At 53.5% G+C, this 55,849-nt stretch carries 62 protein-coding genes (2 of these 62 cut by a window edge); 18 read left to right on the top strand and 44 right to left on the bottom strand.

Features of this window, described 5'->3' with window-relative positions:
• The 13 genes in view from AC6EMZ_RS06415 to AC6EMZ_RS06355 are tightly spaced (at most 52 nt apart) and all read right to left on the bottom strand, a layout consistent with a single transcriptional unit that may run on beyond the window.
• Positions 1-379 carry the 5' portion of a virion core protein, T7 gp14 family gene (locus AC6EMZ_RS06415; protein WP_498401604.1) on the bottom strand. 161 nt of this gene lie to the left of the window's left edge, so the window shows 379 of its 540 coding nt (coding positions 1-379); the start codon lies at positions 377-379; its stop codon lies beyond the left edge, outside the window.
• The gene (locus tag AC6EMZ_RS06410) at positions 379-843 is read right to left on the bottom strand and encodes a hypothetical protein (RefSeq protein WP_498401603.1); all 465 of its coding nucleotides are present in this window, start codon (positions 841-843) and stop codon (positions 379-381) included. Before AC6EMZ_RS06410 ends, AC6EMZ_RS06415 begins: the two co-directional genes overlap by 1 nt.
• Complete coding sequence (locus tag AC6EMZ_RS06405) at positions 843-3,320, bottom strand: phage tail protein (protein WP_498401602.1); 2,478 nt, start codon at positions 3,318-3,320, stop codon at positions 843-845. The genes AC6EMZ_RS06410 and AC6EMZ_RS06405 overlap by 1 nt, the downstream gene beginning before the upstream one ends.
• Positions 3,320-3,925: a phage connector family protein gene (locus AC6EMZ_RS06400; protein ID WP_498401601.1), complete on the bottom strand. Its 606-nt coding sequence runs from the start codon at positions 3,923-3,925 to the stop codon at positions 3,320-3,322. Before AC6EMZ_RS06400 ends, AC6EMZ_RS06405 begins: the two co-directional genes overlap by 1 nt.
• The gene (gene gp10 / locus AC6EMZ_RS06395; protein WP_498401600.1) at positions 3,925-4,248 is read right to left on the bottom strand and encodes a capsid staple protein; all 324 of its coding nucleotides are present in this window, start codon (positions 4,246-4,248) and stop codon (positions 3,925-3,927) included. The genes AC6EMZ_RS06400 and gp10 overlap by 1 nt, the downstream gene beginning before the upstream one ends.
• A 50-nt stretch (positions 4,249-4,298) precedes the next feature.
• Positions 4,299-4,640, bottom strand: a complete 342-nt coding sequence (locus AC6EMZ_RS06390; RefSeq protein ID WP_498401599.1) for a hypothetical protein — start codon at positions 4,638-4,640, stop codon at positions 4,299-4,301.
• Positions 4,641-4,650: 10 nt separating this feature from the next.
• Positions 4,651-5,091, bottom strand: a complete 441-nt coding sequence (locus AC6EMZ_RS06385; RefSeq protein WP_498401598.1) for a Bbp16 family capsid cement protein — start codon at positions 5,089-5,091, stop codon at positions 4,651-4,653.
• Between the two features lie 52 nt (positions 5,092-5,143).
• Positions 5,144-6,130, bottom strand: coding sequence for a major capsid protein (locus AC6EMZ_RS06380; protein WP_498401597.1), 987 nt, complete (start codon positions 6,128-6,130; stop codon positions 5,144-5,146).
• A 17-nt stretch (positions 6,131-6,147) separates the two neighbouring features.
• The gene (locus AC6EMZ_RS06375; protein WP_498401596.1) at positions 6,148-6,852 is read right to left on the bottom strand and encodes a peptidase; all 705 of its coding nucleotides are present in this window, start codon (positions 6,850-6,852) and stop codon (positions 6,148-6,150) included.
• Positions 6,853-6,863: 11 nt separating this feature from the next.
• Positions 6,864-7,187, bottom strand: a complete 324-nt coding sequence (locus AC6EMZ_RS06370) for a phenylalanyl-tRNA synthetase subunit beta (protein ID WP_498401595.1) — start codon at positions 7,185-7,187, stop codon at positions 6,864-6,866.
• Entirely contained in the window at positions 7,184-7,483 is a 300-nt protein-coding gene (locus AC6EMZ_RS06365; RefSeq protein WP_498401594.1) for a Bbp19 family protein, read from the bottom strand. Before AC6EMZ_RS06365 ends, AC6EMZ_RS06370 begins: the two co-directional genes overlap by 4 nt.
• Positions 7,480-9,150, bottom strand: a complete 1,671-nt coding sequence (locus tag AC6EMZ_RS06360; protein WP_498401593.1) for a portal protein — start codon at positions 9,148-9,150, stop codon at positions 7,480-7,482. Before AC6EMZ_RS06360 ends, AC6EMZ_RS06365 begins: the two co-directional genes overlap by 4 nt.
• Positions 9,151-9,164: 14 nt before the next feature.
• Positions 9,165-9,371, bottom strand: a complete 207-nt coding sequence (locus tag AC6EMZ_RS06355; protein WP_498401592.1) for a hypothetical protein — start codon at positions 9,369-9,371, stop codon at positions 9,165-9,167.
• 875 nt (positions 9,372-10,246) lie between these two features.
• On the opposite strand from AC6EMZ_RS06355, the gene AC6EMZ_RS06350 reads away from it, so the two are divergent.
• Both AC6EMZ_RS06350 and AC6EMZ_RS06345 read left to right on the top strand, forming a co-directional pair.
• Positions 10,247-10,522: a hypothetical protein gene (locus tag AC6EMZ_RS06350; protein ID WP_498401591.1), complete on the top strand. Its 276-nt coding sequence runs from the start codon at positions 10,247-10,249 to the stop codon at positions 10,520-10,522.
• A gap of 69 nt (positions 10,523-10,591) precedes the next feature.
• The gene (locus AC6EMZ_RS06345) at positions 10,592-10,924 is read left to right on the top strand and encodes a hypothetical protein (RefSeq protein ID WP_498401589.1); all 333 of its coding nucleotides are present in this window, start codon (positions 10,592-10,594) and stop codon (positions 10,922-10,924) included.
• A 62-nt stretch (positions 10,925-10,986) separates the two neighbouring features.
• Here AC6EMZ_RS06345 and AC6EMZ_RS06340 read toward each other — a convergent pair whose 3' ends face one another.
• From AC6EMZ_RS06340 to AC6EMZ_RS06280, 13 genes are all read right to left on the bottom strand, one after another.
• Positions 10,987-12,462 (bottom strand): terminase, encoded by a 1,476-nt coding sequence (locus AC6EMZ_RS06340; RefSeq protein ID WP_498401588.1) that lies wholly within the window; start codon positions 12,460-12,462, stop codon positions 10,987-10,989.
• Positions 12,459-13,091, bottom strand: coding sequence for a terminase small subunit (locus AC6EMZ_RS06335; protein WP_498401587.1), 633 nt, complete (start codon positions 13,089-13,091; stop codon positions 12,459-12,461). Before AC6EMZ_RS06335 ends, AC6EMZ_RS06340 begins: the two co-directional genes overlap by 4 nt.
• 102 nt (positions 13,092-13,193) lie before the next feature.
• Entirely contained in the window at positions 13,194-13,532 is a 339-nt protein-coding gene (locus tag AC6EMZ_RS06330; protein WP_498401586.1) for a hypothetical protein, read from the bottom strand.
• Positions 13,525-13,857, bottom strand: coding sequence for a hypothetical protein (locus AC6EMZ_RS06325; RefSeq protein WP_498401585.1), 333 nt, complete (start codon positions 13,855-13,857; stop codon positions 13,525-13,527). Before AC6EMZ_RS06325 ends, AC6EMZ_RS06330 begins: the two co-directional genes overlap by 8 nt.
• Before the next feature lie 192 nt (positions 13,858-14,049).
• Complete coding sequence (locus AC6EMZ_RS06320; protein WP_498401584.1) at positions 14,050-14,256, bottom strand: hypothetical protein; 207 nt, start codon at positions 14,254-14,256, stop codon at positions 14,050-14,052.
• Positions 14,257-14,326: 70 nt separating this feature from the next.
• Entirely contained in the window at positions 14,327-14,725 is a 399-nt protein-coding gene (locus tag AC6EMZ_RS06315; protein ID WP_498401583.1) for a hypothetical protein, read from the bottom strand.
• Complete coding sequence (locus AC6EMZ_RS06310) at positions 14,722-15,060, bottom strand: hypothetical protein (RefSeq protein WP_498401582.1); 339 nt, start codon at positions 15,058-15,060, stop codon at positions 14,722-14,724. Before AC6EMZ_RS06310 ends, AC6EMZ_RS06315 begins: the two co-directional genes overlap by 4 nt.
• A gap of 205 nt (positions 15,061-15,265) precedes the next feature.
• Positions 15,266-15,820 (bottom strand): hypothetical protein, encoded by a 555-nt coding sequence (locus AC6EMZ_RS06305; protein WP_498401581.1) that lies wholly within the window; start codon positions 15,818-15,820, stop codon positions 15,266-15,268.
• A 61-nt stretch (positions 15,821-15,881) separates the two neighbouring features.
• Complete coding sequence (locus AC6EMZ_RS06300; protein ID WP_498401580.1) at positions 15,882-16,226, bottom strand: DUF1064 domain-containing protein; 345 nt, start codon at positions 16,224-16,226, stop codon at positions 15,882-15,884.
• A 360-nt stretch (positions 16,227-16,586) separates the two neighbouring features.
• Complete coding sequence (locus tag AC6EMZ_RS06295; protein ID WP_498401579.1) at positions 16,587-17,420, bottom strand: DnaT-like ssDNA-binding domain-containing protein; 834 nt, start codon at positions 17,418-17,420, stop codon at positions 16,587-16,589.
• Positions 17,420-18,160 (bottom strand): hypothetical protein, encoded by a 741-nt coding sequence (locus tag AC6EMZ_RS06290; RefSeq protein WP_498401578.1) that lies wholly within the window; start codon positions 18,158-18,160, stop codon positions 17,420-17,422. Before AC6EMZ_RS06290 ends, AC6EMZ_RS06295 begins: the two co-directional genes overlap by 1 nt.
• On the bottom strand, positions 18,157-18,360 hold the full coding sequence (locus AC6EMZ_RS06285; RefSeq protein ID WP_498401577.1) for a hypothetical protein: 204 nt from the start codon (positions 18,358-18,360) through the stop codon (positions 18,157-18,159). Before AC6EMZ_RS06285 ends, AC6EMZ_RS06290 begins: the two co-directional genes overlap by 4 nt.
• 147 nt (positions 18,361-18,507) lie before the next feature.
• Positions 18,508-18,738, bottom strand: a complete 231-nt coding sequence (locus AC6EMZ_RS06280; protein ID WP_498401576.1) for a hypothetical protein — start codon at positions 18,736-18,738, stop codon at positions 18,508-18,510.
• A 154-nt stretch (positions 18,739-18,892) separates the two neighbouring features.
• On the opposite strand from AC6EMZ_RS06280, the gene AC6EMZ_RS06275 reads away from it, so the two are divergent.
• From AC6EMZ_RS06275 to AC6EMZ_RS06220, 12 genes are all read left to right on the top strand, one after another.
• Positions 18,893-19,477 (top strand): helix-turn-helix domain-containing protein, encoded by a 585-nt coding sequence (locus tag AC6EMZ_RS06275; protein ID WP_498401575.1) that lies wholly within the window; start codon positions 18,893-18,895, stop codon positions 19,475-19,477.
• A 151-nt stretch (positions 19,478-19,628) separates the two neighbouring features.
• Positions 19,629-19,778 (top strand): hypothetical protein, encoded by a 150-nt coding sequence (locus AC6EMZ_RS06270; protein WP_498401573.1) that lies wholly within the window; start codon positions 19,629-19,631, stop codon positions 19,776-19,778.
• Positions 19,775-20,077 (top strand): hypothetical protein, encoded by a 303-nt coding sequence (locus AC6EMZ_RS06265; RefSeq protein ID WP_498401572.1) that lies wholly within the window; start codon positions 19,775-19,777, stop codon positions 20,075-20,077. Before AC6EMZ_RS06270 ends, AC6EMZ_RS06265 begins: the two co-directional genes overlap by 4 nt.
• Entirely contained in the window at positions 20,074-20,304 is a 231-nt protein-coding gene (locus tag AC6EMZ_RS06260) for a hypothetical protein (protein ID WP_498401571.1), read from the top strand. The genes AC6EMZ_RS06265 and AC6EMZ_RS06260 overlap by 4 nt, the downstream gene beginning before the upstream one ends.
• Entirely contained in the window at positions 20,304-21,125 is an 822-nt protein-coding gene (locus AC6EMZ_RS06255; protein ID WP_498402290.1) for a PD-(D/E)XK nuclease-like domain-containing protein, read from the top strand. The genes AC6EMZ_RS06260 and AC6EMZ_RS06255 overlap by 1 nt, the downstream gene beginning before the upstream one ends.
• On the top strand, positions 21,122-21,988 hold the full coding sequence (locus tag AC6EMZ_RS06250; RefSeq protein WP_498401570.1) for a RecT family recombinase: 867 nt from the start codon (positions 21,122-21,124) through the stop codon (positions 21,986-21,988). Before AC6EMZ_RS06255 ends, AC6EMZ_RS06250 begins: the two co-directional genes overlap by 4 nt.
• Before the next feature lie 48 nt (positions 21,989-22,036).
• Positions 22,037-22,285 (top strand): helix-turn-helix transcriptional regulator, encoded by a 249-nt coding sequence (locus tag AC6EMZ_RS06245; protein ID WP_498401569.1) that lies wholly within the window; start codon positions 22,037-22,039, stop codon positions 22,283-22,285.
• Between the two features lie 107 nt (positions 22,286-22,392).
• Positions 22,393-22,692 (top strand): PerC family transcriptional regulator, encoded by a 300-nt coding sequence (locus tag AC6EMZ_RS06240; protein WP_498401568.1) that lies wholly within the window; start codon positions 22,393-22,395, stop codon positions 22,690-22,692.
• Complete coding sequence (locus AC6EMZ_RS06235; RefSeq protein WP_498401567.1) at positions 22,685-22,843, top strand: DUF1317 family protein; 159 nt, start codon at positions 22,685-22,687, stop codon at positions 22,841-22,843. Before AC6EMZ_RS06240 ends, AC6EMZ_RS06235 begins: the two co-directional genes overlap by 8 nt.
• Complete coding sequence (locus AC6EMZ_RS06230) at positions 22,840-23,382, top strand: hypothetical protein (RefSeq protein ID WP_498401566.1); 543 nt, start codon at positions 22,840-22,842, stop codon at positions 23,380-23,382. The genes AC6EMZ_RS06235 and AC6EMZ_RS06230 overlap by 4 nt, the downstream gene beginning before the upstream one ends.
• Entirely contained in the window at positions 23,379-24,026 is a 648-nt protein-coding gene (locus AC6EMZ_RS06225; RefSeq protein WP_498401565.1) for an MT-A70 family methyltransferase, read from the top strand. Before AC6EMZ_RS06230 ends, AC6EMZ_RS06225 begins: the two co-directional genes overlap by 4 nt.
• Positions 24,023-24,565 carry a hypothetical protein gene (locus AC6EMZ_RS06220; RefSeq protein ID WP_498401564.1) on the top strand — a complete coding sequence of 181 codons (543 nt, stop codon included), beginning with the start codon at positions 24,023-24,025 and terminating at the stop codon, positions 24,563-24,565. Before AC6EMZ_RS06225 ends, AC6EMZ_RS06220 begins: the two co-directional genes overlap by 4 nt.
• A gap of 4 nt (positions 24,566-24,569) precedes the next feature.
• Here the strand turns inward: AC6EMZ_RS06220 and AC6EMZ_RS06215 are convergent, their stop codons facing one another.
• From AC6EMZ_RS06215 to guaB, 3 genes are all read right to left on the bottom strand, one after another.
• Positions 24,570-25,823 (bottom strand): tyrosine-type recombinase/integrase, encoded by a 1,254-nt coding sequence (locus tag AC6EMZ_RS06215; protein ID WP_498401563.1) that lies wholly within the window; start codon positions 25,821-25,823, stop codon positions 24,570-24,572.
• A gap of 192 nt (positions 25,824-26,015) precedes the next feature.
• Positions 26,016-27,593, bottom strand: a complete 1,578-nt coding sequence (guaA, locus tag AC6EMZ_RS06210; protein WP_498401562.1) for a glutamine-hydrolyzing GMP synthase — start codon at positions 27,591-27,593, stop codon at positions 26,016-26,018.
• A gap of 62 nt (positions 27,594-27,655) precedes the next feature.
• Positions 27,656-29,122: an IMP dehydrogenase gene (guaB, locus tag AC6EMZ_RS06205; RefSeq protein ID WP_498401561.1), complete on the bottom strand. Its 1,467-nt coding sequence runs from the start codon at positions 29,120-29,122 to the stop codon at positions 27,656-27,658.
• 159 nt (positions 29,123-29,281) lie between these two features.
• On the opposite strand from guaB, the gene xseA reads away from it, so the two are divergent.
• Entirely contained in the window at positions 29,282-30,655 is a 1,374-nt protein-coding gene (gene xseA / locus AC6EMZ_RS06200; RefSeq protein ID WP_498401560.1) for an exodeoxyribonuclease VII large subunit, read from the top strand.
• Here xseA and AC6EMZ_RS06195 read toward each other — a convergent pair.
• From AC6EMZ_RS06195 to AC6EMZ_RS06125, 15 genes are all read right to left on the bottom strand, one after another.
• Positions 30,652-30,867 (bottom strand): zinc ribbon domain-containing protein, encoded by a 216-nt coding sequence (locus tag AC6EMZ_RS06195; RefSeq protein WP_498401559.1) that lies wholly within the window; start codon positions 30,865-30,867, stop codon positions 30,652-30,654. The two genes, xseA and AC6EMZ_RS06195, sit on opposite strands and share 4 nt — an antisense overlap.
• A 61-nt stretch (positions 30,868-30,928) precedes the next feature.
• On the bottom strand, positions 30,929-32,401 hold the full coding sequence (der, locus tag AC6EMZ_RS06190; protein WP_498401558.1) for a ribosome biogenesis GTPase Der: 1,473 nt from the start codon (positions 32,399-32,401) through the stop codon (positions 30,929-30,931).
• Positions 32,402-32,511: 110 nt separating this feature from the next.
• Positions 32,512-33,690 carry an outer membrane protein assembly factor BamB gene (bamB, locus tag AC6EMZ_RS06185; protein ID WP_498401557.1) on the bottom strand — a complete coding sequence of 393 codons (1,179 nt, stop codon included), beginning with the start codon at positions 33,688-33,690 and terminating at the stop codon, positions 32,512-32,514.
• A 10-nt stretch (positions 33,691-33,700) separates the two neighbouring features.
• Complete coding sequence (locus AC6EMZ_RS06180; RefSeq protein WP_498401556.1) at positions 33,701-34,321, bottom strand: YfgM family protein; 621 nt, start codon at positions 34,319-34,321, stop codon at positions 33,701-33,703.
• Positions 34,322-34,334: 13 nt separating this feature from the next.
• The gene (gene hisS, locus AC6EMZ_RS06175; protein ID WP_498401555.1) at positions 34,335-35,609 is read right to left on the bottom strand and encodes a histidine--tRNA ligase; all 1,275 of its coding nucleotides are present in this window, start codon (positions 35,607-35,609) and stop codon (positions 34,335-34,337) included.
• Positions 35,610-35,688: 79 nt separating this feature from the next.
• The gene (ispG, locus tag AC6EMZ_RS06170) at positions 35,689-36,807 is read right to left on the bottom strand and encodes a flavodoxin-dependent (E)-4-hydroxy-3-methylbut-2-enyl-diphosphate synthase (protein WP_498401554.1); all 1,119 of its coding nucleotides are present in this window, start codon (positions 36,805-36,807) and stop codon (positions 35,689-35,691) included.
• A gap of 26 nt (positions 36,808-36,833) precedes the next feature.
• Positions 36,834-37,838: a cytoskeleton protein RodZ gene (gene rodZ, locus AC6EMZ_RS06165; protein WP_498401553.1), complete on the bottom strand. Its 1,005-nt coding sequence runs from the start codon at positions 37,836-37,838 to the stop codon at positions 36,834-36,836.
• A gap of 292 nt (positions 37,839-38,130) precedes the next feature.
• The gene (gene rlmN / locus AC6EMZ_RS06160; protein ID WP_498401551.1) at positions 38,131-39,297 is read right to left on the bottom strand and encodes a dual-specificity RNA methyltransferase RlmN; all 1,167 of its coding nucleotides are present in this window, start codon (positions 39,295-39,297) and stop codon (positions 38,131-38,133) included.
• 147 nt (positions 39,298-39,444) lie between these two features.
• Positions 39,445-39,876, bottom strand: a complete 432-nt coding sequence (ndk, locus tag AC6EMZ_RS06155) for a nucleoside-diphosphate kinase (protein ID WP_498401550.1) — start codon at positions 39,874-39,876, stop codon at positions 39,445-39,447.
• 138 nt (positions 39,877-40,014) lie between these two features.
• Complete coding sequence (locus tag AC6EMZ_RS06150) at positions 40,015-40,875, bottom strand: 4Fe-4S binding protein (protein ID WP_498401549.1); 861 nt, start codon at positions 40,873-40,875, stop codon at positions 40,015-40,017.
• Positions 40,875-41,696 carry a dimethyl sulfoxide reductase anchor subunit family protein gene (locus AC6EMZ_RS06145; protein ID WP_498401548.1) on the bottom strand — a complete coding sequence of 274 codons (822 nt, stop codon included), beginning with the start codon at positions 41,694-41,696 and terminating at the stop codon, positions 40,875-40,877. The genes AC6EMZ_RS06150 and AC6EMZ_RS06145 overlap by 1 nt, the downstream gene beginning before the upstream one ends.
• On the bottom strand, positions 41,689-42,318 hold the full coding sequence (locus tag AC6EMZ_RS06140) for a DMSO/selenate family reductase complex B subunit (protein WP_498401547.1): 630 nt from the start codon (positions 42,316-42,318) through the stop codon (positions 41,689-41,691). Before AC6EMZ_RS06140 ends, AC6EMZ_RS06145 begins: the two co-directional genes overlap by 8 nt.
• Positions 42,315-44,693: a DMSO/selenate family reductase complex A subunit gene (locus tag AC6EMZ_RS06135; RefSeq protein WP_498401546.1), complete on the bottom strand. Its 2,379-nt coding sequence runs from the start codon at positions 44,691-44,693 to the stop codon at positions 42,315-42,317. Before AC6EMZ_RS06135 ends, AC6EMZ_RS06140 begins: the two co-directional genes overlap by 4 nt.
• Positions 44,694-44,878: 185 nt before the next feature.
• Positions 44,879-47,203 carry a peptidoglycan glycosyltransferase PbpC gene (pbpC, locus tag AC6EMZ_RS06130; protein WP_498401545.1) on the bottom strand — a complete coding sequence of 775 codons (2,325 nt, stop codon included), beginning with the start codon at positions 47,201-47,203 and terminating at the stop codon, positions 44,879-44,881.
• 1 nt (position 47,204) lies between these two features.
• A complete protein-coding gene (locus AC6EMZ_RS06125) occupies positions 47,205-52,160 on the bottom strand; it encodes an alpha-2-macroglobulin family protein (RefSeq protein WP_498401543.1) in 4,956 nt (1,651 codons plus the stop codon).
• Between the two features lie 305 nt (positions 52,161-52,465).
• Here AC6EMZ_RS06125 and AC6EMZ_RS06120 point away from each other — a divergent pair, with 305 nt between their 5' ends.
• The 3 genes from AC6EMZ_RS06120 to sseA all read left to right on the top strand — a co-directional run.
• Positions 52,466-54,010 (top strand): PTS transporter subunit EIIC, encoded by a 1,545-nt coding sequence (locus tag AC6EMZ_RS06120; protein ID WP_498401541.1) that lies wholly within the window; start codon positions 52,466-52,468, stop codon positions 54,008-54,010.
• An 11-nt stretch (positions 54,011-54,021) separates the two neighbouring features.
• Positions 54,022-55,389 (top strand): 6-phospho-alpha-glucosidase, encoded by a 1,368-nt coding sequence (locus AC6EMZ_RS06115; RefSeq protein ID WP_498401540.1) that lies wholly within the window; start codon positions 54,022-54,024, stop codon positions 55,387-55,389.
• A gap of 91 nt (positions 55,390-55,480) precedes the next feature.
• Positions 55,481-55,849 carry the beginning of a 3-mercaptopyruvate sulfurtransferase gene (gene sseA / locus AC6EMZ_RS06110; RefSeq protein ID WP_498401539.1) on the top strand. Its footprint extends 477 nt past the window's final position, so the window shows 369 of its 846 coding nt (coding positions 1-369); its start codon is at positions 55,481-55,483; its stop codon lies off the right edge, out of view.

Below are 55,849 nucleotides of genomic sequence, written 5' to 3'. Positions count from 1 at the left end.
TAGCCTGCGCCTCATAGTTTGCAGCCTGAACCTCGAAGCCATATGCCTCTCTCTGCGCATTGTTGACCGTCGTTAGAGCATCCAGTGCGCCAAATTGAGCGGTATCACCAAAGATATCCAGCGCCCCGCCCGTCGATAGATCTGAACCCGTCGCGCCCATTGTCGCAGCTTGCGTTCCTGCTGCCTGGCGATTACGACGACGCACCTCATCAGCCTGGGCGTTACCTCGGTTAATTGAGTCCTGCGCTTGTGCCGTGGCAGTGTCAGCGTTCTGCTCAGCAACCGCTGCGGTGTATTTTCCTGACTGATACTGGTTGTACGCTGAGACGCCACTCAGGGCGACGCTGGCTCCAGCGAGAGCAATGGCCGGGCTACACATTATTTTCTCTCCATATGGAATCGGTGAAACGGAAGATCATGAATGCCATACGGCTTCGGATCCTCAATGATGAACCCAAGCCAGTGCAGCCATATGCGGGCGGTATGGTTTCGGGCATCAACATAATTCTCAAGATACGGGTAAGCAGACTGCATTGCATTGACCACTTTTCCGCAGCGGCGCAGGAAGGTACGCTGATATTTCTCCAGCGCATCGGTGCCAACAAGCCATGGGATGCCGATGCCACCGATCATCGATGCCGGGGCCACGCCGAAGATAGTCACCACCTCACCGTTGATTAGCCCGGCACAGGCGAATGTTGACGTTCTCACGCCAGTTTCCAGCACGCGGCGCGGGCTCCATCCGTTTGTTGCAATGAATTCGTCAATGTCAGCCTGGCGAACATTTGGCAGCATGGCTTCGATATGCTCTGAGGAGGCTGGAACTATCTGAGCGTTAACCATCAGTTCCCTCCCACGGTCAGGCGAGGAATGACGGCGAGAACAGATAGCGGCAAAGGGTCGAACTGGCGAACCTTCACGCGACCGTTATTATCCCAGATACTGTCGAGCTTCACCTCGACCTTGCCGGTTGCGTCATCAACGGGATCGTCGTAGAACTCAAATTCACGCTGCGGGTATTCGTACCACTCACCACCAGGAGTTGACGCTTCAATACCGCGACTGGCATTCACGATGAGCGTGACCTTTGGAATGATCTGCTTCTTATCCAGCAGCGTTTCCTGTCCACTGATATTGATGTCCAGGGTTTCGAATTCTGCGGTAATTGGCAGCCCGATATGCACAACTGCGCCAGGTGATTCCAGCGTGACAGATCCGCCAGATACGGTTTTCTGCGGCTCAACACTGGCGTCGGACAGAATGTTAACCGTCTGACCTTCGAGGTGCGACAGGCCGCTGAATGTCTGCCGCGCCATTTGCCAGTTAGTGGTGGCGGTGTCGCGCAGAACAGCAGGCACGTCGCGGTTAAATCTCACAACAACCGCAGTGGTACTGGTGACTGAAATGATGTCTCCGCGTAATTCTTTGTTGACCACTTCGTCACTATCGGGGTCTGTGCCGGTATATGGAAACTGGATTTGCGCGCCAACGTCACTACTGACGAAATACGAACCGCCGGTAATGGTCACCGGATAGTCGACCTGATAAACCCAGTCACCGCTTCCGCCGCTGATGGTCATGGTTCGTGATGAGGTATTGCGCCCGTCATAGCTCAGTCCGCAGTCGACAAAGAATGCGTCCTCGTCGTTTGTGAATAGTCGGCTGGAAAGGCGCTCGATGTAGCGCTTAACCTGCCCATTGATTGTGCGGTTAACCACGAAGTACACGGCATCTTCGCTGCCTTCGCTGATTGAACAGGTGCTTTCATACTTACCGGCGCTAGATTGTGGAGCCCATGCGAATACCTGCTGATCGCGCAGGTAGGTCATTACCAGTAATTTCCCGTCATCACGGATACAGAATGCGCTGCTGTACGGAACGATGCAGAATGTCCAGTCAACGATGCTTCGCTTCTGGAACAGATGATTCGCCAGAATAGTGAGATCTGTACCCTGGTAGCCATCAACGTCGAACGAATAGGCCAGGTCACGAACAACACTCCCCTTTTCCTGGATGAACAACGCGATGTTTGCCACGGCAATTGGAGGCACGTTGCTGGAGCCGTTATTCCCCTGAGAGCTAAAAGAGAATGCTGCTGGCGTCAGTACCTTATTCTGGTCCCCGGATATCGTATATTCCCCTCCAGACGTCAGTGCTACCAGATTTCCGACGTCGATAAGATGGCGTATCTCATTCACCTGACGCCCGGCGTAGGTGTAGATGATGCGATCGTCATCCTGAATAGGGTTGCTCTTGCCAAAGTCTTTATAGTCTCCGGTACGGCTCGCCCATATGGTTTGCGGGTATGACGTGGAGGCTGCAAAGTACAAGCGCTGCTGGTAATAAACTACCGTGCTCGGGTATCCGCTGACGCTGTTCCAGGCGTATCGCGCCCATTTGTAACTGGCGTTGGTTGTTCCAACTACCTGTGACGGGATATAGCTCACCACTGTAGCAGTGGCCGTCAGGCCGCCGCCGGATACCGCTGTGATTCGCGCAATGCCGAAACCGCTGTGCAGGTACTCCCATTGAATGCCGGTATCATCTGAACCAGTTCCGCCCCATCCATCCCAGGACATGCCCTCAGTGTGAGACGGGCGCAGGGTTCCGGTCTTGCCAGCAGTATTCGCCCGGTAGTAGTTGCTGTCGGCGCGGCGCACATCGTTGATAGCGGTGGTCTTGCTGGTCTCCCATACTGGCACGGAGTCGACCGCAGGCTGTTCCAGATAGAATAATTTACCAACCTGCTCGGCACCGAATATGGCAGAGCTGGCAGTTAACGTGATTGTGCCGGTGCTTGCACTGGCATATACAGTGATCGTCTCGTCAACGTTGATATCTTCGAAGGGGCCGTTTTTAGTTGTGACGTCGACGATCTGCCAGTTATCGTGCGCGTAGCGGCGCAGCTCTTTCGGCGGATATGAAGGATGCACCAGGGTAAGCACGTCAGCACTTTGCGTGAATTTTATGCGGAATAAATCCGCTTCGGCGTAAGGCATCGCCAGTTCGAAAATGACATTGCTGCCGTTGAGCACATAAGCGCCGTCTTTGATGACGCGCATGTAGTTGTGACCGAACTCCAGCGCATATGTCTGGACGGTCGAGAACTGGAACGGGATCAGGCGGCATTTGCGGTCTGCATATTTTGCCTCGCCGACGAACCGCGTACCCGGGCGATTCTCCACCCCGCCATACTGGCGGACAATGAAGTTATCGCACTTGCGCAGCGCCACCTGGTATTTTGACATGTCGATTCGCCCGTACAGCGACGGGCCAATCTCACCACCGGCAAAGCTCGGTTGAATCCAACTGAAAGCCATTATGACAACCTCGCTGCGGTGAATTCATCCACTGGCGGCTGCGGTTCCTGCGATTCGTTCTGGCTGTGTGAACCAGCGCTCAGGATGACGCGGTTATACATATTCAAAGCGTTATTGCCGAGATCTGCGCTACCGGTAAGCGGCATGTTTATTGCGGCTGCCAGACGCCACGACAGTGCTTCCATGAAAATGGCGTCAAACATGTTCACATCGGTGACGCGCGCAATATATTTCAGCCATGCAGCAGACTGGTCGGTATAAATCAACTTACCGGTGCCGTCAGTATCTGACCCCACCTCATAATTAATGCGCATGGCAGCGGTAGGATTGCGAACGCCGGGCACCATAATTTCAGTAATGCGCACACAGTCCGTAGGGTACTGATATGCAAACTGCCAGTCAGGAGGTGGACTGTTAGTGTCAGCCAGCGAAAGGCGCTTGGTGGCAAAGTTCCAGTCGAAGTCTGCCAGCGCCGCGTCGCGACAGGCATCGAAATGCAGAGAACACTGCCCGGCCTCTTTGCTGGCTTCAGTCAGGCTGTTGATATTGCGGTTATTGCCGATGTTGCTCAGCGCGCGGTTGCAGATCTCGATTACGGAAGCCATTAATCATCCTCCCCACCGTAGAGAGTTTGTGCCGCTGTTTTGGTCTTCTCACCTGATGCGGGAGCGATCGCCATATCGGTTATTTGCAGACTGGCATCATGCCGTACACCTTCGCCATCTTCGCGCGTCGACATGCTTTTAATGATTGCTTTGGCGGTGATCATCACTTCAGTACCGACTGGCTGAGGTGCAGCGCCGAGCTTCTTCAGCGTTTCATTGTCAAGGTTGATACAAAGTCCCCATGGATAATCGTCACGGGTTTTAGTGTCCCCTGATTCATCCTGGTAGCTGTCGGTGCCGGTTTTGAGGTTTACCAATTCCATGATGCGCTCCTACAAGAAAGGGGCCGAAGCCCCTGTTTTATTAGCGAGGCTTAGACGCCCAGTTCGGCACGCTTCTCTGCGATCTTCTCGCGGAGTGTTTTGACGCCGGTGTTTGGGTGAGGCTTTTCGTTGAATAGTAATTCATACTCTTCGCGGAGCTTGTCCAGAACGTCATCACCGCCGCCATCGTTCAGCGGCTCCCTGGCTGGCACATCAACAACGACATCGCCTTTATGCTTAGCCTTTTCTTTCGCCGCCTTTGCCGCATCGTTCAGCGGCTCCAGCGCGGTGCCTGGCTCACCCTCATACTCAACCTCGGAGCCTTCAGGCCAGAGGTTGTTATGAATATGGGATAAGCGCAGGACGCGGTATCTTGCAATTTCACCTGACATCGCTATCCCCTTAGCCAGTCACTTTGGAACGGATTGGGTAGTATGGAGTGTTGTTGTCAACATCCAGGTTAATACCCGAAGTGAACGCGCCAGCAGTCAGCGGGCCGGTCGCAACCACATAGTTCACGCGCAGGTAGCGCTGAACGCCAGCAGGAACCTTCGTAGAGAACAGGCGTTTGCCAGCAGCCAAAGCAGCCAGTGCCAGCGTGCCGCTGTCATAGATGGTGGTCCAGGTCGAGTTATCCGGGCTAGTTTGCAACTGCACGTTCAAAGTTGCTGCACCTGCCGCCGTTGCGGTGGTGTTCACGGTTGCCCAGAATTCCAGTGGATAACCAACGCCGATATCGCGGCGTGTGCCGTCAATCGGGCCGAGGTCAATCACGTCAGTTGAAGCAGCGGAAGCCGTAACCGCCTGCGCTTCGGAGAACATCAACAGTTTGTCGAGGATCATCTTTGCATCTCCAGTTAGCAGCCCGTTGCCGGGCTGCTGGTTTAGTCAGGCGTTAAACAACACGCGCTTCGGTTTCGAGAATCGCGTCGGTTTCGCGGATCGGAATACCACGGAATGTGGTCCACCAGTCGCCTTCGGTCTCTTTGACGCTCAGCGCCAGAGAGGCTTTGTCCAGCGATTGCAGGTCGAGCGCCTGCCCAACTGTGCGGTTCAAATAGAACGCAGCGCGGCCCATCTTCAGGTTAGGGACGCGGTGAAGCGCCTTAACCATCTGGGTGACGATGTTTGCCGCAGAAGCCGGAACAGACAGATCGCTCACGTCGATGTTTGCGATTCGCACGACGTAACGCCAGTCACGTAGTGCCAGGCCGTTATCCCATTTATAGTGAGTGCGATACCCCTGGTATTTGCCGCCAGCAGCATCGATGAGCGTCTGCTCGCCAAGATTCTGAGTCTGCAACCCGGCCTTCTGACCTTTAGGGAAGATGCCGTGTACGGTGTTTTCACCCCAAACCACCAGCCAGATCGAGGTGTTATCAGTGCCGGTACCGCCAGCATCGATAATGTTCTGCCCGTTACCAGCAGACTTGCTTGAGTAGCGAGATGACAGACCCATAAACTGCTGAGGGTTGACGCTGGTATCACCGTAGAACAGGGTTTGCGCCATCTGTTGATTCATACCTTCTATGAATGCACGATCTTCAGAAAGGCGGAATTCAGCAGTATTATCGTTCAGGTCTGCAAGGGACTTATCAACTTCAGCGTAAGTCTCCAGCATGCCTACAGAATCAGTAACCTGTACGGTCGTTGATTTGCTCGGTTGCACACCGTAGTTCAGCAGACGCCATGTAGCTGAAGGCAGTCCAGAACGGATGGTTGTACGATGCCCTGTAGGGAGATTGCCTTCTACGAACATCATATCCGTCAGGATTTCGTTGGTTTGGGAAAGAAGCTCGACAATCTTATCGACCTTCCCATTTGGATCGGTACGCTTAGCCCAGTCAGCCAGCGTCAGCGCATTTACGCCTTTAACAGCCATGGTTATATCCTCTCTTATTAGCCATAAAGCACTTCGGCAGCACTACGCTGACCGTTTTCTTTTCCGGTGATCATGCCGTCTTCCGACATGGACCGACCGACTTTGATAAACACCTTGACCAGATCCGGGTGATTACCCAGGCCTGTAGTGTTCAGGTATTCTTTCAGCTCAGGAGTGCCGAACTGGTCCAGTGCGCGCTGTGCAGCGCTCAGGTTTCCAGTCAGTTTGTCGCCGCCGTATTCTTTATCCGCTTTGACGTCAGCGGCCCATTGCTCAGTCTGTGCCTGCCATGCTTCGGTCTGGCGCTGCTGCACACCGGCGAGGATTTTCGGATATGCGTCGACCAGTTTCTGAGCCTGTTCGTTCGTCAGATTCAGGTCGCGCGCAACCGGCTCGAAGTCCTTCATCGCTTCGGCGTCAAGTTCTACGCCTTCGGTGGTGCTGAACTCGTATTTCTCAGGAGCACCTTCTTGCTTCTTGTCCTTTTCTGCCTCTTCGGTTTTGGCTTTTTCAGCAGCAATTTCTTCCTCAGTTTTCTGGGATTCAGAACCCTTATCAGAATCAGTACCCTGCGCGTTATCATGCGCCTGGGTTTGCTCCTGCGTTTCACTGGCCACCTGAGTGGTTTCAGTAGCGTCAGTTGAGGCTGCATCTGCCTGGCCACCTTCGGTGGATTGCTCATTGCAAAGACGGCGATGCAGCAGACGATCAAATAAGCTCATTAGTTATCTCCTTAAACCGGGATCGTTTTGGCTTTGAGTTGCGCCAGAACTGCGGCAAGAGTGGTGCGCAGTGCCGTGGCATCGGTAAGCAGCGCGTTGTATTTGGCTACCAGGTCGTTGTGGTCTACGAGCAGACCAGCAACGTCAGTTGCAGCTGAGTTCGTATCTGCGGTCGCCGTCATTGCAGCCGGTGCCGAAATAGCCGCTCCCAGCTTTACGCCGCCGTAATCAGTTGTGGTCGGAGCGCCAACTACTGCCGGGGCTGGATCTGGAACCTCAACAACCTGATTTGAACCATCGAGGCGCACAACGCGCTGGGTTTGTACCTGTGTCATAAATTTTCCTCACCGGCCTCTTCGGCCATTTTCAGATACTGATCGGGGCAACTGGTCATAACGCGCTGGAACAAAGCCAGAGCCAGATTTCGCTGCCCTTCATTGAATGCTGTGATGTGCGGGTCTACGTTGAAGCAAGGCGCAAATACCTTTCCCTGCTCCAGCAGTGACCAGACGACGCGGCGGCCCTGCTCGCTATCCATGACAAACTTAATGTCGTCAATTTCACGATTAGCCAGATCACGCTGCTTGCGCGCGCTTTCCTGAATGAGTTTCTCGTCGTCGATATCGGTCATTGCTGCGGCGCTCCTGCTGCGTTGGTGATAGCCGTCAGGGCGCTAGGGTCTGTGGTCTGCGTCTCGCTGAGCGTCTTAGCCCCCTGCGCTGCAACCTGTCCCATCTGCATAGCCATTGCTGCCTGCTGCTGTTTGGCGCGATCTTCGCGAATGCCCTGCACCTGCTCCTGCGGAACGATGACTGTTGGCGATACTCCAGACATTTCGGAGAACGCGTCGATAGCCTGATCCACATCGAGCTTGTCGAGGGCTTCGGGCTTGAACTGTGCGAGTTGTCCGATGAATCCAACGGTCTGCGACAGGCTGGTGAGGCCGATAGATTTCTGCGCCTGCGCCATCACGGAGATGTATTCAATGCGCAGCGGCGTACCCTGCAATACGTCTGGCGGTGGCGGCAGCATGTTCTTGCGGACCATGATGGAGAATGTGCGGTCGATGAGCGGGTTAAGGCATTCATCGTTCAGGCGCTCAAGCACCGGGCCGAGCATCAGGAGCTTCTCTTCTTTCATCTCGATCACCGCTTCAACAGGCATTGAGCGGGTATTGATGTTCTGCAACATCATGAAGAGGTCAACGAAGTAGGAGCTATTGATGATCGAACGAGTGTCCTGAATATCTGCCAGAAGGTCTGCGGTATTCGGGTTGACCAGGTATGCAGGCTTGAAACCGTCCTGACCGCTCAGCACGTCCAGATAGGTGACATCACCAGGCAGCAGGGAAACGCGCTGATTCTTCAGTGCAGACGGCGCAACCATCGGTGGGTTTGTGGCTTTGTCTATCAACTGAGCTTTGCGGATCTGCTCTTTCTGAAGTGCTTTGACCTGACCAAGAGCAAGCATGCCAGGACAAGAAGATGCATAGACGTCTTCGCCGTTAACTTCCCAGCGCGGAGCCATGACGGGGAATTCGTCGTAACCGGATTCACGCAGCAGTTTGTCGCTGTCGCCACCAGTCTCGAAGTAGGCAGATTTGAATGGCTTGTTCTTGTTGTCGAGCTTACCGGTATCACGGTTAATGTTCGGCGTAATGCAGTGGTTAACTTCGATCCACGCTTCATATGTGCCGTTTGACCACATCCCCTGTACGGAGGTGCTGACATTGCTCAGACCAAATTCCTGCACCAGCTGGCGCACGGTCATGGAGAACTGACGGAAAGATGTATCGACACTGCCGCGAGGGCTGTTAGCCAGGTAGTAGCTGCCGATCGGGAATGGCATCGTGCGGATAACATCCTGGTCATCTTCGAGCACAGCCATTGCTGCGGTGCCGTATGTGCCAATGCTGCTGTACATGATTGGCAGTGACTGGTACAGGTTCGACTTGTTGAACACTTCGTTCATGCGGCGCTGCACGACTTCCAGCCAGATCTTCACCGGGCCGTAATCCATCATGTCAGGGTCAGGCGTTGCCAGTTTGAACCACGGACGAGCAGGGCTGGTGATGCCAGACATCATGCCGCTGGACAGAATGCGTTGAGCCAGTGAGCCAGTAGGATCAACGATTTTGGTGTTGCGACGGTCGCCGCGGTTAACGTCAGAAGTCAGGAAGCGTGAACCGCGCGGATTGATAAAGTCGCTCAGATCGCGCCAGTGTGGCTCGAAAGATGAACGCTCATTCTTCAGTTGTGCGAGCTGCTTCAGCAGTAGCTCTTTTGCGGTTTCCGCCATCTCAGCCTGCTCCGTTACTGACCAAGCAGCGTTTTGCCGCTGGTATTAGCTGCGGAAGTGTCACCCTGCGCACCGGTCAGCAGCGTAGAGCTACGACCTGCGGCGGCACGGCGGCGGCGTTCTTCATCATCGCGAGCGCCAACTACGGCCGCATCCTGCTCCTGCGGTGCCGCCTGGACTTCTGGTGCCGCTGGCACTTTTGGCGAACTGCCAATACACATAGCGATAACCTCACACACGATTAAATTATTACCAATTTAACCATATACGGATTATTTTACGTAGTATATTGACAGAATGGAGTGTTATTATTACCCTTCAGGTAATGGTTGTTGAGTTTCTCTTATCAGCTTCGGCTATGACGGGATTGACTCTGAGGCAGTTAACTGAGCATGGCAGTGATGAATCATGCGGAAAATTGCAGAGGTGGTTATGTAACCGATCATGCAGTAGCCCGGAGTACCGCAGCAGCATATTGGGCTCAAAAGTAAAGGCGGTGGATAAGCGGATCATCATCTCCGCACACAACATGAAAGCGCATTCTGGTGATTGATCTCTGAGCCTGGTCGTTAAATCAAATCGGTGGAATGCGCTTCCAGATGTGAGAAGCACGGCATATGGCACATGTGCCGCTGCGGCCTGAACTGGTTCCCTTGCTCCACCATCCACCAGGTCAGATAACCGGAATGTGCAAGTCACGTTGGGTAGCGAACGGACATGGGATTCACCATCCTGGCGATACGGTGTGACACCTCGGAAGAGACGAGGCACAACAGGTAAGAGCACCTCCATATGACAGGCTAGTCACCTAATTCGTATGGGTTAATTGCTCTAACAATTAACAGGTGTTCTTTCCGTTGTGGTGACACAACCCAATCACGCCTTAGGACCGTGATGCAGTGCCAGTGATAACGATAGCTGTGTGTACCTTTGGCGGTGGCAGTTGCTCCCACTTCTGACCACCGCCACTTTTAGAGCAGAACGCCATTACGATGACGTTGCGCTGTAAACCCTGCCACGGAAGGCAACTCCGTAGACCCATTTCGCCCGGCTCGTCCGGGCATTTTTTTAATAACCACAACCAAGAGAGGTCGTTATGTGTAAACACAAATATCTTGTACTCGGCATTAGCGTAGCGCTGGCTTTCATCGGTCTTCGCGAGCTGTCTATCCATTTCACTAATGTGCCGTCAATCGCATTCGACGGGTTGATGTGGGCGGTTGCTGCGGCATCTGCAACACTGGCACTGGTCGTTCAACCTGAAAGCTGGAAGGTCGTTGAGCGAATGTTTACGCGGAAAGTAAAGCAATTGCTGAACATCTTTTCTTCCGATCCTCGTTCAACCGGCGCGCTATGTAGCCCGCTGATTTAAACGAAACAAACACTCAAAATACGAATATCAAATGCCAGCAATGACTGGCATTTTTTTAAGGTGAAAATCATGAGAGATAAGACTGCTGCCGAGCGTTATTCCGCAGCTATCAATGCCGCAATGTCGATTGTTAATCTGCGTGAAGAGATTAAAGATCTTCTTGCAATTATCCATAACAACTTGACATGCTCAGAGTTGCTTGGCGGTGAGTACAACGGCGAGGCGGTGAAGGAGGCATTTAAAAATGCTGAAGTCGGAATAATTCCAGCAAACTATGTCAAGGCCCAATGCGTACTCCTAAAGGCTCGAGTAAGCCTACATGAAGATCCTGGTAATCTCGGTCGAACTGCAATGCGTTACGTGATAGACGAATCGAATGCTAAACACAATCTACCGAAATAAAGCCGTGACATGTCACAATCAGCCCGCCGATGTGCGGGCTTTGTTTTATCTGCTCCAGGTGGTCAGGCATAGGGATCATATTCGGTCAACGCCTTACCCTGCTGGCTTTGCTGGCCTGGAATGTGGATACGTTTTGATACCGGGAATGCAAACGTCAGCAGCAGCGCGTCACCCTTACCAGGCGAGCGACCCAACCGGTCTTTGATATCCTCTTTAGGCTCCATCACAATCTTGCCGTCAACTCTGACTTTGTACTCCGCCGCCGACAGGTCATCCGCCGTCTCCTGGTCATCCAGCGCGCCGCCAAGCTTCAGCCACGTTTTGCAGCTGTTGAACATCTCGCCACGCTTGTTGAGCATCTGCGGGTCTGTTGAGCCACCGCCGAACGGGATTAACTGCCATGTACGACCCCAGCCGTCACCAATGGATTTCAGGCCCGTGCCGTAACCAAAGTCGATAAACACCGCGTCAGCCTTGTATTCATCCTCGAAGTCAGCAATGCGCTTCGCCATAATCAGGTCGTCAGTGGTCTTATTGCCTGTCCAGAGCACCTTGCTGTGCAGCCCCTGGCGCAGGTATATCACCGCATCATCCACGCCGGAATAAGCCGGGTCGAAGCCGATAATCACCGGAGCATGCGCCACCTGCCCGGCAGTCACTACGCGCTTCATTGCCTCATCGGTCAGGCCGGTTGGGATAAACTGCAACTCAGATGCATCAGGGAATATCCCGCGCACACGAACTTTCACGAAGTCGCTATCCTCGCCGTAGTCCTCAATCCATTTGTTAAGTTGCGCTTTGTTGGTCCCCTCCACGGTGCGGGAATCAATCTGCGCGCACTTCCAGCGGTGCTTGTACTTGCGGAAGCACTCGCGAAAGCGCCCGGTGTTACGCGTCGGGTTCCCGAACGCCACCCAGATGATTTCCGTGTCTTCGTCAGTCAGCGCCCCCTCGGCAACCTCCCACACCAGATCGGCAATGTTGGATGCTTCGTCGAATACGACGATGATTCGCTTGCGCTCGTTGTGCAGCCCGGCGAATGCTTCGGTGTTGTGCTCAGACCACGGAATGGCATCAGCGCGCCAGCGCTTGTCGTGACCCGGATCGTTGCTGTACATCGCGGTCGCAGTGCAGGTGAACCAGCTTTTCGTAATGGACAGATTCGACCACTTGATGATTTCCGGCCAGGTTTTCGTGCGCAGCTGGTTGTCGGTGTTGGCGGTCACCACCACCTTGCAGTCCTCGCAGGTCGCCATTCCCCAGTTGATGAGCATCGAGATGAATGCAGACTTACCGATGCCGTGGCCGGATGCGCGGGCAATCATTATCGGCTGGTGACGAGTAGCGGGGTTCTTCAGGTGATCGCGTATCTCCCGGAATGCATCAGCCTGCCACTTTCGCGGACCGGTGGCATGGGCCAGCTCTGTGCCCTCCTCACCCCAGGGGAATGCGTAATGCGCGTATCCCAGCGGGTCGTATGTGAACCCGGCAATATCCTCGACCAATTGCTCGTCTGGCGACATGGCTGCGGCTTTCATTCTTCACCTCCAGCCTGCTCCTTGACGCGGCGGCGCGCTGCGGCCATGCGGTCGGCAATCGTCAGCGTACCGGAAACCTCCAGTCGTTCTTTGAACGCATTGACGTCGACGTGTTTACCGATTAGTTCGAGGTTCTTCACCTTGTCAGGCCATTTGACTTTCTTCAGCACATGCTCGACATCCTCAACTGACAGATCCGCCTCGCCATTTTCTTTTTGCAGTGAGGCCTGTGTCGTCTTGATGGTAGCGATATCCATCGCGCTGAGAGATGTTCGCCATACCTTGGGCCATTCAGCAATCGGCTTCATCCCACCATCATCATTGAGAATATCCAGCACATCCATCTGGTCGATTTCAACCAGGCGCATGAGGACGTAATCAGCACTGACGCGGTTTCGCTTGTTGCGATCCTCCATCAGTTCGGCGATTCGTTTCTGGATTCTTTCGTCTCGCATCATCACGCTGGCTTTGACGTGTGCCGTTTTAGGCGAAAATCCTGCGCCTATCGCCGCCTGAGTCTGGTTATCAGGTGTCTTAATGTAAGACTGGCAGTAAGCCTCCTGCATCGCTGTAAGAGGCTTATATTGCGTTGATTTGCGTTTGTGTGTTTTTGGTGTCGCGGGCATCATTACCACCTGAGTAATTTTATTACCATGCAGGTAATACTATCATGCAAAACAAAGCCGCCATAGTCGGCGGCCATTGCGGGTAATCACCTGTATCGTGACATGTCATACCACTAACTTTGTCTCATGCCAGCCAAGTCTGGCCCAGCAGGAATCCTCTTCTTTCAGGCAGCAGTCAGAGACTGGCAATTTATCGCCGCATCTCCCACAGCGGTTCGCACTGATTGCCTTCACGCGGCCACGTACCCGCGCATCATCCTGGCGGATTAGCAGTGCGATGTACTCGCTCAGCTCGTATGGCTCACGGCCAGGGCGTCGACCGGCGCAGTTCCGCGCCAGCATCTCCATCTCCTGCGTATCGAGCTGCAATTCAATCTTGCGCTCACCGGCGGTAGCCTGACGGGCACGCTGCGCTGCTTTACGTTCTGCTGCGGTCTTAGCCATGATTCACCGCCAGCACGTATTTCCTGAGAATGCGGAATTTCTCCTTATCGCAACGTTCCCGTTTCCCGATGATGTAAGCTACCGGTGAGCCATTAATCTCAAACGCGATATCATCCATGTTTGGATGGGAGCATTTAGTTTTGATCGCATTCAGCGATTCATGAAATACAGGCTTTGATACCTCAATAAATTCATTCGGGTCGAGCGTCACGAAAGGCAGCAGCATCCGATATGCCTCCAGAGCGAATTCCTCTTTCAGCGACCGCTGACCTGATTCCAGTTCCGCAATTCGCGCGGTCAGTGATTCCTGAGTTACGTTAACCATCGATCACCTTCCCGCAACGCTTGCAGTAAATACCGTGAAATTCCTCTGGCCTGGTACTGTTGATCAGCTCGATGACTGAGCTGCTACTTCCCTCAACCTCTCCAATTTTTAAAGAAGATGGCGCCCCCCTGGTGATAGCCGGGCGATATGAGTGCCCGAACAATTTTCCGAAAATACCCTGACACTTATCCATCACACCACCTCTCTCAATTTCAGCTCATCAGCTACGGACTCGGGGACCACCACCGGCATCGGCACGCGGATAACCAGCTTCTTGAGTCTGTCTATCTCAGCTGCGTGCTCCAGCGCGATATCCTTCCAGTCCTGCGCTTCGGCCATCCACCAGGCAACATCGGATTTAAGGCGGCGCAAGCGCCGCTGTTTGAGTTTGCTCACCATGGCAGCCTCACCTGGTCAATTACGCCCCAGGTGAGCAGCACGAACATCACGAAGTCGAATGGGTTAGGCATCACCTCTTCACTCCTTGTTCGGTATCCTTCAGATCGTTCTCTGCGAACAGGATTGACGTTCTTGCAGAGCGTAAGCGTGACTTTGCATTCTTCTCTTCGCGTTCCAGGTTGGCTACAGACTCGCGCAGCTCAGTACGACGAGACCGAAGCTCAGTTATTTCCTTCACGGTGTGCCTGGCGTCTTTAGCGCAACTCAGGACGTATTCGAACGGATCGATATATGCACCACAGCTCAAGCACTGAAAGGTTCTGTCTGTTTCACATATTTCTGTTCGTGGATGAGTGCAGCGCTTCTGGAGGGAAGTTTTTTCGTTCGAGACTGCCACGCTGAGCGGATTTTCCTCCTCCGGCTTTGGCTGCACCAGTTGCACTACGTTATCGCTGATATCGTCCATCATTCAGCCTCCTGCTGCGGTGCTACTGGAAGTGCGCAAGCCTCTACCGCAGCCTCATGAATTCGCTTGATAGTGTCCCAGCCAATAGGAATCTCACCATCCCAACCGCCTTCATCATTGAGCCTGCCAATTTCCTCGCCACGCCATACAAAATCTTTCTGGTTCTGAGCTTCCAGGTCTCTAACCTTGCCTTCAAGCTCAAATGATTTTTCACTGTGAACCTTGCGCAGCTGGTCCGTATCCCATAGCTTTTCTTCAAGTTGCTTCACCTTGCCGCGCAACAACTCGTTAAGTTCAAGGAGTTCGGATTCACGCTGACTATGTGGGTCGATGCTCATTGGGATGCCTCCCAGCAAATTTGAGTTTTGTAATTGCTTTTAACGCGCCGCACTTTCCCTTCAGCTTCCAGTTTTTTAAGTCTGCGCAATATATATGCGGTATCTAGAGGCCAATACTTGCGTCGGAGAACGTTAGTAACGAAATAGGTCATGCAATTCCCGTAATCAGCCAGTAACTGGATGATTTCTTCATCGGCTGGCTTGCTCACTCTGCACCTCCCTGGCGAAGCTTGGCTGCGAATTTATCTGTCATTCTGCCAATACCGTGCCAATCGCCTTCCCACGGATAGCCAATGGTTCGCATGTACTCTTTGAATTGATCCACACCCTGTGCCCGCACTTCGGCAAGAAATGCGGAGGTGGCTGGGGTTTCGTCCTGACCGTGCATAGCCCATTCGGCAAGATGCTCGAAGCAGCAAATAAGTTCTTGCCAGTCGCTACACATGCTGAGGTTCCCACCCTGGCATTCGAATGGGTACGCCGCCAGCCGATCAGCGAAAGCTCGCCCATTCTCAATAGCACCGAGTGGCACTTCGGATTTACGCGCCGCATTCTCAGCAACAACGCTCTCTAACTGACTTGTGAGGGCTGTGAGTTGGGACTGGAGGTCGGCAAACTTTTCAGCAACTGACTTAGGGCCGTCTTCACCGCAAGCCTGCATCATCGCCATTTCCCACACTCGCTCATTAGCCAGTGCAGCATCGCAAATACGTCTGGACCTGTTCAGTTGATCTTCCAGTTCTTCATAACTCGGTTTCATTTTTACCCCCGCTTACCCGTTTAAGTTATTGATTACTTTGATATCAAAAAGGATCATCGATTTAGAACACTTCAACATTCCACCCGCCACCGGCTTTCTTCGGCTTCACAGTCACGCCGATGATGCGGAACGGATACTGATCTGCTGCGACTTTAGTTTTCACCCTGGCGTCGTCGGTCCAGAAACCTTTCACTTCGTGCAGCTCCATCTCACCGCTGGCAAGCATCACTGCGAAGTCAGGCGTGTAGAACGTGTTATCAGCCAGGCGCAGCTTGATACCTTCGAACCGATACCAGGCTATTTCCCCGGAATGCTTACGCAGTTCGAGTTGCTCACAGTAGGCCGCCTCTGTTTTGTTCATCTGGCCTGTTTTTAACCTTCCCAGCGCCTGAAGACCTTTTCGCATTACCTTTCCCCTTGGTGGATTTTTCCGGTTCATCACCGCTGTACTTGGCGTAAAACTTTGCCTCTCGCAGGCAGTCTTCAAAAATCCCTTTGCTCTTCACTGTTGGTTGAGATGAGCGTCGGTAAAAATCAACCGCGGCGTTTGCCCCCCCCCTGAGCTACTGATTGCGAAAATCCCTCATTCAGCAGGTAGGCGCGGATGTTCTTTTCGATAAATTCAATTGGGTGCATTTCAGCCTCCGATTACCTCTAAGGTAATTTAAAACCACATACGGGTTAAAATCAATAGCTATGCGCATTATTTGTTACCTTGCAGGTAATTATGCAGGCGTAAAAAAATGCGCTGCCGCGCCATGTGCTGCTATGGAGCCCGATAGCCCCTGAACCCCTGCGGTATGGCCTTGTCAGGTTCAGGCACTTCGTTGATATCCCTCCGCTGCGGCTGGACCGCTGGTCGCGCCCTGGACTGCTGAACACTCCTTGCCAGCTTCTGCTGCCACTGGTCGTGATGGAATGCCTTGCCCTCCGCTTTCCAGTACGTGATGAAGTCTGCCAGTTCGGACGCCGAGATATCCGTTTTCAGGGGTATGCCCCATAGCGCAGCTCGCTGGATGAATTCTGGATCCGGTTTCCAGTCGTCATGCATCTGGAACTTTCCAAACTCACCCATTCCACCAGGTGGGACGTAGCCATTCAGTACAGAGTTGTTGGCATCAGGATCTGGTTCGTCGTCTCCATGAAAGTTATCCACAGGCTGAAATTTCTCGTCGCCTGTGTGTGGGGTTTTATCTTTTAGATCTTCTCTTCTCTTCTCTTCTCTGGTCCGCTTTTTGTCCGCTTCTGGTGCGGACGTTTTGCGGACGTTTCTCTTCCTGTCTGCGTCCTGTGCGCGGCGCTTCGCAGACTGCCCGTTATGGGCCTCAAAGCGCGGCATTACTAGGCTTTCACCATCTTGCTCAAGCCATCCGACAGCCATCATTGCCCGAGCAAATCCAGGGAAGCCGATCAGGTCGTCGATTGTTTCCGGACTGTATCCGTCAAGAAAACCGTCAACAGAGTGGACATCGAAAAGACACCATGCGGAATGTAGTCCGCCAACTATCCGCAATCTGTCCGCTTTCAATGCGGACGCAATGCGGACAACTTTCGGGTGAGTGTGCAAATCAGCACGCATTTTGATCCAGTCACCGGCCATCAAACACCTCCGCTGGAAACTACCTTAAATTCGATTACCCAGACCCAAGGGTTGTGCTTGAAGCCTTGCTCCGGGTAAATTCCGTCCCACAACTGGCGGAACCACAGCCATTTATCCATGCCGCCGCCGTAGGGTGCTGGACTGGCCGGATAACCTTCTTTCCCAGCATCTTCATCGCTAACGCTGGCTAATCGTTCTACGCGCAAATTGGTTATTTCCAGCAGAATGCGGCAGGCTGCGCGAGGCATGTGGATGGATGGTTTCCAGCACGAGCGACCATCTTCATAGCCATCTTCATCACCCCAGGTAAAATCTCCATCTGCTGCGTAGATGGCGTGACCGGAGTAATAACCATTACCAAATGGCATTTCTTGAATCGCCGTTGCAGGGCGGTCAGGATTCCATGGCTGAATGCGACCATCTTCATCCAGTTCGTGGCTAACGACGCCCCACGTTTCGCGCACCCAGATGCGGTCGCCGACTGCACCGAATGGGCAAGTGTAGCCTTCAGTTTCATCAGCAACGCCAAATACATCTTTCTTTGCAGGCTGCAAATAGCCGTTTTTATCAACCACACCAGGGGTGTACCAGTGGGCGTTTAAATCCAGTTCGCAACCATTATGAGTTGGGTGGAACCCATCAGATGGCTGACCCTTCATGATGCGCCGCGTCTGCGTCTTGCGTCCGTCGAGAATGGCTCGCACCATCTCGCCGTTAAAAATCATTCCGCGCTCTTTCATGCTTCCGCCCTGGCCTTGCGGGCCTCTTTCATTTTCGCTGATCGCAACTGCTGCTGACGTCGCGCCCGTTCGTTGTTGCACTGCACGCACTCACCGCTAAGCGTGTACCTTTCGCTGTTATGGCCATGCACGCATTGCTTGCCGGTATAGAAGCGAGTGCGACCCAAATCGAGAGCCTCGCGCTGTGTGATTCGTTCCATTTGCACCTCTCTTTGATATTTATCTTTGGTGATTTTCAGCCAAGGACGAAAAAAGATCAACCATATATGGATAATAATTACCCAAGAGGTGCGAATAGATATGAAAAGACCGCCAGGCGGCGGTCTGATGGGGTTCTTGAGAGGGTTTTATTCGTAGAAGAAGACGGCGAGCTCTGGCTTTGTCCTGACCCATCCACGTTGTTTACATGCTTTAAATAGCCCGCTCATCAATGTCTTACCTGGCATCTTGCGGCGACCTGTAAGGTGTGTCTGGATGTAGTGGCTTGTCGTTCCCGCCTCATTTGCAAAGGCTTTTCGCTCATCAGGTGTGAGCTGAAGCCAGTTCTTTTTGAAGTCGAATTTTTCGTTCTCGCTCATAGCTATTGCCTGATATTAATTTCAGATAACAAATATTCACCCAGAAGGTAATAAAAATCAAGGTTTGTTACCTATGAGGTGCATTTACCTGTGGGGTAATTTCGCTTTTAATGTTTACTCTAAACGATTCATATATGGAGCGATTTACCTCAGCATGAAAAGCATTCAGGACATCCGCATTAAAAATTTAAGCGACCTCATTGACCGTGAATTTAACGGAGTGCAGACGCGTCTGGCGGAAAGAATGGAGACTCAGGCGAATTTAGTGAACCGTTGGGTGCTGGGTAAAAAGGTTATCGGCGACCAGGTGGCCCGTAAAATTGAGGTTGCAGCGAACAAGCCGCGCAACTGGCTTGATATAGACCACTCGTTCTCTCAGGAAGGTTACTCTCCTATTGGTCCGACCGATATCGGCCAGTTGGCAGCTCAGAACCTTGAGCGCTGGATGCGTGAGAGTCTCCATCTGTCATCCCAGGGTAAGCTGCATAAAGCATCCGGGATCGCCCAGGCAACAATAAACCGCATGCTGAATAATGAGGTTAGCGTATCAATCGCTACGCTGGAGTCTATTGCTGCGCCGTTCGGGAGGCATGGTTACGAACTGCTTATTCATCCTCAGGACCCGGAGAATATCAAATATGACCGTGCGCGCTACGCATCATTACCTGCTGGCGAGAAAGACAAGATTGAAAGCTACATCAATTTCGTGATTGCGCAGAACGATAAAAATCAAGAATAAACCGTTAACTTTCAAACACTAAGCCGCCATTGAGCGGCTTTTTTGCGCCCTTAATAATTACCTAACAGGTAATTTTTTATAATCATATCTATTGACATCAAACCACATAAGGATAATTATTACCTCAACGGTAACACTGAGGTAACGAATTATGCAGTGGAAAATCATCAACGGTTGGTACTGCGTTACGGCGTGCGGGCTGATGAGCAGCAAGTTCCGCACACTGCAAGAGGCCATTAGCTGGGCTTTTGTGACCAAGCTGGCGGCAAAAACTGAAATGGATATGGGGGTGAGCAAGTGAACATTCAGCAATTTAACAACCTGAAGGTTATCGCAGCGCAGTTCAGTAATGACTATCAGCTGTCATCAAACCTGTATGCCCGCCACGTCGAATTGATTGATGCGGTGAGCAGTACCGAGCTTGACGAATCATTCAAGCGCTCATTGCTGCGCGTCGGCGTTCGCCCTGAAATTCTGGAAGCTGCGAGCGAAAGTTGCGAGTTCGAAGAGTTGATGTCCGCATTTAAGCGCGAGTTGACGGGTATCGTTGCCAGTCTTGACCTGGCTGACCAGATCGACAGCGCGAGGGACGCAGCATGAGCAAAGAAAAGTTACTAACGGTTCACCCAACCACCGAAGTCAACTGGCTTAATGAAAACGTGCGTACCGAGGGCCTTCTGCTGCGCGACTACTTCGCTGCAAAGGCGATGCAAGGCCTTCTCGCAAGCCATCAGGTGTATCCAATCGGAATGAACTTCGATTCTGATGAATTTGCTCGCAGGGCATACCGCATAGCAAACGCAATGCTGAGGGCGCGGGAGGAATGATGAAACCAGGAATCTATTTCGATATCAGTAACGAGGACTACCACGGCGGTGACGGCGTGAGTAAGTCGCAGCTGGATATGGTGGCGCTTAGCCCGGCCCTGTTGCAGTGGCAGAAATCAGCACCGGTCGACACCGAAAAGCTGAAGGCGCTGGACATGGGAACCGCCCTGCACTGCCTTCTTCTGGAGCCTGAAGAATTCGATAAGCGCTTCATTGTGGCGCCAGCGTTTAACAGACGCACCAATAAGGGAAAGGCTGATGAAGCCGCATTCCTCAAAGACTGCGAAGGAAGCGGTAAAACAGTTATGGAAGCCGAGCAGGACAGACAGTTGCAACTGATGCGCGACAGCGCGATGGCACACCCGGCGGCGCGATGGATGCTTGAGGCGGAAGGTTACTGCGAAGCATCGCACTACTGGAAGGATCCGGAGACTGGCGAACTTTGCCGGATTCGCCCGGACAAGCGCCTGAAGAATCACCCGGTGCTGCTGGACGTGAAGAAAGTTGCCGACATGGATCGCTTTGCGCGGCACATCGAAGAGTTCCGCTATCACGTCCAGGATGCATTTTATCGTGAAGGCGCACTGCGAACGACTGAAGAGACGCACGGATTCTTCTTCCTGGCGGTTAGCGAAACCATCGACTGCGGTCGTTACCCGGTTCGCGTGTTCGAGCTGGATGCGCCAGATGTTGACGCAGGGTATGCGCTGTTCCGCCGCGATCTGAATACCTTCCATCAGTGCCGTGAAACGGATGACTGGGGCGGATTTGAAATTATTAAACGCCCTGAGTGGGCACGCAAACAGGATATGTACGTATGAGCAACGACATCGCAATCACATCGCAGCATAACGCCACTGTCGGCACCGCTGCAGCAATTTTCAGCCCGGAAGGAATGAATCAGCTGGTGAAATTCGCTGACCTGATGGCGCAGAGCAAGGCTACCATTCCCGCACACCTGGCAGGAAAGCCTGCTGACTGTCTGGCCGTGACTATGCAGGCGGCGCAGTGGGGAATGAACCCGTTCGCCGTGGCGCAAAAAACGCATGTGGTGAACGGCACTCTTGGCTATGAAGCTCAACTGGTTAACGCAGTTGTGTCGTCATCAAACCTGCTGGCCACCCGTCTGAATTATCGCTGGGATGGTGACTGGTCAAACGTTAATGGCAAGAACGATAAATCACCTGGTCTGACGGTAACTGTGTGGGCAACGCTGAAAGGTGAATCAGAACCTCGCACGCTGACCATCAGCATGCAGCAGGCAGGAGTCCGTAACTCGCCGCTGTGGGAGCAGGATCCGCGCCAGCAACTGGCTTACCTGTGCGTTAAGCGCTGGTCTCGACTCCACGCTCCTGATGTGCTTCTTGGCGTGTACACCCCTGACGAGTTGCAGGAGGCGGCGCCGCGTGTTGAGCGTGACGTTACGCCAGCACCTGCTACTGCATCCGGGATGAATGCGCTGATCAATGCTAAACCGGAGCAGACCAAAAAGGCAGACGACCGCGACCCGGACGAAATGCTGAATGCGTTTACCGATGCCGCAATGAACTTCAACACCATCGCGGATCTGGATAGGGCCTACAAGTACGTTGCCAAAAATCTGGCGCACGATGATGAGCGTCTGGCGAAAGCTACCGACGTTTACAGCATCCGCCGCGATGAACTGAACGAAGTACCAATGTAATCACCACCGTGGCGCCACGGCGCCACACCTGCAACCAAGTGAGGTTTTATGAAAGGTGCAATGGGTAAGAAGGAACTCCTGGCGGTGGTGCCACTGTCATGGAGCACTATCGACAGACTAGAAGCCGCAGGCGATTTCCCTGCTCGCTTCTGGATTACTGACCGCCGCTGTGCGTGGAACTCGGAAGAGATTGAACGCTGGCTTGATCAGCGCCAGGCCAAAAGCACTACGGCCTACACCGGAAAAAAGCCGCCTGTTGAGATGCGCGCGTATCGACCGGTGAGTAACGCAGCATGATGTCGCTGAAAAAGCACATCGACAAATGGTCAGATCTGTACCTGTATCTGGCCGTGATCGCCTACCTGATGTGGCTGGCGTCAGTAATCAGTTAAGAGGTCCGGAAAATGGAAAAATTAACCCGACTGGAAAAGCATCACATGAACAAGGCCACGCAACGCGGAACCGAGAAAGTTATTGCTGTTACCGCCGAAGCGCTGGAGATCGAACACCGCGCAATAGAACGCGAGAAGCGCGGGCAGTATCGTATTGCTGCCCGGCTCTGGCTTCAGTGCCTTGACGTTGCAATCGGAGAGGTAGAGCGTGCCCGTATCGTAGTGCGCCGTGAGCGATGCATCTCATGGGGTAATCACGCGCGCAAGGGTGAATACAGCGGGATCGGATGTCGGGGGGTGGTTTATGACTAGCCCACACGACAGTATCCGCGTCGGCAGTATCACGCTGGTTTATTCAACCCTGCGCCGAGGGTGGTTAGCGCCAGGCGGCCTGGTTATCCAGAATCCATTGAAGGCTCAGCGCCTGGCTGAGAAACTTAACAGTAAGAAGGTGGCGGCATGAAGCGCGAAATTGTAGAGATTAAGGTTGTTGCTGTAGTCCATTTCAACAGCGGTGAAGCTTTGGTGTTAAACCGTCCGCTAAATTTTGTCTATGACGAGATTGGAAGAGATTTAATCGGAAGTGACGGTCCATTTAAGCGCCCATTGTTTTATTCACCAGCAAGCTCATCCTTCAAAGCGTTTGCTGGGAGCGAGATGACGCTAAATATGCGGGATGGAAGCCAAAGAAAAGTTAAAGATCACTGGTGGTCAGGCTGCCTTTCCGAACACCAAAGTGTAACCGCATGCGACCTTGAATCGCTCAAGAAGTGTTACGTATTCTCTGGCGGAATGGCTATAACGCCTGAAGATTACCAGACCTTGCGTGATTCCTACACCGGCTGCGTTTACCCGTACTGGGATTACGAAAAGCTGATCAAGTACGACGATATGCGTAAAGACCTTTACCACAGGCTTTTTCATGAAGAGAAGCGCGTGAGATCGCTTATTTCTGAGGTTAAGAAAAAGCATAATCTGTTAGATGGAATGGTGGCACCATGACCGTTAAATACACTCTTATTTACGCCGATCCGCCTTGGGTATACCGCGACAAAGCAGCCGATGGCGAGCGCGGTGCCGGTTTCAAATACCCGGTTATGACTGTGCAGGATATCTGCCGTCTGCCAGTTTGGGATCTGGCCGCTGAGAACTGTCTGCTTGCTATGTGGTGGGTTCCGACGCAGCCTGTCGAGGCGCTGAAGGTTATCGAAGCGTGGGGTTTTCGCCTGATGACCATGAAGGGTTTCACCTGGCACAAAACCAATAAGCACAAAGGCAACAGCGCGATCGGCATGGGACACATGACCCGGGCGAACAGCGAAGACTGCCTGTTTGCGGCGCGTGGTAAGCTGCCGGCGCGCATGGATGCTTCAATCTGCCAGCACGTCACGGCGCCGCGCCTGGAGAACTCGCGCAAGCCTGACGCAATCCGGGAGAAACTTGTGCAGCTTCTGGGCGATGTGCCGCGCATTGAGTTGTTCGCCCGCCAGTCATCACATGGCTTCGACGTATGGGGCAACCAGTGCGAAGGGCCGGCGGTGCAGTTGAACCCTGGATACGCGCTGGATATCGCAGGAATGACGCAGGTATTCAGCAATGCGCCGCAGTCACCATCAGACAATCAAGGCCGGGAGCGTGCAGCATGAAGCTCATTGATATATTGGTTGATGAATTACCCAAGCGCGGTGGCTGGCCAGGAGTTATCCCTTTGCTGGTTCAGAATTGCAGTGGCTACGTTTATCAGGCAGGTGGTGGAGAATACATCTATCGACTCGAACTGGCTGATGACTGGATGGATGCAGAAGTTACCTGCGAAAAGTATTTTGATGCACTAAGAGCATTGAAGCCTGTGTGGGATGGCAATGGTTTGCCTCCGGTTGGGTGTCTCATAGAGGCTAATACCGGAGGAGAATGGGTTGAGGCAACGGTTGCGTACACAAGCCGCCCTGATGGTAGTAATGAGGCATCAGTATGGAATGAGGCACTTGTGTTTGACTACAAGACAACTCGGCCTTTCTGGGCTGATGAATTCCGCCCTATCCGCTCAGAAGCAGATAAGAAACGAGACTCAGCAATTAGTGCCATTGATGCAACTTGCTTATTAGTTACAGATGCCAGCAAAACAGCGGAAGCAATTTACGATGCTATAGCTGCCGGTAACATCCCGGGCGTTAAGATTGGTTAGCCGCTTAATCCTTTCCTTCCATCCACTTCTCAAACTTAGACGGGGAGAACGGCACCAGATCGGTGCTCTCCCCGTTAATCCATGAATCCACCATATCAGCCCACTGCTGCAACATGTAGGCTCGCTGCCTGGCATACTCCGCTTTGTTGTAGACCGCACGCACTCCCTTCTGCTCATGAGCCAGTGCCTTTTCAATCCAGTCTGAAGGATAACCGGCCTCATGCAGCAGGGTGCTGGCTGTGCGCCGCAGGTCGTGAACCGAAAGGGAACCCATTTCCTCTCCTGCATTTTTTGCAGCGACAACAGCCCGGTCAATCACGGAGTTAAGCGCGGCGTTCGACAACGGCTTACTTGATGTGTACCGCCCTGGCAGCAGGAAGTCACTTCCACCAGCGCACATTTGCAGTCCTACCATCAGATCTTGCGCTTGCTTTGGCAGGTAGATGACATGTGCGCGGCTACCCTTCATGCGCTCCGCCGGAATCGTCCACGTTGATTTTTTGAAATCGACTTCCTTCCAGGTGGCGTTGGTGAATTCGCTTTTCCTCACCAGCGTAATCAGTATCAGTTTTACTGCCAGCCTGAGCGTCGGGAATGTGCTTACGGTATCGAGCGCACGGAACAGAACACCGATCTCTTCAGGTTGAAGGCTTCTCTCACGCGGTTTGAATGTTGCAATAGAGGATGGTTTGATATCAGCGGCGGGGTTAAATAGCCCATGTCCACGGTCATTTGCGTACCGGTAAACGCTGTTGATGATCTCCCTGGCCTGGACTGCCGTCGCGCGGCCACCACGCTCAACGATACGATCGCATAAATCTCTCACCGTACCGGTGGTTATCTCGGACATCATCTTGTTGCCCAGCGCTGGCATGATATCGCGGTCAATCACTGATTGCTTCATGGCGCGGGTGCTTTCCGCCAGGACGATATGTTTCATGTAACTGTCGGTATGTACCGCAAACGTCTCTGCCCCGCGGATCTTTTTAATACCGTCACGCTTTGCCGCAGCCGGTGACTGGCCTGACTTCAGCAGCTTTTTGGCGGCAATGAGTTCGTCTCGCGCTTCCGCCAGGCTCATACCGTCACGACCGTACTGGCCGATGACCAGCGTTTCACGGCGGCCGTTAATTCGGTAGTCGTAGCGGAACGAGACAGAGCCTGACGTGAGCACGGCGACATATAGCCCGTCACGATCGGAGATCTTATACAGTTTTTCCTGCGGCTTGAGGTTTTTGAGTTTTGTATCGGTAAGCACAATCCACCCGTAATGCATCCATGTTTTTATCGGTATGAGAGTATACCCAAAGGGTAATACCGTCACGCGTACCGACGAAAAATATGAGGTAGAGTGAATAGATATGAGTAGATATAAACAAAAACCCTCTGCGATTACAGAGGGTTAGAGATGATACTGAATAGATATGATGAGCTATGAACTAGCTATACATCATTCCCACTCAATCGTCGCTGGTGGCTTTCCGCTGATGTCATACACGACACGCGAAATACCATTGACTTCATTGATGATGCGGTTGGACACACGGCCCAAGAAATCATACGGCAGGTGCGCCCAGTGCGCGGTCATGAAGTCGATGGTTTCTACCGCACGCAGGGAAACCACCCAGTCGTACTTGCGGCCATCGCCCATCACGCCGACGGAACGTACCGGCAGGAACACGGTGAACGCCTGGCTGACTTTGTTGTACAGGTCAGCTTTGTGCAGTTCTTCAATGAAGATAGCATCCGCACGACGCAGCAGGTCGCAGTACTCTTTCTTCACTTCGCCCAGCACGCGCACACCAAGACCTGGCCCCGGGAACGGGTGACGATACAGCATGTCGTACGGCAGACCCAGCTCCAGGCCAATCTTACGCACTTCGTCTTTAAACAGCTCACGCAGCGGTTCAACCAGGCCCATTTTCATCTCTTTCGGCAAGCCGCCCACGTTGTGGTGAGATTTGATCACGTGCGCTTTACCGGTAGCAGATGCTGCGGATTCGATCACGTCAGGATAGATGGTGCCCTGCGCCAGCCATTTCACGTCTTGCAGACGCAGCGCCTGTTCGTCGAACACTTCAACAAACACGCGTCCAATAATTTTACGCTTGGCTTCTGGTTCGTTTTCGCCTGCCAGCGCGGTCAGGAAACGTTCTTCACCTTCGACGTGAACGATGTTCAGACCAAAATGGTCACCGAACATATCCATAACCTGCTCAGCTTCGTTCAGACGCAGCAGGCCGTTATCCACGAAGACGCAGGTCAGGTTTTTGCCGATGGCGCGGTGCAGCAGCATCGCGGTCACGGAGGAGTCAACGCCACCGGACAGGCCGAGGATGACTTTGTCGTCGCCAACCTGCTTGCGGATACGCTCAATGGCATCATCGATGATTTTGGCCGGGGTCCACAGTGCTTCACACTGGCAAATATCGCGTACGAAGCGGTCCAGCATGCGCATACCCTGACGGGTGTGGGTCACTTCTGGGTGGAACTGCACGCCGTAGAAGCGTTTTTCTTCGTTGGCCATAATGGCAAACGGGCAGGTCTCGGTGCTGGCAACGGTCACAAAGTCGGACGGAATAGCCGTGACTTTATCGCCGTGGCTCATCCACACGTCCAGCAGCGGTTTACCCTCTGGGGTCAGGGAGTCTTCGATACCGCGAACCAGGGCGCTGTCGGTCAGTACTTCGACCTGCGCGTAACCAAATTCACGCTCGTTAGAGGCTTCAACATGGCCGCCGAGCTGCATCGCCATAGTCTGCATGCCGTAGCATACGCCGAAGACCGGAACGCCTGCTTCAAACACGTACTGCGGTGCGCGCGGGCTGTTGTCTTCGGTGGTGCTTTCCGGGCCGCCAGAAAGAATAATACCGCTTGGGTTGAATTCACGGATTTGGGCTTCCGTGACATCCCATGCCCACAGTTCACAGTAAACGCCAAGTTCACGTACGCGACGTGCCACCAGTTGCGTGTACTGAGAGCCGAAATCCAGGATAAGAATGCGATGTTTATGAATATTTTCCGTCATTGACGATAATTCCGAGGCAAGTGAAACAAAGCGCCCGGCATCAAGCCGGGCGCGGAAACTTATCAGGAGCCTAAACGGTAGTTCGGGGACTCTTTGGTGATGGTCACGTCATGAACGTGGCTTTCCTGGATGCCCGCACCGCTGATACGTACGAATTCCGCTTTAGTGCGCAGCAGATCGATGGTACCACAGCCGGTCAGCCCCATACAGGAACGCAGGCCGCCCATCTGCTGGTGGATAATCTCTTTCAGATGGCCTTTATACGCCACGCGACCTTCGATACCTTCCGGTACCAGTTTGTCAGCGGCATTATCGGTCTGGAAGTAACGGTCTGAGGAACCTTTGGACATCGCGCCCAGTGATCCCATGCCACGATAGGATTTATAAGAACGCCCCTGGAACAGTTCGATTTCGCCTGGGGATTCCTCGGTACCAGCCAGCATAGAGCCAACCATTACCACAGCCGCACCGGCCGCGATGGCTTTGGCAATATCGCCTGAGAAGCGGATACCGCCATCGGCAATAACAGGAATACCGGTGCCTTCAAGCGCTTCTACCGCGTCAGAAACCGCGGTGATCTGCGGAACACCTACGCCAGTGACGATACGGGTCGTACAGATAGAGCCAGGACCGATGCCCACTTTAACTGCGCTGCAACCGGCTTCTGCCAGTGCACGCGCACCAGCACCGGTCGCCACGTTGCCGCCGATGATTTGCAGGTCAGGATATTTTGCACGAGTTTCACGAATACGTTGCAGAACGCCTTCGGAATGACCGTGAGAGGAGTCAATAAGCAGCACGTCAACGCCCGCAGCAACCAGCGCATCAACACGCTCTTCGTTGCCAGCGCCTGCGCCAACCGCCGCGCCAACGCGCAGACGGCCATGCTCGTCCTTACAGGCGTTTGGTTTACGTTCTGCTTTCTGGAAGTCTTTCACGGTGATCATGCCGCGCAGATGGAAGCTGTCGTCAACGACCAGCGCCTTCTCAACGCGTTTTTCGTGCATTTTAGCCAGCACAACGTCGCGGGTTTCGCCTTCGCGCACGGTAACCAGGCGCTCTTTCGGCGTCATGTACACGCTAACAGGCTGGTTCAGGTCGGTGACGAAACGCACGTCACGACCGGTGATGATACCCACCAGTTCATAATCTTCAGTCACTACCGGGTAGCCCGCAAAGCCGTTACGCTCGGTCAGCGCTTTGACTTCATGCAGGGTGGTCGTTGGCAGAACAGACTGTGGGTCAGACACGATACCGGACTCATGCTTCTTCACGCGGCGCACTTCTTCTGCCTGGCGTTCGATAGACATGTTCTTGTGAATAAAGCCGATGCCACCTTCCTGTGCCAGGGCGATAGCCAGGCGCGCTTCAGTCACGGTGTCCATTGCAGCAGAGAGCATAGGAATGTTCAGGCGAATGGTTTTAGTCAACTGCGTGCTGAGATCGGCAGTATTCGGCAGAACGGTGGAATGAGCGGGAACGAGGAGGACGTCGTCAAACGTCAGTGCTTCTTTAGCAATACGTAGCATGGGCAATATCTCTGACCTGGGGGGTTAAATATTGCCGTGGCATTATACAGAGCGTAACCGATTGCATCTACACTTTTTTATAAAAAATGCTTGCGATCGTGTCTCAGCGGGTTACTATCGACTGAATAACCTGCTGATTTAAAATTTGATCTCGCTCACATGTTATCCTCTCAGACTCCCTCAATTTTTACCGTTAGCCGCCTTAATCAATCGGTTCGTTTGCTGCTTGAGCAGGAAATGGGACAGGTTTGGATCAGCGGTGAGATTTCTAATTTTACACAGCCGTCATCCGGGCATTGGTATTTTACGCTAAAAGATGACAATGCTCAGGTTCGCTGTGCGATGTTTCGCAACAGCAATCGACGGGTGACGTTTCGGCCCCAGCATGGCCAGCAGGTTCTGGTTCGCGCCAATATAACTCTGTATGAACCACGCGGTGATTATCAAATCATCGTCGAAAGCATGCAGCCTGCGGGCGAAGGCTTGCTCCAGCAAAAATATGAGCAGTTGAAAGCGAAGCTGGCGGCAGAAGGTCTGTTCGATCAGCAGTTTAAAAAGGCGCTTCCCTCTCCGGCGCATTGCGTCGGTGTTATCACCTCGAAAACCGGTGCAGCACTGCATGATATCCTGCATGTGTTGCAACGTCGTGACCCTTCCCTGCCCGTCATCATCTATCCGACCGCGGTTCAGGGAGACGATGCGCCAGGTCAGATTGTCAGGGCCATAGAACGGGCAAACGCACGTAAAGAGTGTGACGTCCTCATTGTTGGACGCGGTGGCGGTTCCCTGGAAGATCTGTGGAGTTTTAACGACGAGCGTGTGGCACGAGCGATTTTTGACAGCCTTATCCCTGTTGTGAGCGCAGTGGGGCACGAAACTGACGTAACGATTGCCGATTTTGTATCGGACTTGCGCGCCCCGACCCCGTCGGCCGCCGCCGAGGTAGTCAGTCGTAATCAGCTTGAACTGCTGCGCCAGATCCAGAACGGACAGCAACGCCTCGAAATGGCAATGGACTATTTCCTGGCGAACCGTCATCGCCGCTTTACCCAGCTTAATCATCGCCTGCAACAGCAGCATCCACAGTTGCGCCTTGCGCGCCAGCAAACTGTACTGGACCGCCTGCGTCAGCGAATGAATTTTGCGCTGAATAATCAGCTCAAACGTGCCGTTTCCCGCCAGCAGCGCAGCGTTCAGCGTTTGAACCAACAAAACCCGCAGCCAAGGATCTATCGCGCCCAGACCCGCATTCAGCAGCTTGAATATCGTCTGGCCGACAACCTGCGTGCGCGTTTGAGCACCACGCGTGAACGGTTCGGCAATGCCGTTACCCATCTCGAAGCCGTTAGCCCGCTCTCCACGCTGGCGCGAGGTTATAGCGTGACAACGGATACCGCTGGCAAAGTGCTTAAGCAGACTCAACAGGTTAAAACTGGGGATGTACTCACGACCCGTCTGGCAGACGGATGGGTAGAAAGCGAAGTGAAAGGCGTTACGCTGGCTAAAAAAACACGCAAGAAAAAGCCGGTTTAAACCGGCTTTAATTCAACGCGTTTTTTAGAGATCAAACCGTGGCCGTTCTGGCAGAAATAATCAACCGCCCCGCAGGCTTTTAACACCTCAACTGGCTTATGACACTCCGGGCAAAGTGCCTCGAACGCCATTTCCTGATCGCAGGTGTCGCAATGCGCTGAAAGCCCATTGAGCTCAAGCGGGTTGTGGCAGGTGGGGCAATTCACTTCCATAACTTACCTCGCAGACCTTCAACTGACCCGCCCCAGTATCGAGAAGGGTCAGTTAACGTGATTACTTACCTTTTTTGATGTGTTTAATCAAACGCTTACGTTTGCGCATCTGGTTCGGCGTTAAGGTGTTACGCTTGTCGGCAAACGGGTTTTCCCCTTCCTTGAACTGGATACGAATAGGTGTACCCATTACGTCCAGCGATTTGCGGAAGTAGTTCATCAAATAACGCTTGTAGGAATCAGGCAAATCTTTGACCTGATTGCCGTGAATCACGACGATTGGCGGGTTATAACCACCGGCATGCGCATATTTCAGCTTCACGCGGCGACCGCGCACCAGCGGTGGCTGGTGGTCTTCTGATGCCATGGCCATGATACGGGTGAGCATCGCGGTGCTCTGACGACGAGTGGAGCTGTCGTAAGCCTCACGCACGGATTCGAACAGGTTACCCACGCCGCTGCCGTGCAGAGCCGAGATAAAGTGCACGCGTGCAAAGTCGATAAAGCCCAGACGGAAGTCCAGCATCTCTTTCACTTGCTCGCGCACTTCGTTGCTCAGGCCGTCCCATTTGTTAACGACGATGACCAGTGAACGTCCGCTATTAAGGATAAAACCAAGCAGTGACAGATCCTGATCGGAGATACCTTCTCGAGCGTCAATAACCAGCATGACCACGTTGGCATCTTCAATCGCTTGCAGCGTTTTGATAACGGAGAATTTTTCCACCACATCGGTGATTTTCCCACGTTTACGCACACCAGCGGTGTCGATCAGTACATATTCGCGCTCGTCACGCTGCATCGGAATATAGATGCTGTCTCGCGTGGTGCCCGGCATGTCGTAAACGACGACACGATCTTCGCCGAGAATACGGTTGGTCAGCGTAGACTTGCCCACGTTAGGACGACCCACGATCGCCAGTTTAATCGGCAGATCCTGAGGGTTAAAATCATCTTCTGGTTCTTCTTCACCAGCGGCAGCCGCTTCAAACTGTGCCCAATACGCGGCGTCTTCGTCGATTTCTTCCGGTGGGTTGATTTCATCAACCCACGGCATCAGAACGGTTTCGAGCAGGCTGGTGACGCCACGACCGTGAGAAGCCGCGATCGGATAGATTTCGCCCAGGCCTAAAGCCCAGAAATCAGCCACGGCCTGATCGGCATCAATTCCGTCAGTTTTGTTTGCCACCAGGAAGGTTGGCTTTTCACGGGAACGAAGGTGTTTTGCGATAGCAGTATCGGCTGGCATGAGACCCGCGCGGGCATCCACCATAAACAGCACAATATCTGCTTCTTCGATCGCCAGCAGAGATTGTTCTGCCATGCGCGTCTCGACACCATCTTCCGTACCATCGATACCGCCGGTATCGATACAGATAAACTCTCGTCCTTCCACTTCAGCACGACCGTACTTACGGTCACGAGTCAGCCCCGGGAAATCCGCAACCAGCGCATCACGGGTGCGTGTTAAACGGTTAAACAGAGTGGATTTTCCAACGTTCGGGCGCCCGACAAGCGCGACCACAGGTACCATGTTTGAAGCCTCATAAAATTCAAAATAACGTCGCTTTTGCGACGTTTATAAAAACAGTAAAACGGCTCCTGAGTTAACAGGAGCCGTTTATTATACTACAAACGCTACGATTAACGCGTGATTGCGTACAGCGTACCGTCTTTTGCCTGAATCAGCAGCTTGCCGTCCGCGACAACAGGATCGGTCAGGAAGCCTGAGCTATCGACTTTATCCTGTGCAACGAAGCGACCGGTCTCTGGGTCAATCCAGTGCATATAGCCTTCGCTATCGCCCACAACCAGGCTGCCGTTATACAGCGCAGGAGCCGTCAGCAGACGGTGAAGCAGATCGCTTTGCGTCCACAGCGTGACCCCACCATCGGTGTTAAGAGCCAACAAGCGGTCGTTTTGATCGACCATATAAATACGATTGCCTTCGACAATGAAATCGTTCACGGAACCCAGTTCACGTTTCCACATGACCTGACCGCTACGCAGATCCATCGCTGTCAGATTACCGTTGTAGGCCAGCGCATAGACTACGCCATCAACGATTACCGGCGTGGTGTCTACGTCACTCAAGCGGTCGATTTCAGTCGAACCCGTAGCCTGAGAAATACGTTGCTGCCAAATCAGCTGGCCTTGTTGCATCAACACGGCGTTCACGCGACCGTTATCACCGCCAACAATTGCCGCACCAAAAGCCGTAGCCGGTGCAGATTCGCCACGCAGGGACAGTGAAGGCATATCCAGGTTCACGGTCCATTTCACCAGGCCGTCAGCTTCATTCAGTGCCTGCAGCTGGCCGTTGCTGGTGTGGATCAGAACCATGCCGTCACTGACAACCGGACGAGACAGTGCTTCACCCGCTACGCGGGTTTGCCATGCAATAGAACCGTCACTGCTGTTCAGGGCATAAACCTGTGCTTTTTCGCTACCGATGTACACATGCCCACCCGCGACGGTCACGCCACCAGAGAGCAGTGCTGGTGAACGAGAGAACCAGCCGTCTTTTTCAGCCAGATTCACAGACCAGACTTCTTTGCCATCATCTGCGTTGAACGCGCGAACGGTACCTTTACGGTCTGCCGCGTAAACCACGCTATCAGCGTAAGCTGGGTGCAGGTTGGAATAAAAATCGCCAATCCCGCTACCTACTGATGAACTCCACGCCGTTGACGGGCTAAATTGGTTTTCAACCGTCGGCAGCGGGGACATTTTTACAACATCTTCTTCGCCACTGAACAGTGAACAACCACTCAATAACGTAACAGAAAGCAGTCCTGGCAGAAGTAATTTACGCAATTGCATCGGGTCCCTCTCAGACGGACAAATTATTTATTTTCATCTGCATCATTTCGCTCAACGCAGGTGAGGCGTTGCTTTTCACACCCGCTTCCCATGCACTGCGCGCGCCTTGTTTGTCGCCTTTGCTGAGCAGTGCTTCACCGCGCAGATCGGCAACAATGGCCGTAAAGCCTTCGCCTTTAATGGTGTCGAGCGTTTTCAGCGCGTCATCTGCTTTATTTTGCTGAACCAGAATACGGGCCAGACGCAGGTTAATGACGGCTTTCAGGTTGTCATCGCTTGCAGCAGAAAGACCCTGTTGAAGCTGTGCAGCCGCTTTGTCCAGTTCGTTCTTATCAACAAATTGCTGAGCAACTTCAAGCGACGCCAGTGCGCCATAAGTATTTTTGTTGTCGGCCGCAAATTTCTGAGCCGCCGCCAGCGTTTGTGGCTGATCGGCACGAATTGCGCTGACCGTATTTTCATAAGTCAGAGAAGCACCACGCGCGGAATCAGCCTGATGGCTGTTCCAGTAGCGCCAGCCCATCAGCGCCCCCACACCTAAAATAACCCCAACAGCCAGGGCTTTGCCGTTTTCAGCAAAGAAGCGTTTGACCGCATCAACTTGGTCGTTTTCGTTCTCGTACATTTCCACGCTGTTCTTCCCCTTAGCCCAGTAAAGTGCGCAAGTGCGCCGCAACGCCGTCCTGCGTTACCGTTGTTTGCTCACCAGAACGCAAGTCTTTTACCACGACTTCGCCAGCAGCCACTTCGGACTCACCCAGCACCAGTGCAATACTTGCGCCCCATTTATCAGCACGGGCAAATTGTTTTTTAAAGTTGCCGCCACCATGGTTGGTCATCAGTTTGACGCCCGGAAGCGCATCGCGCACACGTTCGGCAAACTGCATTGCCGCAGATTGCGTATCCGCACCTGAGGCCACCAGGTATATATCGACAACTGAATCTGCTTTAAATTCCGGATTAACGGCCTGAACCAGCAAAACGAGTCGTTCAAGACCCATCGCAAAGCCTACCGCAGGAGCGGCACGACCGCCAAGTTGCTCAACCAGACCGTCGTAACGACCGCCAGCACAGACGGTGCCCTGAGAGCCGAGACTGGTGGTTACCCACTCAAACACGGTGCGGTTGTAGTAATCCAGACCGCGAACCAGACGCTGATTAACGGTATAAGCAATGCCTGCGGCTTCGAGCAATTGACACAGACCCGCGAAATGCTCGCGGGACTCTTCATCAAGATAGTCACCCAACGCAGGAGCATCGTTCAGAAGCACTTGCACATCAGGATTCTTAGAATCCAGAACACGCAGCGGGTTGCTGTACATACGGCGTTTGCTGTCTTCGTCCAGCTTTTCCTGATGCTGTTCCAGGAATGCCACCAGCGCATCGCGGTAGTTCGCACGAGCTTCAAGAGAACCAATGGAGTTCAGCTCTAGCGCGACATGTTCAGTAATACCCAGTTCACGCCACCAGCGCGCGGTCAGCATGATAAGTTCAGCGTCAATGTCCGGGCCTTGCAGACCAAAGACTTCGACACCCAACTGATTGAACTGGCGATAACGACCTTTCTGCGGACGTTCGTGGCGGAACATCGGGCCGATATACCACAGGCGCTGCTCCTGATTGTACAGGAGACCATGTTCGATGCCGGCGCGAACGCAGCCTGCCGTACCTTCAGGGCGCAGAGTCAGGCTATCGCCGTTGCGGTCCTCAAAGGTGTACATCTCTTTTTCAACGACGTCGGTCACTTCGCCGATCGCGCGTTTAAATAACGGGGTCTGCTCTACAATCGGCAAACGGATTTCGCTATAACCGTAGCTGCCGAGCACCTGTTTCAGAGTGCCTTCAATGCGCTGCCAGATGGCGGTTTCGCCAGGCAGATAATCGTTCATGCCGCGGATGGCTTGAATGTTTTTTGCCACGTTTATTCTCTTTCTATTTACAAAAAAACCCGAAGAACGGGCTCAATCATACACGGGAAGCACAAGGCTTCCCATCACGTTATTTTTCAACCTGCTGAATGCTGATTCGCTGTGCTTCATCCAGCATCGTGGCTTTGGCGCGGATGCGCGCTTCAAGCTGGTCGATCATGTTGTTATTATCCAGACGATCTTTACGAATGCCATCTTCATAGAGACCACTTTTCTTGTTACCACCGGTCACCCCAAGGGTTGACACCAGCGCTTCGCCCGGACCGTTCACAACACAACCAATAATAGAGATATCCATCGGGGTTATCAGATCTTCGAGACGTTGCTCTAACGCGTTGACCGTACCGATGACGTCAAACTCCTGACGAGAACAGGTTGGGCAAGCGATGAAGTTGATACCACGAGCGCGGATACGTAACGATTTCAGTATGTCGAAACCGACTTTGATCTCTTCGACCGGATCCGCTGCCAGCGAAACACGCAATGTGTCACCAATACCTTCGGAAAGCAGCAGCCCCAAACCAATCGCCGATTTAACGGAACCGCTGCGCATACCGCCAGCTTCGGTAATCCCAAGATGCAGCGGCTGTTCAATCTGTTTTGCCAGCAAGCGATAGGATTCGACGGCCAGGAACACATCAGAGGCTTTTACGCTGACTTTGAACTGATCGAAGTTGAGACGATCAAGATGATCGACATGGCGCATCGCAGATTCCAGCAGAGCCTGCGGCGTAGGTTCGCCATATTTTTCCTGGAGATCTTTTTCCAGCGACCCGGCGTTGACGCCGATACGGATAGGAATGTTTTTATCGCGGGCGCAATCGACTACGGCGCGGATACGCTCTTCGCTGCCAATGTTACCCGGGTTAATACGCAGGCAATCAACGCCATACTCCGCAACTTTGAGCGCAATGCGATAGTCAAAGTGGATATCGGCAACCAGCGGAACGTTGACCTGCTGTTTGATGAGTTTGAACGCCTCAGCGGCATCCATTGTCGGCACGGAGATGCGAACAATGTCCGCGCCCACACGCTCTAATGCTTTGATTTGATTGACCGTCGCTTCAACATCCGTGGTTCGGGTGTTGGTCATCGACTGGACGGCGATAGGTGCACCATCGCCAATCGGCACATTCCCAACGTAAATCCGTTTTGATTTTCTACGTTGAATCGGAGCCTGATTATGCATGAAAAGTCTCCCGCGTTACTCGCCTGTTACTGTGCTGCTGATTGTTCGGCATTAACGGTAAGACGCGCAACCTGGTTAGTTCTGATAAAACGGCTCAGATCGACAGGTTTTCCTTGATACTGGATCTGCACCGCAGCCGGAGCGCCAATTTTAAGCTTATAAGGTGCCTGACCCGTTAGATTTAACGTGCCATCTTTACGTTGCAGGCCACTGAATAGCTTTTTACCTGTCGCGTCAGTCACTTCTAACCAGCAATCGGCAGAGAAATTCATCACCAATGCATTGGAATCTGCGGGTGTTGCCGCGATGCCAGCTTGATCGGTCGGTAAGGGTTGAGTCGTCCCTGTAGACAGTGTCGCCACAGGTGCGGTATCAACATTTGCCTGAGAAGGTGAAACCACTGCGTTTTGCGCAGTGGTTTGGGTCTGGTCCGGTGTAGCGGCTGATTCCTGCATCGGCGCAGGCTCAACGACCTGCGGATCCGCTGCAGCAGTTTGCGGATCGCTTGACGTTCCAGCGCTATCCGTATTCAACGGCACGCTTTGCGCGCCGTCGTTACCGGAATTATTGAGCTCGGCGGAGGACTGATCGGCCATCGTCGTGATCTCTTCCTGCTGCGCTTTGTGGTTTTGCCACCACCATGCGCCCGTCAGACCAATCACCACAAACAGCACCAGCCAGGTAAAGCTCATCAGCCAACCATCGCGTTTTTTACGGCGCTTACCTAAAGAGAATGTTTGCATCGGTGCAACTTTTGCAGCCCGAATCGGTGCCTGTTTTTCCATCATCGGCAACAGTTCTTCTTCAGGGATTCGCACCAATTTTGCATAAGAGCGGATATACCCACGCAAGAACGTTGAAGCAAGGTCGGCAGGAGCCTTATCTTCTTCAATGTTGCGAACCGTGGAGACTTTCAGGCACAAGCGTTCTGCAACAGCTTGCTGGCTGAGTCCGAGTTGTTCACGGGCGTTGCGAAGACGTACGCCTGTGGAGAGTGCTTCATTTTGATCGTGAGTGGCTTCAGTATTCATTCGCTACAACTACTGGTACGTGTAAATTAGGGTTCAGGTGCCGGTCAGTCACAATGCCACCCGCACCGCGAAACTTCTGGTCAGTTAGCCAATAGACCGACAGTATAAGGCTGTCAGGCCTTAGATGACAGTGCATCCATGCTCACGAGGCTAAACTATTGTTACGACGTTACATACTGCCTTAAAGTCGTAAGAAACGCACCGTAATTATTAATCATTCATAATGAAGTTGATTAATTATTCAGTAAGATTATAAGTCACGGCACCTAACCGCGCCGTGACTGCATCTTGATTAAACCGCTTTAACCTCGATCGTCTCGCCCTGCATGCGCTTGCGCAGCGTACGTTTGGTACGATCGATGACCTCTCCCGCCAGCTGTCCACAGGCTGCATCGATATCGTCGCCACGGGTTTTACGCACAATGGTTGTAAAACCATAGTCCATCAACACCTTGGAGAAACGGTCGATACGGCTGTTAGAGCTACGGCCATACGGCGCGCCGGGGAACGGGTTCCATGGAATCAGATTAATCTTGCATGGCGTATCTTTCAGCAGGTCTGCCAGCTGATGCGCATGATCGGTTTCATCGTTGATGTGATCCAGCATGACGTACTCAATCGTCACTCGGCCCTGATTGGCGTTGGATTTTTCAAGATAGCGACGGACCGCAGCAAGGAAGGTTTCGATATTGTACTTTTTATTGATAGGTACAATTTCGTCACGAATTTCGTCGTTTGGCGCATGCAAAGAGATGGCCAGCGCAACGTCAATCATATCGCCCAGTTTATCCAGTGCAGGAACAACGCCGGAGGTGGAGAGCGTGACGCGACGCTTAGACAGGCCAAAGCCGAAATCGTCCAGCATGATTTCCATCGCTGGCACCACGTTGGTCAAGTTCAGCAAAGGTTCACCCATCCCCATCATCACCACGTTGGTGATAGGACGAGTACCCGTGATTTTTGCTGCACCAACAATTTTCGCTGCACGCCATACCTGGCCGATAATTTCAGACACGCGCAGGTTACGGTTAAAGCCCTGTTGCGCAGTCGAACAGAATTTGCACTCCAGTGCGCAACCTACCTGAGAAGAAACGCACAGCGTCGCGCGGTCTTCTTCCGGGATGTACACGGTTTCGACGCGCTGATCGCCAACAGCGATTGCCCATTTGATAGTGCCATCGGCTGAGCGCTGCTCTTCCACCACTTCAGGCGCGCGGATCTCGGCGACTTCTTTCAGTTTGTTTCGCAGCACTTTGTTGATGTCAGTCATGTCATCAAAGCTGTCGCTGCAATAGTGGTACATCCATTTCATCACCTGATCGGCACGAAACGGCTTTTCGCCCATATCTTTGAAAAACTCACGCATCTGCTGACGATTCAAATCCAACAGGTTGATTTTTCCATTTTTAGTGGGAGCAGCAGCAATGACAACTTCGGAGGTATTAACTAATTCAGACATAATATTTTCCGGCCTCGTTGTTACACGTTATGGCCCGTGGAGGGTTGAAAAGAAACGCCCCGGCAAGCGTTCTGCTCTTCCGGGGCGTTGCATTGTACAAATTCTGGCGCAGGGATGCCACGTTTGCACGCGGCATTTACGAAATTATTAACGCGTGCGAGCGCACACTTCGCCTTCAGCGAAGAAGTAAGCAATTTCGCGAGCAGCAGATTCTACAGAATCGGAACCGTGGGTGCCGTTCTCTGTGAAGCTGTCAGCGTAATCAGCGCGCAGAGTACCTGCCAGTGCGTTAGCTGGGTTAGTGGCACCCATCAGATCGCGGTGACGCTGTACCGCGTTTTCGCTTTCCAGCACAGAAACCACGATTGGACCAGAGGTCATGAACTCAACCAGACCATCAAAGAAAGGCTTGCCGTCATGTTCAGCATAGAAACCACGAGCCTGCTCAACGGTCAGGTGCAACATTTTGGTGCCAACAATTTTGAACCCTGCAGATTCAAAGCGAGCAAAGATGTTGCCAATAACGTTTTTTGCCACCGCGTTTGGTTTGATGATGGAAAAAGTACGTTCAATAGTCATGTTTACCTCTGTAATGTGTTCTGTTGTTTTGCATACCGCAGTATGGTGTGGCGCGGATTATAATGAGCAATGTCGTTATTGCCTATGGATGCAGGTAACATTTTTTTAAAATAAGACGAGTATTAGCAACAGAATTCATCAACGCATTCCATACAGGTGATTTTGACAAAGGGAACAATGCGACGCTTGCGCGTCAAATGCCCAAAATTCGCGATGGCATGACAAGCACTCCCGGGCACAGGCGGTTATTCGTTTAACCTGCGCGGGCCTCCTCGTTTTATCCAGCGTTATCGACCGATGCTGACATACCGCCTCGCAGCTGCCACAGCCCGTACAACGCGCAGATTCCAGAATGATTTCGCCGTTTTCAAAGCGGATCGCTTTTTCCGGACAGGCTCGCCAGCAGGCGCTGCACATCACGCAGAGCGACGAATCTATCGTTGGCGTTATCTCGCTTTGCTCCCTGAACAGTTGGCGCAGGTATCGCAAGCCCGGACGGACAGCCGCGGTCTCAACATTATCTTGTGGCACGTGAAACAAGCTGCGTCGGGCAATGTTAATGGCTTTTGCCTCAGGCGACTTAACCTTCCAGATTGGCTCGCCACACTGCTTTAGCACAAGGTTGAGGCGCGCGATGGACAGCGCCCAACTCTCGTATTGCTCAAGCGCTATAGCGATAAAGCGGATCCCATACTCGCGGTGCCAGATGAGCAGTTCATTGACGGTTGGCGCATAGGGTGAGAAAGGCCCGACCAACGTATCGCCGCAGTAGTGCCGCGTATTGGGCGTTACGCCAGCAATCGCTTTCGTCGGGCAAACGAACAGACAATTGCCGCACTGAATGCAGCGCGTGGCATCGGGCAAGATCCCCCCTTGCGAAGACGTCAAGGCCTGCGCCGGACAAACGTCCGCGCAGGCCTGACAAGAAGCGAAGCGAAAGCGGCGACGGACGCATTCCTGCGTGACCTCCATCGCAGGGTCAAAGGTCAGCTTGACCATTAGCCAATACTAAAAAAGACGTAGCGCAGCATCACTTCGCCAATGACCAGGACAATACTGCTCGCCACAATCCCCAGCCGGTTATGTCTGAACATCGCCAGAACAAACCCCAACATCCCCATCACCGACAGGCAAACGCTCAGCAGATGGAAGCTCTGCATCTGTTGCAGCATCAACAAAGGTTGGTGCGGTAAGGTCACGACTGAAGCATCCGTTGCGGCGATATCTGCAAGCCAGACAGGCTGAACAATCAGGCGAATCAGTACCACAAGCATCACCACAGCGGCAGCGACACGAAGCGTCACCGTCTTGCGCAGGTGTGCGTTGTTCATGTAGGCGAGCGCAATAATCACCGAACCGATAATCCCGACTGAACCAAAAAACAGGATTAGCGTGTTCATATGCTGCCAGGTCACTACCGAGGTATGGATATAGATTTGCGCCATGCAAAATACATCCACCGCACCCAGCAAGGCCGCTACGACTAAAAGCGCTTTCCATCCAGGCTTTTTAACGAGCAGCAAGAGTGAAGCAAGCCCAAGAAACGCCAGATAAAGGCTCGCGAAGACAATTTCGCGACTCAGCCACGAGCTGGAGACGTGTCGCAGTGCATTAAGGGCATTAAGTGGATAGCCCATATGCAGCGTTGACGCGAGCAGACCGATACAGGCAAGCACAAAGGCCGTCGCCGCGATCGGAAATACGCGCTGACGCACGACCAACGCCCCCACCTCCGGTTTAGGTCCAAACGCCAGCCAGAGCGTGACGCCAACCGAGCCTTGCAGGAAAAGGGTAAAAACGAGCAGCGGTAATTCATGCATGACGTTTCCCCTCTTTCTCTGCGCCCTGATGCGCTTTAATCACCAGATTGGGCTGGGTTATCGATGAATCCGGCAGCCCTTTCACGTCACATACCGTCCCGTATTTGGCACGCAATTCGTCAATCGGTCCGAATTTAATGGCATCCAGTGGACAGGTCGCTACGCAGACGGGCAACTCCCCTTTGGCCTGTAGATCCACACAGAAATCACATTTGGACATTTGCCCGGTCTGCTCATTGAGCTGCGGCGCACCGTAAGGACAAGACCAGGCGCAATATCCGCAACCCACGCATTTATCGGTATCCACGCGCACGATGCCGTCACCCGCACGCTTGTGCATCGCCGTGGTAGGGCAGTTTTTGGTGCAAATAGGGTCCGCGCAGTGATTGCATGAGATTGACAGCGTGTAGGCAAACACGTTGTTGCTCACGCCACCCTGCCCGGTAGGAATAAAACTCCCGCCGCTCACGTCATAAACACGGCGAAAACGTCGCCCAACTTCAAGATTATTTTTATCTTTGCACGCGACCTGGCAGGCTTTGCAGCCTGAGCAGCGCGAAGAGTCGATAAAGAAGCCCAGCTGTTTATCGCTTACCGCCGGGTATTGTTTAAATTGGCTCATGCTTTTGCTACCTCCACCAGCATGGTTTGATGTGAATTCCCTTTCGCCAGAGCGGTGATACGAGCAGAGCTCAGCACATTGGCGCAACCGCCGCGATCGACCCCCTGTTCATCAGGCTGCCACCAGGCTCCCGCCTGCATCGCCACAACGCCTGGAATAATACGCGGCGTGACCTCCGCCGGGATTTGGCACACGCCGCGTTCGTTATGAATACGCACCGCATCACCCTGTTTAATACCACGGCTTTCTGCATCCTGCGGGTTGATCCACAGTTTTTGCTCCTGAACCTCAAGAAGCCACGGGTTGGCATACTGCGTGGAGTTTGCGCGGTTCTTGCCTTTCCACGTGATCAACTGAAGCGGGAAGGTTTTCGCCAGTGCATCTTCCGGTCCTTCATGCGCGGGAACGTAGTGTGACAGCGCGGGTATTTCCGGATGATTCATGTCGTACAAACGCTTCGAGAAAATCTCTATCTTTCCGGACGGCGTCAGGAAAGGATGATTTTCAGGATCGCGAATGTTGTCTTCAAAGGCGATAAACGGCGCGCTTTTAAACAGATGCTGGCGAGTCTTTTGCAGCGTCGCAAAGTCTGGCAGATTTTCATCTGGCATCGACAAGCGAGTCTGCTCCCAGATGTGCTCGATCCAGGCTTTCTCATCACGCCCCTGGCTGAACTCGGCTTCAATACCTAGCTTTTTCGCCACTTCACGCAGCCAGTCATAGTCAGAGCGACGTTCAAACTCAGGCTCGATCAGCTTTTCGGAAAGCATCAGATAACTTGCCGTTCCCCAGGTTTCCCCGATGTTCCAGCGCTCCATAAAGCTGGTTTCCGGCAACAGTAGATCGGCATATTTAGCGCTTGGCGTCATAAAGAGATCGCTTGCGACAATGAAGCGAATCTTTGATTCATCTTCCAGGATCCGTGTTGCCTGATGGAGATCGGGGTTTTGATTCGCCAGGTAGTTCCCGGCAAGCGAGAACAGAATGCGAATGTTACTGTCCAGCTTTTCAACGCCTTTTAGCCCATCCTCAGACGTGACTTTGGCGGCATCGTCTGCGGCTTGCATCCAGTTCATCACCGAAATTTTGGCTTTTACCGCGTTGTCTGGCATTTCAGGCCCGACGGTAAATTTACGGTTTGCGCAGCCGCCATAGCCTGCCGCCCAGCCACCATGATTGCCCACGTTTCCGGTTATCGTTGCCAGCAGCGTAGAGCCACGCGCGGTGCGCTCCCCGCAGTTATGGCGCTGAGGTCCCCACCCCTGAATTAATGCTGCGGGCTTGGTTGTCGCGTAGTCACGCGCCAGTTGGCGAATCGTCTGCGCCGGAACATGGGTGATTTTCTCCGCCCATTCCGGCGTTTTGGCAACGCCATCTTTTGCCCCGGTCAGATACGCCATCAGGGATTCATTCGTCGGCACGTCTTCAGGCATTGACGCTTCATCAAAGCCCAGGGTATAGCGCTGAACAAAGTGGCTGTCATGCAGATTTTCGGTGATGATGACGTACATCATCGCGTCCATTAACGCATTATCGGTGGTTGGCAGAAGCGGGATCCACTGATCGGCCAGCGACGAAACGGTGTCGGAATAGCGCGGATCGACCACGATAAAGCGGGTACCGTTTTGCTTCATTTTCTGGAAGAAATGGTTGCTATGGCCAAAAATCGTCTCTGTTGGGTTGTGCCCCCACAGGATAACTAGCCTGGTATCACGCAACGTATCCAGCGAGTTTCCGCTGGCGGCCGTGCCGTAGGTATAAGGCGTGGCGGCAGCCGTGTTGCCCATGCTGACGGAATGATAGCTCTCAAGATAGCCACCGGTTAAATTCAGCAAACGACGGGCCATAATATCGCCGGAAAAGGTTCCGCCGGAAACGGCAGTGCCCACATGAACATAGCGCGATGCTACGCCGTATTGCGCCGTCAATGTCTTGAGATTATCCGCAATCAGCGTGGTGGCTTCATCCCAGGAAATACGTTCAAACTTTCCTTCTCCGCGCTTGCCAACACGTTTCATCGGATATTTAAGCCGGTCCGGATGATAGACAAATTTACGATAGCCTCGTCCGCGAACGCAGGCACGCATAACCGGCATGTCGGGATCCAGGGCATTATCAGGACGTGTGGAAATACGTGTGACCACTCCGTCGCTGACGTGCGCCCGAATATCGCACTTACCACCGCAGTCAAAGGTGCTGCACGTCTGCACGACCTTTTCAGGCATATTTGGCGCAGTAATAGACGTTGGCGTAGCCTCACTGCACACAGGCAGCGAGACAAAAGGCAGCGCAATTAATGCGGAGCTTGCCTGAATAAAGTGACGCCGGGAAACAGACGATAAAACCTCATCTCCGTGGTTTTTTGTATCTTTCATTATTCGTTCCTTCAAACAAAAAAGCATTCTCGCTTTTTCATTTGAAGGGACATTGATGATTATCAATATAACTTGTCAGGATGGCGTCACTGGATTTGTAATAATAATCACTCGCAGTCACAAGCGGATTAATTATATAAATTACAAATGAAAATTGAATGATGTATTTATATATTAAATATTATCTAGCGTAATTCAAAATTCACCGCCACCGTTTGCCCCTCCTCATCCATCACCACCAGCTGATAGCTGCCGGGAGAATCTAACGTCAATGTCGTGCCTGAAGCCGTCACATTTAAGGCTTCACCATTCACAAACCACCAGCGTCGTCCTTCACCACCAGATGTGATGACTGGCAGATGAACATTTTCCTGGCCAGGTAAACGCCTAATCACCGCGCCTTCACGCACGCCCGATAAAATCAGCGGTGCGGCACCTATCGCGTTCATCGGTGGACAGATGGCAGAAGGTGTCGGAAGGCGCATAGACCGTCTTTCAGAGGGCGGTAACCAGGGTTCAAGCGGTAAAGGCCAGACATCTATGATTTTCTGACGTGCGCCTGAGCAATCGGCAGCAACGCGTTTACCTTCGTTATCCAGCCAGATGGGGAAATGAATGCCCCTGATACCTTCCTGCTCTGGCAACAAGAGCGTGGGTGGCTGGCTGCCGTCAAGCAGCCAGGTCGCCAGCCTGCGTCGACAATTTTCGCTGCCTGGCGGTAATGATTGCCCACCCGGCCAGCAGATCGTTCCACGGCTAACCGTCTCGGGTCTTGGATCTCGCGGCAGACGCGCTTCGTCAAGGGTTGAGCGCGACTGAAGCATGTTGTTGACCTGGTTTAACAGTGGAACCGCGCTGGCAAAACCAAACTGCCCGGCAACCGGTGTTCCGTCCGGGCGGCCGGTCCAGATGCCAATCAAATAACGCGCGTTGAGGCCAACGGCCCAGGCATCGCGGTAGCCGTAGCTGGTACCCGTTTTCCACGCCAGCGGAGCAACCTGCGGTAAAGCGTCGTCCGGCAGGGGCTGGGCCTCATTGCCTAAAATTCGACGAATAATCCACGCGGCTCCCGGGGAAAGTAGCGGACGCTCGATAAGCGGATCGCCAGGCTGCAGGCGTAACCGCCCTGCCTTACCTTCCCGCGCAAACGCGCTGTAAGCCGCGGTGATCTCCGCCAGCCGCGCACCTGCCCCACCAAGAATAAGCGATAGATTTGGCTGCGCACCCGCCGGAAGTATTAACGGGAGGCCTGCATTGCTCAGCATCCCGGCGAAACGTTTTGGACCATAGGCCTCAAGCACCTGCACGGCAGGAAGGTTGAGGGAGCGGACCAGCGCTTCGCTCATGCTGACAGGGCCATGAAATCCGCTGTCGAAATTACCGGGCCGATAATCCCCCGTACGACGGGGAACATCTTGTAATAATGATGCCGGATGGATCAGACCTTCATCTAATGCCATGCCGTAAATAAAGGGTTTCAGGACCGACCCCGGCGATCGGATCGCACTGACCATATCAACATGGCTAAAGCGACTGTCATCGTTAATGTCGACAGACCCTACCCAACCGCGAACTTTCATAGTGGTGTGATCGACCACGATCATCGCCAGTGAACTGCGCGGAGGCAATCGCGACTTCCAGTTCATCGCCAGCTCTTCAAGCTGACGCTGGAGCGAAGCATCGAGCGTCGTCACAATTTTACTGTCACGACTTTTGCTCAACATCATGCGCGAAAACAGCGGCGCCAGTTGCGGCATTTGCCGTGGCGAGAGCCACACCGGTTCTTCCCGGGACTCTTTGACCTGTTGCGCAGTCCAGACCCCCTGAGTGACCATCCGCTCAAGCACTTTATTACGCGCAACTTCAGCGCGTTCCGGCCAGCGGTCTGGCCTCAGACGACTGGGAGCCTGAGGCAATACTGCCAGCAGCGCGGCTTCTGAATAGCTTAACTGAGCGGGAGATTTCCCCAGATACGACCAGCTTGCGGCCCCAACGCCCTGAAGCGTCCCGCCAAAGGGTGCCAGGTTAAGATAAAGGGTCAAAATATCGCGTTTAGACAGGTGCCACTCCAGCTGCATAGCGCGCCAGAGCTGGCGAATCTTTCCGCCAAAAGTACGGGGGTGCGGATCCAGCAGGCGAGCCACCTGCATTGTCAGCGTGCTGCCGCCAGAGACGACCTTGCCTGAGCTAAGATCCTGCCATGCTGCACGGAGAACGGAGAACGGATTGACGCCTGGATGATCCCAGAACCAGCGATCTTCATACTGGATCAAGGCCTCAAGGTAACGAGGCGAGACTTCTTCGATGGTTACCGGGTAGCGCCAGATCCCTTCGCTATCGGCAAACCGCCATAGGGGGGCTCCCTTTTCATCCACGACAACGCGCGCCGGGTTAACTTCTTTAAGCGGCAGCGGCCACAGACGATCGGCAGCAACAATCAGCCCCCATAAAACGAGAAGCGCTCCCGCCAGCCAGAGCCAGCGGGAGCGTAACAGACAAGATAATCGCACGTTACGGAACAACAATCAGCGGGCCGCTTGCTGCACCCGTCGCTCGCCACTGCGGAACATACATGGACTCCACCATAGGAACAGGCACCTGGTAAGTTCCTGGCGTGACCGCGCGAGCCAGGTAGACCAGCGTGACAGGCTGCCCATCGTTTACCGGCACTGCGGCAACAAAGCGATCGTCACGGAATTCCATATGCTGGATATCGGCCTGCTGCATCTGGCTCAGCAGGTTCTGCACTTCGCTGCCGCTGTCCTGCAGGCTGGCACTGCTGCTCGCTAGATTTTGGTTTTCCAGTTCAAGACCTGCCGGAAGCAAATCTACGACCAGCGCATCGGGCACGTTCTGATTGGCTTTCACCTCAAGCCAGACCAGCACCAGTTCACCGCTCCTCAACGAAGAGAGTGATTTAGTGCTGCCGTCCGTCGCCAGAATATGGCGCTCGATTTGCAGTACGTTCGAAGACGGTTGCGGGGCATATTCAGGGTATCCCGTACTGTCCAGACGAACCCACAGCGGTGACGTGCCGCTGTTGGTCACCTGCAACGTTCCCAACTGGTCGCCGCTAATGTTTTGCACCTGCGCACTATCACCGCTCAGCGCTTGTTCTGAGAGGTTGGTCGTTGCCTGCCAGGCACCAGAGAGTGTCTGCAAGGAGCGCCCCGCAAGGAACAACGCGTTGCTTTCCTGTGTAGAGAGCCAGCGCTGGCTGAATGCCTGCTCAGAAAGGGTGTTGAGCAGTACGTTCTGCGCGTTCGGCAACAGCTTGTACTCTTCCAGCAGGGAGAGCATCAGCGCATTATCACGAAGCTGGCTGCCATAATCCGCCATCCAGTTTCTGGAATCATTGCGCGGAGTTTTCAGCGCCAGATCCAGCGCCTGCTGGCTACGCGGCGCATCGCCCATCACTTTCAATGCCATACCCAACTGCATCAGGGGCAGGCCGGAACCGGTTTGAGCACGGCGATCCCAGATTTCGCGCAGCGCGCCAAGCGGCGCTTTTTGCTGACGAGCCAGCACCAGCGCAGCATAGGCCTGCACAGCAAATTTGCTGGCCTGAGAATCATCGCTGTAGCGGATAGACATCATGCCGGGATCTTGCAGGTAGCGCAGCAGACGATTATTGGCATTGTTCACCGCATCCGTCGGTACGCTGTAGCCTTGTTCACCCGCCCTCACCAGGAAATCGGTGACATACGCGGTTAGCCAGTACTCTTCCGGGCCGTTTTTATCCCAGAGCGCAAAGCCACCGTCGTCGCGTTGCATTTGCAGCAATCGGGAGATCCCGATATCAATTGCCGCACGACGTTTATCGTCCGAATCACCTTTAATTCCCAGCGCAGCGAGCTGAGCCGCATTGGTATAGAGCGATGGGAACAGGCCACTGGTGGTTTGTTCCAGACAACCGTAAGGATAAGCCTGCAATTCACGGATATAACGCGCCAGGTTCAGCGGCGGTTTACCGCTAAGCAATAGCTGGCCTTGCAATGTTGCCGGAGAAAAGCCGCTGATGTGTTGCGCAGGGGCGGTCCAGCTTTCGCCAGGATTGAGCATCGCCCCGGTATTGACAGTCTGAGCCGGGAAGGCCGGACGCACGCCGATTTTCCAGCTTTTCTGCTGCGGCGCAAAGGTTTCACCCGGCAGCGTCAGGCCCGTCACCAGGGCGGTAATTTCGCCGTCACCATAACCATCCAACGCTCTTACCGGGATAAACTGCGTTGAACGCGCCCCTGGCTGCAGAATAACCTGCTGCGGTTGCGCGCCTTCCAGAGCCAGCTTGCCTGATGTACTCAACGCAATATTCAGCGTCTGTGGCTGGTCGGTCAGGTTGGTCAGATCCAGCGTGAGTCTGGTGGTATCACCGCTGGCAAGGAAGCGTGGCGTGTTCAATTCAGTAATGACAGGCGCTGCGACAATAACTTTGTTCTCGCTACTGCCAAAATCATCGTCCGTCCAGGCCTGAGCCATCAGACGCAGTTCACCGTTGAACTCACCAATCGGAAGAGAAATAGTGCCCTCTCCGTTGGCATCAAGTGCCACTGGCTGAGCCTGCTGAGCGATAATAGTGACATGATTGACCGGCGGTTTGCCGCCGCGCTTCAGTTCGTCACCATCGCCACCAAAACGCAGCGCGGCCATACGCCCCTGCCCTTCGATGACCTGGCCGTAAATATCATAGATATCCGCGCCATAACGCTTCTGACCAAAGAAAGCCTGCCACGGGTCCGGCGTGACGTAATCGGTAATATTCAGAACCCCGCTGTCCACGGCGGAGAGCAGCACGTTTACCTTCTGCGGTACGGCACCGTCTTTGACGCTGGCCTTGACCTTCACCGACAGCGTTTGATTCGGGCGTATTTTCTGCGGATTCTCCAGCGCGATATTCAGGCGACGGTTTTCATCGACCATCGGCAGATGCAGCAGACCTACCGCACGTTTTGGCGTGGCAGATTTGGACTTATCGCCAGGACGAACTACCAGGGTGCTCAGATAGAGATCGTGGCGCTTCCAGGCTTTATCGACAGGTATGGACAGATCGAGTCCATTTGCCGGTACGTCGATCTCTTTCCACCATAGCGGGCCTTCGCTGGACTCAATCATTGCGTAGCCTTTGCCCGCAGCGGGTGCAGCAACGTGTAATTTGATGGTATCACCTGGCTGATAAGCAGGTTTATCCAGCTTCAACGTCACGCGATCGGGACGCGCAGCGCCGGTGCCATCGCTGTTATCCTGCCAGCTATAACCGGCCCAAAAACGAATGCTACTGACCATATTATCTGGCGCTTTGACTTCCAGGCGATAAGAACCCCATTCAACCGGAAACGTCACTTTGCCCGTTTCATCGGCCTTTAAGGCAATCTCTTGTTCGCCTTCAACCAGATCTTTTTGGTCAAACTGCGACATCCAGCCGTCACCTTCAGACCAGTTCCAGTAGTAGTCGCGACGTTCACGAACCAGTCGCACCTGCAAACCTGATACTGCTTTTTTGGTTCCGCTGGCATCGGCATAGACGATATCAAAGCTTGCATTGCCGTTTTCATCAACAATCGGCTGATTCACGGTAGTGTCGGTGCGGTAGTCGTAGACTGCTTTGCTGGCAAACTGCGGGCGAATACCCGGCAAGGCGTCGGCAGGCCAGATAGCCTGCTCCACGCGGCGAGTCACCGGGCGTCCACCTGATTCAAGAAGACTGGCCTGAAGAATGAGCTGAAGCGGGGAGTGTGCCTCTTTCCATTGGCTCTCGGTAGAGACCTGCCCCCTGCCCTGATCGTTCAGCGTGAGCTGTACTTCATCCAGGCTGCGGCTGAGATTCTCCTCAGCGATATCGCCAAACTGGAAGCCAGGCAAAGCACTGACGGCCTCGCGTAATGGTCGCAGGAACAGCTGACCTTGCAAGCTATTGCCATTGGCAGGTGCGCCATACAGGTAGTAACCCACTACGTCGAAATTCACAACATCCTGCACAGATACAGGTGTTTTTTGCCCTGTCAGATTCAGCGCCATACGTTCTGGCATAAAATCTTCGACGTGGAAATCCCACATCCGCAACTGGTTGTCACCGGTATTGGCGCGAACGTGCCACATTCCCGTTTGCGCTCCGCTGTCCAGGGAATAGTTGAAGCGATACAGGCCGTTTTCAGGCTGGCTGACGACGGTACGCGCCACTTGCCCATCGGGGCGCAGCACTTCTAGTTTTACGGGCTGGTCTGGCAACGTTTTGCCGTCGCTATCGCGCAGCAGTCCGTTGAGGATAACGGTTTCGCCCGGGCGATAAAGATCGCGCGGACCAAACATAAAGAACTGTTTGCTGTAGCCCGGTGCTCCGGCGATATCAAACTCCGCCAAATCAAGCGCCGGAAGTTTGAGATCCAGCAGCGTAGTCTGGCCATCTTTTCGCGCCAGAATTAACGCCGCTTCTTTGTCGGTTTCGAGCTTTGCATGACCATCAGCGTCGCTCGTGCCTTGCGCCAGCGTCTGCCCTTTATCATTCAACAGCGCGACCTCAATGCCGGACTGCGCGGCACCGTTTTCGAGGCTTTGGGTGAAGATATCCAGACGGTTGTGATAGCGATGCGCGGAAAGGCCAATATTGCTCAGGGTGAACAACGTAGCTGCATTACTGTAATTGTAATGCCCAGCCTGATTCATGACTGCAATATAAACGCCAGACTGCTGGAGCGGTTTGATATCCGCCAGCGGTAGCAATAATTTTTCGCGCGTGTTGCGCGCCGGGTTGAGATCAAACCGACCGGTGTACACCAGCTCCGCCATCTTCAACAGGTTGTCAGATTCCCAGTTGCTCAACGAATTGCGGTATTCCCACTGGCTGACAAAGGCGGCCAGCGATTCTGGCTTAACGCGGTAGAAATTGACGTCCACGTTGTTCACGTTTAACGCCATCACCGGTAAACCTTCGACGACTTTCCCAGGCAGAAGCGAGCCCCGGCTGGCAAAACCTACGGTAGGTTCAATATCGCGAGTGGTCAGGGCCTTTTCGTAATCAATGCCAAAAGTGGCTTTATTCAAAGCCAGCAGATCGCGTTCTACGGTGACGACCAGATTACGATTCGGCTCCAGGTGTCGCAGGCGTAACTCTTTTAGATTGGGAGAGAGTTCCCACGCGCCGTCCACTTTACCGCTCTTTTTATCCACGACGTGGACGGTACGGGCGAAATCCTGCTCGGGATTCAGGGGGATAGAAAAAGTGAGAACCAGCGTTGAAGCACCATCGAGCTGGACTTCTGAAGCATCAAGCAACGTCAGCGTTTTACCCTGGCTCTGGGCTGTCAGTTTTGCCAGTTTTTCCTGGTCGGGTTTATCCGCCGTTGGCCTGGCCGCTGTGCTAGATGCTGCGGGAGCGGCAGCAGCCTGCGGTTTATCGTCGCTGTTATCGCAGCCAACGAGCGTAAATGTAGTCAATAGCGCGAGCGAAAGCGCAGCTAAACGAAACGGTTTCATCCTTTATCCCTGGCCCGTGGAGCCTGTTGATCGTCATCCGGATAAGTATTATCCGCAAGTTTCATTTTTTCCAAAGCTCAATTTGCCGATCAAAAATCCAAATTAGGATTCTGGAAAACACCTCGCATCTTCGTGCAACACCCTGAAACGTGAGTGATACCTCGATCACAGAGTCGAAGGTTACATGTTACCTTTGGAGTCATTTGTTTTTAAAACAACAAGATAGCTGGATGCCTTGTCGTGTCACCTGCTAGGTTTAAGCCTGAGACGCACTCTGAGTGCGCGGTTCAATAAGAGAGATAGCCATGAAACGAGCCGTGAACGCCCTACAAAATTTCGGAAAATCATTATACGGACCGGTACTTATCTTACCGATTGTTGGTCTGTTCATTGCCTTTGGTAACGTGTTAGGTAACGGCAACCTTGCTGAGTACCTGCCGTTTCTTGGCCATCCCTTCATTCAAGGTGTCGGTCAACTGATTGCCAAATCAGCCGTCTCGGTGCTGGTCAATTTGGCGCTGGTGTTTGCCGTAGGGATCCCCATTGGCCTGGCATCACGTGATAAAGGATACGCGGCGCTGATTGGCCTTGTCACCTTTGTAGTATTTATCAACGCCATGAACGTGACGCTCCAGCTTCAGGGGCAGCTTGCTCCCGCGGATCAGATGAAGGCCGCCGGACAAAGCATGGTGTTGGGCGTACAGGTGCTGGAGATGGGCGTATTCGCCGGGATCCTGACGGGGGCGCTGTCTGGATATCTGTACAACAAATATTCCAGCGTACAGTTTAACGGCGCGATGGCGATCTATTCCGGCCACTGTTTTGTCGCCATTATTATGCTGCCCGTTTCTATGCTACTTGGTGTGGTAATGAGCGAACTGTGGCCATTTGCCCAGCACGGGATCAGCGCGATGGCGCTGGCGATCAAAGGCTCTGGTCCCTTTGGTGTGGCGATTTACGGGTTCCTCGAACGCATCCTGGTCCCAACGGGCCTGCATCATCTGGTCTATACCCCGTTCCTTTATACCGAACTGGGCGGCACGCAAGAGGTGTGTGGCACGGTGTATCAGGGTGCGCGCAATATTTACTTCGCCGAGATGGCTTGCCCCCAGGTGAAGCAACTCAGCAGCACGGTAGTGTGGGATGCGCGTGGTATCAGCAAAATGTTTGGCCTACCCGCCGCCGCGCTGGCGATGTACATGACGGCAAAACCGGAGCGCAAAGCCATCGCCAAAGCGATTCTGATTCCAGCGGCGCTGACGTCATTGCTTGTGGGCGTCACCGAGCCGATTGAGTTTTCCTTCCTGTTCGTTGCCCCGCTGCTGTTCGTCGTTCACGCAGTGCTGACCGGCATCGGCATGATGCTGTTTTACCTGTTCGGCGTTCATGCTATCGGCGCGAACGGCATTATTGATTTCATCCTCTACAACCTGCCGCTGGGCACTGAAAAATCCAACTGGCCGATGTACATCGTGGTCGGGCTGATCATGTTCGCGCTCTATTTCATCGTCTTCCGCTTCCTGATCCTGCGCTTCAACGTGAAGACGCCAGGACGTGAAGATGAGGATCAGGAAACCCGTCTGTACAGCAAACAAGAGTACCAGGCGAAAGGCAATAATGACGGGCTGGGAGAATCCATCGTGGTGGGCCTCGGCGGGCGAGACAACATTGAAGTGGTGGATAACTGCTACACCCGATTGCGCGTCACGGTGAAGGATGTCGACATCATTGATGAGCCACGGCTTAAGGCAACCGGCGCGAAAGGCATTATCAAACAAGGTAACAACGTTCAGGTGGTCTACGGGCTGCACGTCAAAAAAATGCGAGAAGCCGTTGAGACGTTTCTCTGAAGGAGATAAACATGTTTACACCCCCATTTATTCTGTCCATTGCCGGTGGTGGTAGCACCTACACGCCAGGTATTGTGAAAAGCCTGATGGTGCAGTTGCAGGATTTCCCGCTGGCGGAAATTCGCCTTTACGACATTGATGCCGCTCGTCAGAACACCATTGCGCCGGTGGTTGAGAAAGTCATTCGCGACCACAGCCAGAGCATTAAATTTACCGTGACCGACGACCCCGAAGTGGCGTTTAGCGGCGCACATTTCGTCTTCGCCCAGATGCGCGTCGGCCAGTACAAAATGCGCGAACAAGACGAAAAAATCCCGTTGCGTCACGGCGTAGTCGGCCAGGAAACCTGTGGCCCGGGTGGGCTGGCTTACGGACTACGCACCATTCTGCCGATGGTTGAACTGATCGACCTGGTCGAGCGTTTCGCCCACGAGAAGGCCTGGATTGTGAACTATTCCAATCCGGCGGCGATAGTGGCAGAAGGTGTTCGCCGCCTGCGCCCGAACGCCCGCGTGCTGAATATCTGCGACATGCCGGTGGCGGCGATGCGTAACATGGGTGCGATTCTTGGCGTGGATCGTCACAAGCTCGAAGTGGACTATTTTGGCCTGAACCACTTCGGCTGGTTTACCCGCGTACTGGTAGACGGCGAGGATAAACTGCCCGAACTGCGTCGACACATCGCCCAATATGGCCTGTTGACCGAAGACGCCGCCAAAACCGACCCGCAGCATTCCGATCCGTCGTGGGTGAAAACCTGGCGCAATATTAAGCCGATTATGGATAACTTCCCGGAATATCTGCCGAATCCGTATTTGCAGTATTACCTGATGCCCAACCAGATCGTTGAGCATCAGAACCCGGATTACACTCGCGCCAACGAAGTGATGAACGGACGCGAGAAAAAGCTATTCGCAGCAGCCGAAGAGTACAAGCGCACCGGGATCCTGTCTGACGCCTTCCACGTGGGCGTTCACGGTGAGTTTATTGTCGACGTGGCGCGTTCGCTGGCATTCAATCTGCGACAGCGCCATCTGGTGATGGTGGAAAACCGCGGGGCGATTACTAACCTGCCGTACGACGCGGTCGTGGAAGTACCCGCTTATATCACCTCTGAAGGACCAGAACCGATTCGCGTGGGCAAGGTGCCGCTGTTCCATCAGACGCTGCTCCAGCAGCAGTTAGCCTCTGAGCAACTGCTGGTAGAAGCCACCATCGAAGGAAGTTACGAAAAGGCTTTGCAGGCTTTTACTCTTAATCGCACGGTGCCGACCATGGAACACGCGAAAGCGATTTTGGATGAGATGATCGAGGCCAACCGCGAATATTGGCCAGCGCTGCAAAAAGCCTGGCAGGACGGCGAAGCGGTGAAAAAATAAGGGGTTGCTCGCGAGTTGAACGTGGTTTGCTTGTCGGTGTCAGAAAAAACACCGACAATCCATTCAATGAAAAATGAAACGGAGGCAACCCATGTCCACCTCATATTTTGTCGCGACAGACTGGCTGATTGAGCATAGCGACGACCCTGAAGTACAAATTATTGATGCGCGAATGGCCCCTCCCGGGCAAGAGCATCGTGACCTTCGTGCGGAATACCGCGCCGGACATCTGCCGGGCGCGGTATTTTTTGATATTGAAGCCCTGTCCGATCATGCTTCTCCCCTGCCCCATATGATGCCGCGCGCGGAAGCTTTTTCAGTGGCGATGCGCGAGCTAGGCGTGAGCCGCGATAAACATCTGGTGGTTTACGATGAGGGCAATCTCTTCTCTGCGCCGCGCGCGTGGTGGATGCTGAAAACCTTTGGTGTCGATAAAGTCTCTATTCTGGCTGGTGGGCTC

This window comes from Enterobacter sp. SCRI0065 (assembly GCF_059766475.1).
This window is presented reverse-complemented; position numbering and strand designations above follow the sequence as displayed.

Coding starts and splice junctions, on each gene's coding strand:
- AC6EMZ_RS06410 (WP_498401603.1), bottom strand. CDS start 843: ATGGTTAACGCTCAGATAGTTCCAGCCTCCTCAGAGCATATCGAAGCC.
- AC6EMZ_RS06405 (WP_498401602.1), bottom strand. CDS start 3,320: ATGGCTTTCAGTTGGATTCAACCGAGCTTTGCCGGTGGTGAGATTGGC.
- AC6EMZ_RS06400 (WP_498401601.1), bottom strand. CDS start 3,925: ATGGCTTCCGTAATCGAGATCTGCAACCGCGCGCTGAGCAACATCGGC.
- gp10 (WP_498401600.1), bottom strand. CDS start 4,248: ATGGAATTGGTAAACCTCAAAACCGGCACCGACAGCTACCAGGATGAA.
- AC6EMZ_RS06390 (WP_498401599.1), bottom strand. CDS start 4,640: ATGTCAGGTGAAATTGCAAGATACCGCGTCCTGCGCTTATCCCATATT.
- AC6EMZ_RS06385 (WP_498401598.1), bottom strand. CDS start 5,091: ATGATCCTCGACAAACTGTTGATGTTCTCCGAAGCGCAGGCGGTTACG.
- AC6EMZ_RS06380 (WP_498401597.1), bottom strand. CDS start 6,130: ATGGCTGTTAAAGGCGTAAATGCGCTGACGCTGGCTGACTGGGCTAAG.
- AC6EMZ_RS06375 (WP_498401596.1), bottom strand. CDS start 6,852: ATGAGCTTATTTGATCGTCTGCTGCATCGCCGTCTTTGCAATGAGCAA.
- AC6EMZ_RS06370 (WP_498401595.1), bottom strand. CDS start 7,187: ATGACACAGGTACAAACCCAGCGCGTTGTGCGCCTCGATGGTTCAAAT.
- AC6EMZ_RS06365 (WP_498401594.1), bottom strand. CDS start 7,483: ATGACCGATATCGACGACGAGAAACTCATTCAGGAAAGCGCGCGCAAG.
- AC6EMZ_RS06360 (WP_498401593.1), bottom strand. CDS start 9,150: ATGGCGGAAACCGCAAAAGAGCTACTGCTGAAGCAGCTCGCACAACTG.
- AC6EMZ_RS06355 (WP_498401592.1), bottom strand. CDS start 9,371: ATGTGTATTGGCAGTTCGCCAAAAGTGCCAGCGGCACCAGAAGTCCAG.
- AC6EMZ_RS06350 (WP_498401591.1), top strand. CDS start 10,247: ATGTGTAAACACAAATATCTTGTACTCGGCATTAGCGTAGCGCTGGCT.
- AC6EMZ_RS06345 (WP_498401589.1), top strand. CDS start 10,592: ATGAGAGATAAGACTGCTGCCGAGCGTTATTCCGCAGCTATCAATGCC.
- AC6EMZ_RS06340 (WP_498401588.1), bottom strand. CDS start 12,462: ATGAAAGCCGCAGCCATGTCGCCAGACGAGCAATTGGTCGAGGATATT.
- AC6EMZ_RS06335 (WP_498401587.1), bottom strand. CDS start 13,091: ATGATGCCCGCGACACCAAAAACACACAAACGCAAATCAACGCAATAT.
- AC6EMZ_RS06330 (WP_498401586.1), bottom strand. CDS start 13,532: ATGGCTAAGACCGCAGCAGAACGTAAAGCAGCGCAGCGTGCCCGTCAG.
- AC6EMZ_RS06325 (WP_498401585.1), bottom strand. CDS start 13,857: ATGGTTAACGTAACTCAGGAATCACTGACCGCGCGAATTGCGGAACTG.
- AC6EMZ_RS06320 (WP_498401584.1), bottom strand. CDS start 14,256: ATGGTGAGCAAACTCAAACAGCGGCGCTTGCGCCGCCTTAAATCCGAT.
- AC6EMZ_RS06315 (WP_498401583.1), bottom strand. CDS start 14,725: ATGATGGACGATATCAGCGATAACGTAGTGCAACTGGTGCAGCCAAAG.
- AC6EMZ_RS06310 (WP_498401582.1), bottom strand. CDS start 15,060: ATGAGCATCGACCCACATAGTCAGCGTGAATCCGAACTCCTTGAACTT.
- AC6EMZ_RS06305 (WP_498401581.1), bottom strand. CDS start 15,820: ATGAAACCGAGTTATGAAGAACTGGAAGATCAACTGAACAGGTCCAGA.
- AC6EMZ_RS06300 (WP_498401580.1), bottom strand. CDS start 16,226: ATGCGAAAAGGTCTTCAGGCGCTGGGAAGGTTAAAAACAGGCCAGATG.
- AC6EMZ_RS06295 (WP_498401579.1), bottom strand. CDS start 17,420: ATGGCCGGTGACTGGATCAAAATGCGTGCTGATTTGCACACTCACCCG.
- AC6EMZ_RS06290 (WP_498401578.1), bottom strand. CDS start 18,160: ATGAAAGAGCGCGGAATGATTTTTAACGGCGAGATGGTGCGAGCCATT.
- AC6EMZ_RS06285 (WP_498401577.1), bottom strand. CDS start 18,360: ATGGAACGAATCACACAGCGCGAGGCTCTCGATTTGGGTCGCACTCGC.
- AC6EMZ_RS06280 (WP_498401576.1), bottom strand. CDS start 18,738: ATGAGCGAGAACGAAAAATTCGACTTCAAAAAGAACTGGCTTCAGCTC.
- AC6EMZ_RS06275 (WP_498401575.1), top strand. CDS start 18,893: ATGAAAAGCATTCAGGACATCCGCATTAAAAATTTAAGCGACCTCATT.
- AC6EMZ_RS06270 (WP_498401573.1), top strand. CDS start 19,629: ATGCAGTGGAAAATCATCAACGGTTGGTACTGCGTTACGGCGTGCGGG.
- AC6EMZ_RS06260 (WP_498401571.1), top strand. CDS start 20,074: ATGAGCAAAGAAAAGTTACTAACGGTTCACCCAACCACCGAAGTCAAC.
- AC6EMZ_RS06255 (WP_498402290.1), top strand. CDS start 20,304: ATGAAACCAGGAATCTATTTCGATATCAGTAACGAGGACTACCACGGC.
- AC6EMZ_RS06250 (WP_498401570.1), top strand. CDS start 21,122: ATGAGCAACGACATCGCAATCACATCGCAGCATAACGCCACTGTCGGC.
- AC6EMZ_RS06245 (WP_498401569.1), top strand. CDS start 22,037: ATGAAAGGTGCAATGGGTAAGAAGGAACTCCTGGCGGTGGTGCCACTG.
- AC6EMZ_RS06240 (WP_498401568.1), top strand. CDS start 22,393: ATGGAAAAATTAACCCGACTGGAAAAGCATCACATGAACAAGGCCACG.
- AC6EMZ_RS06235 (WP_498401567.1), top strand. CDS start 22,685: ATGACTAGCCCACACGACAGTATCCGCGTCGGCAGTATCACGCTGGTT.
- AC6EMZ_RS06230 (WP_498401566.1), top strand. CDS start 22,840: ATGAAGCGCGAAATTGTAGAGATTAAGGTTGTTGCTGTAGTCCATTTC.
- AC6EMZ_RS06225 (WP_498401565.1), top strand. CDS start 23,379: ATGACCGTTAAATACACTCTTATTTACGCCGATCCGCCTTGGGTATAC.
- AC6EMZ_RS06220 (WP_498401564.1), top strand. CDS start 24,023: ATGAAGCTCATTGATATATTGGTTGATGAATTACCCAAGCGCGGTGGC.
- guaA (WP_498401562.1), bottom strand. CDS start 27,593: ATGACGGAAAATATTCATAAACATCGCATTCTTATCCTGGATTTCGGC.
- guaB (WP_498401561.1), bottom strand. CDS start 29,122: ATGCTACGTATTGCTAAAGAAGCACTGACGTTTGACGACGTCCTCCTC.
- xseA (WP_498401560.1), top strand. CDS start 29,282: ATGTTATCCTCTCAGACTCCCTCAATTTTTACCGTTAGCCGCCTTAAT.
- AC6EMZ_RS06195 (WP_498401559.1), bottom strand. CDS start 30,867: ATGGAAGTGAATTGCCCCACCTGCCACAACCCGCTTGAGCTCAATGGG.
- der (WP_498401558.1), bottom strand. CDS start 32,401: ATGGTACCTGTGGTCGCGCTTGTCGGGCGCCCGAACGTTGGAAAATCC.
- bamB (WP_498401557.1), bottom strand. CDS start 33,690: ATGCAATTGCGTAAATTACTTCTGCCAGGACTGCTTTCTGTTACGTTA.
- ispG (WP_498401554.1), bottom strand. CDS start 36,807: ATGCATAATCAGGCTCCGATTCAACGTAGAAAATCAAAACGGATTTAC.
- rodZ (WP_498401553.1), bottom strand. CDS start 37,838: ATGAATACTGAAGCCACTCACGATCAAAATGAAGCACTCTCCACAGGC.
- rlmN (WP_498401551.1), bottom strand. CDS start 39,297: ATGTCTGAATTAGTTAATACCTCCGAAGTTGTCATTGCTGCTGCTCCC.
- ndk (WP_498401550.1), bottom strand. CDS start 39,876: ATGACTATTGAACGTACTTTTTCCATCATCAAACCAAACGCGGTGGCA.
- AC6EMZ_RS06150 (WP_498401549.1), bottom strand. CDS start 40,875: ATGGTCAAGCTGACCTTTGACCCTGCGATGGAGGTCACGCAGGAATGC.
- AC6EMZ_RS06145 (WP_498401548.1), bottom strand. CDS start 41,696: ATGCATGAATTACCGCTGCTCGTTTTTACCCTTTTCCTGCAAGGCTCG.
- AC6EMZ_RS06140 (WP_498401547.1), bottom strand. CDS start 42,318: ATGAGCCAATTTAAACAATACCCGGCGGTAAGCGATAAACAGCTGGGC.
- AC6EMZ_RS06135 (WP_498401546.1), bottom strand. CDS start 44,693: ATGAAAGATACAAAAAACCACGGAGATGAGGTTTTATCGTCTGTTTCC.
- AC6EMZ_RS06125 (WP_498401543.1), bottom strand. CDS start 52,160: ATGAAACCGTTTCGTTTAGCTGCGCTTTCGCTCGCGCTATTGACTACA.
- AC6EMZ_RS06120 (WP_498401541.1), top strand. CDS start 52,466: ATGAAACGAGCCGTGAACGCCCTACAAAATTTCGGAAAATCATTATAC.
- AC6EMZ_RS06115 (WP_498401540.1), top strand. CDS start 54,022: ATGTTTACACCCCCATTTATTCTGTCCATTGCCGGTGGTGGTAGCACC.